Here is a 55982-nt window from a genome sequence, read left to right as displayed (position 1 = left end):
AAAGAACCATCACAGGACACCAATTGGTAAAGGCAGATTGAATCTGATTTATGGCCATAAAGAGAATAAAGGCCTTCCAGAACCAATGTATGTCGGAGGGTAGTATGGCCACCAGAAAAACTAACAAAAGAACGCCTCCTGATGTGAGTCTCAGAACTCTGTCCATCGTCATTTCTCTCACCTCCTTTAGAATATAATTATATCCTAATTATTCCCCCTCCCAACAGTACATCCCCCTCGTAAAAGGCACAAACTTGCCCGGGTGTGATGGCCCTTACAGGTTCCTTGAGGTAAACTTTGTAACCGTTAGGAAGCTTCTCTATGTCTCTAACCTCTACCGTTTTGCTCCTGTATCGTGTCTGTACCGCAGGTCTGCTCCACAGATGCATGGGAAGATGAAAGTTTATATCCTCCAGTAACAACCAGTCCTTGTAAAGCTCCTCTTCGTCTCCTACAAACACTGTGTTGGTGATGGGGTCAATACCTGTCACATACACAGGTTTTCCCAAAGCTACCGAGAGGCCTCTCCTCTGACCCACTGTGTAGGCGTAGTAACCCCTATGCTTACCTACCACTTTACCCTTGTAAACGATAGGTCCCTCTCTCTCCCCCAGTATATCCTTCATGTACTCTCCAGGTGACCTCCCCATGAGAAAACATACCTCTTGGGAATCCCTCTTGCGTGCCGTGGGAAGTCCCTTCTCCTCCGCTATCTTTCTCACCTCCTCCTTTGTCTTATCACCGAGGGGAAACTCCAGTAATGGTATATCTTCTCCCCTTACAAGAGCCATAAAGTAAGATTGGTCTCTGGTAGTGTCCTTACCCCTAGCAAGGAGAGAGTAGCCCATGTACTGGATCTTTCTCACGTAATGGCCTGTCGCCAATCTGTCTATGAGGGCTACATTACGCAGGTAACGAGCCAGAAAACCCGTCTTCACCTCTCTGTTACACACGGCACAGGGATTGGGTGTGATACCTTCCTTGTACCCTTCTACGAAGTACTTGATAACTCTTTCGTAAAAGATCTTTTCCCAGTCGAGGGTTATGTGAGGTATACCTAACCTCTGGGAAACTAAAACAGCGTCTTTAACATCTTGGGGGGAACAACACACACGCAGATCCTCTGTATTACAGACAGCTTTGTAAAAGCGCAGTGTTACACCTATAACTTCGTGACCCTCCTCCTTCAGTAAAAGGGCGGTCACGCTACTGTCTACACCACCACTCATTCCCACTGCTATACGCATAAGAAAGAATATATGGCTATAATACAACCATGGCTTATCAGGAATACATACCGCCGGTTTTAAAAAGGGCGTTGGAGGTGCTAACTTATATACCCACCTACGGCGAGAGGAGTGCCTCTCGTTTTGTGTACAACTTTCTAAAACTGAGCCCAGAGGAGCGTGATGAGATCCTAAAGACTCTTTTTGAACTCTCTCGATCTGCCAGAAAATGCAGCGAGTGTGGTCTTGTATCCGATACGGATCCGTGTAGGATATGTAGCGATACTAAGAGAAATAAGCGCTTTTTGTGTGTGGTAGAGGAATCTCAGGACGCTTACGCTATAGAGCGTCTGGAGAGATACACAGGTGTGTATCACGTTTTGGGAGGGAGGATAGCACCCTTGGAGGGTATCTCCGCAGAGGACCTCAACATAGAAGGCCTTCTTAGGAGAATAGAAAACTACGGTGTGAAGGAGGTTATACTGGCCACAAACCCCAACGTGGAGGGAGAAGCAACGGCCAACTATATTCTTTCCCTCATAAAAAAACGCTTTCCTTCTGTCAAAGTTAGCCGTATATCTCACGGTCTGCAGTTTGGATCCCTCATAGAGTTGGCAGACGATCTGTCCTTGGAAAGATCCATAGAGAACAGACGCTGATAGGTTTCTCTCCTCTTATTTTAAGCAGGAAACTTTATGCTATCTTAAACTCTAGAAGTGTCATCTAAGTAATTTTCTAAAGTGAGAAGTTTTATATAAACAATCAAAAAGGTTATCTTTTAAAACTCCATATTCCATAAAACCAAAAGTTAGCAGTCTATACTTTTTCAGTGTTTTTATGTAATCCTGTTGACTCATTTGAATCATATCATCAGCTATCACATCAGCTCTTTTATTATGTGGCATATAAAAAGCTAATCCTACGGGTTTACCAAATCTACTAAAGTAGTTAAGATTCGCAAGTATTCTTTGAGGATTTCCATAACCATTATTTTCTTCAGATTTCTTATCCATCATACTCTGGAAAAATATAGCATTGCTTTTTTCTATTACTGGTTTAAAATAATTTATAAAACTCTGTCCTCTTTCAAACTCTACTAACCAACCACCAAAACATGTACCTACATAAGCAGAAGGATGATAACTTTGAATTATATCTATAGCACTTAACAGGTTATCTCTTAAACGAGAAAAATATTCTTCTGTAGTATTGTTGATTACATCTGAATAAGCTAAGGGATTGCTACAAGTTCTATCATATCTGCAAGCAGTGTATGTAGATTGTTCAGCAGCAAGAACAAAATACAACTGCGATTTATAATCTTTTAGCCATATACAAAGTTTTTCTACATCTTCCAAAAACTGCCGAGAAATATGATAATTTCCGTAAGTAGGACCTCCAAGAGCAGGATTTTGTCCATCATAGTTTTCCCATGAAATTATCATAAATCCAAGATTCAAAGAAGACCATGTTTTAAATTTTCCTTGGTTATACCACTGTTCGAAATAACTCATACTCGGAGAGTAAACATTTCCGTTTGTATCAACAGCCCCATTTAGCCAGGCTTGTACAAAATCTGGTCTTAATAAATCAAAAACTCTTCTACCATCTGGATCTTGTGCATCAATAAGTTTTGCTGGATCTTCACCTAAGCCAAAAGGTATACTATTAAAAGAAATACTGCCAGATGAATTGCTACTAGAACCTCCACAACTACTAAGAACAAGAGAACCAAGAGCTATTATAAACTCCCTCCTATTCATGTCAGCACCTCCTACTCATTATTTTAACCTCATGTATATCTTAATTTCTTCATCTTTATAAACTGGATAATAATAAATTGATTTTTCAGACTTTAATTCTGGTAAGCTATTTAATACTCTGTCTGATTCTGAAGCTATATTTACTATTATCCATTCAGCAAATAGTTGCGGCGAAGTAATAGCGGAATAGAATTCATACATATAAGGTAGAATAAAACGTTTAGTATCTTTAGAAAAATACACTATTGGAAATCCCCAAGAATCATCCATAAGTATATGTCCATCTGAACGAGTATTTATAAAATCTGCTACTTTTTTATATTCCACTAAATTTTCTTCTATTTTCATACCAAGTATTGCCCGTGCAAAAGTCCTTTCATTATAATCTGGAGAAAATGGAATTAGTACAAAACTGAAAATAATGGTAATAAGAAAAACAAATTTTAACTTTTTAGCTTCTGAATAGAAAAGCATGAAGAAAATACTAAAAAGAACAGCATTTACAAAAAACCCTTCTATCATCTTTAATTTGAGGAATATGAAAAAAGTGTATGCAGGAAGAAGATATAAAAATTTATAGGTTTTGTTCTTTAAATAAAAGAAACCAAAAACGTAGGGAAATATAAAAGGAAGGAAATAAAAGATAATTAGAGGAAAAGAGATTTTTAATATTGAAGATGATGGAAAAGACTTAAAATATGAATACTTAGAGTGAATAAAGTTTAATGGATCACCCACAAACACCCAATTTAGATACATCCATGAAAGGGAAAAGAAGAAAATTGGTGTATTGAATACGGTCATAATAGCTATTTTTTCTTTCCAATTTTCAGTCCTTATCAAGAAAACAAAAAGTAATATCCAGAAAGGTATTAGAAAAACAGTTCTAAAATCCACAAAAAAGGAAAATCCATATAAAAGACCTGCAAGAAAAAGATATAAAGATAATCTTTCTTCTATAAATCTTATAATAAAAATAACGGTCCATATCAAAAACATATAAAAAAGTAAAAGAGAAGGCATTTGTGTAGAGAGAAACAGATATAAAAAGGAAAGTAAAAAGAGTATACTTAAATAAAGACTAAATTTTCTTTGAACCGTAAATAAAAAGATAGTGTTAATAGATGCAGAAAGAAAAGCTACAGCTGTAGGTATATTTTTAAAAATAAGAAAAAATAGAAATACTAATGGAGGATATACAAAACCAATGTTTTCTAACCTTGGAGGCATTCCCTCTGTAGCTAATTTTGCTTTTTCTGCGAAAAACAGTAAATTAAGATGAATATAATTTTTTTCTTCAATAAAAACTGAAAGAATTATATAATACAAAGCAAAAAATGTAAGAAATACTGTAAAATACCAAAAACTCTTTTTAGCTAGCATGGCTTATAATAGGAGGTTTATATTTTGTAATACCGTGTTGTGTTTTTTGCCAGTAAAAAGGTTTAACAAAAAGTTCATACAAAGCTTTATAAGATGCTATAGAGTGCAGTACCCAGTAAACAGGATTTAGAAACGCGTAGGGTAATAATTCGTAGTATCTTCTTCTAAAAACAGCTATCATATTGAGATATATTCCTATAAAATTACCAAATAGCAAATTAAACAATGAAATGTATAGCACAACAGGAGGGAAAATTGGTTGTAAGATTTGAGTTTGAGTTATTAACCATACGATAAAGATAAACCACATAATAGGATTAACAAGAAATGTAAAGACTGTACCACCTATAAGAAGGTTAAAACCTATAAAACCTTTAAGCCCCACAGCTTTATATAATTTACCCAAATTACGTGAATGAACTAACCAAGTTTGCATATAGCCTTTTATCCATCTGGAACGCTGTCTTATCCAGTTTCTATAGCGAGCATTGGCTTCTTCGTATGTAGTAGAGTTTATCACTCCAACCTTATAACCTTTACTAAAAGCTCTAACTCCAAGGTCTGCATCTTCCGTTGTATTAAATGAATCCCATGCACCTATTTCTTTAAGTTTTTCAACATCAAAATGGTTACTCGTTCCACCTAATGGGATAGGTAAGCCGAGTTTAAAAAGACCAGGCAAGAGATAGTCAAACCAGTAAGAGTATTCTAGCGTAAACATTTTTGTTAGGAAATTTTCATCTTTGTTGAAATAATTTAGTTGTGCTTGAAAACAAATATACTTGTCCCCTCCTTTTTTAAATGCTATTACTGCCTTTTTTAACTGATCTGGTTCAGGAATATCTTCTGCATCATAGATAGTCAGATATTTCCCACGAGCAAAGAAAAGACCATAATTACATGCCTTTGGCTTTGTTTTAGGTTGACTTGTGGGTACTATAATAAAACGCCAATTAGCTGGAGGTTGATGTGCTTTAGCTGCTTCTAATGTTTCTTTATCATCTTCTTCTAAAAGAAGTATTATATCTAACTTATTTTGAGGGTAGTCCATTTTCTTTAGACTGTTTATCAAAATTCCTATAACTTCTGGCTCTTTATAAACTGGAACCAAAATCGTATAAACAGGAAGATTTTCTTCTTCTAAATTTTTTACTTCTTCATCTGTAATAAATTGCGTCATTTCAGTTGTTGCACCAGCTAAACTTACTATAAACTTGAATAACAAGGAAATAAGATAAAAAAATTGAACAATACTTAAAGAAAAAATTGCTAAAGATATAGGGTCGAAATATAACCATAACAAAGCTAAGAAAATTAAAATAGCCATTATTAATACTTGCGTTTTAGAGAATACCAAAGAAGCACTCAATTCTGGAGTGACATAAAAAAGACCATGTACAGCTCTATCAATATACTTTTCTTTAAAAGCCCATTCTAATGTTTTTATCAAGTCTAAATCTGTTATAAGCTTCAATGTAATATTTTTATTTTTTTAAATACTTTTCGCTAAATTCTCTGAGTTTTTCTGAATCCGGGTATGACGTATAAACCAAAACATTTTCTCCTTCTTCTTTAGCTGGTATGCATTCATATCTTGCTAAAATATATGGATCAAACTTTTTTAAAAAGTTTAAATCTATAAATTTTGTAACATTTGGATAAAAATTAAGCTCGAGATTCAATTGTTCTGATAAAACTTTATATAAATCTAACCTTTTTATATAACCTAAAGATGCCAATATCCATCCTAATCTTCCTCCATACTTCCTTTGATATTGCAAAGCTTCTTCTAATTGCTGTTGTGTTATAAGTCCTTTTTCTATTAATATTTGACCTATCTTCTTAAAATTTGATCCATAGGCTCCCATAGGCTCCTGCCCCATCACCAGTATTCCTCCCAAAAATAACTTTGTGTAATCCAAAATTTATTGAAATATTATTATTTAACAAAATTCTTGGACCAATGTAAATTTGAATTAATTTATAATCAGGCTCTAAAGTTATATTATAACCTAAATTTTTTCTTTTACCATTACCCAATCCTATTTGTGCATCAATAATGCCTAAAAGCTGAAAATTTTTAGTAATACTATAACCACCCATTAAGTAACCTCTAATTTGATCAGAGGGATAGCCAAAGTAATATCTATATCCTATTCCTGTATCTATAAAACCTTTTCCAAAGCCTCTCCCATATAAAATACCACCCTCCAGCCCAATCCTTCCATATCCAAGCCTTGGATTGTCATGAATAGAATAACCAGTTGGTAAAATAGCAACACCGTAAGCTGATAATACGTATGAATTATTTTTGACGAGCTTTCTTATAATACCTGCTTCTATATCAGAAAAACCAGATGTTTTTGCATCTCCACAAGATAACCATTGGTAAGGAACTTTAAAGATGAGAGTATCTTTGGAGGAAATACCATACTCAGCATAAAGTTCAATTTCTTCCTTTTTAAAACTGCATCCTATAGGTTTTCTATTGCCATTTTTATCAAAAAATTTGTCTGCTTTGTAAAATCTTGGTGTTAAGCTAATAAACAATTCTCCTTCTTCTCTGCCAAATGCTCCAGCATAAATCCGCTTTATAGGATAAAATATTGCAAAGAATATTATGATTAATAAAAATTTTTTCATTGTACTACCCTCCTTGTCAGCTTTTTATAAACATATCCTAAAAAGAGAATAGATATTAATCCTATTGCTATAATAACAATAAGTTTATACTTATTCCAATAATAGGCTATTCCTTTATCCACTGTATAGGTAATGCTTAATTTTTTACCTACTTGGTAAGATATAAAATAATCTTGAGTAAATATTCCTACATTTCCAAAAAGCCTATAAAGGTTTTCAAAATTCATATTATAAAATATAGAATCACACTCCTGTCTCCAACATTGTATTGCAAGAACTGGAACTTTATCGTATTTTCCTACCTGTAATAAAACAAAATTTTTGTAATATTTAGAACTAAAAAGAGAGACATCTGTTAGGGGGTTTTTTACAATAAATTCTCCCTTGTCAGATTCTACAGGTAGGTTTATATTTGAATCTAGGCCAAAAAGTATTATGAAATCGTAGTTTTTCGCATTGTTGTCAATGTTTGCACTTATATCTACTCTATCTATAAAAGTATTTCTCTTTCCAAGCTCTGAAAGAAAATTTATTAGATATGGTATAAAACTTTGGTCTTTCACTACAAAAAGCACTTTTCCGTGAAGAGATTTTATAAAATCTGAAATGTTGTAAGGTGTTTTCTCTACAGAATTCCAGTAAAAATAAGAGTCATCAAAAACTGTCAATTCACCTTCAACAATTGTTCCAGAACATTCGCCAGGGGTAATATTTCTGCTAAAAGTTACTTTAAGTGTATTTGGTCCATATTGTAATACTGATAAAGGAATAGCAAGATCAAAAGTTTTATCGCCATATCCATCTAAAGGATAAGCTTGTATTAGCTTATCATTAAGATATATCCTTAGATTTGCTTCGTGTGATTTTATTACAGGAACAGGAGTGTGGGCTATGTGTAGTTTTAATCTTAAATCTTTAGGAATTCCTCTAAACTGTGAAGTGTTAATCGTAAAGTATTGGGATATATTGATTAATCCTTTGGAAGTAGAAGTAGTATAACCAAGATCTGCAAAAGTAAGTAGATTTTGTTTATCAATTTTTTTCTTTTTCTTAATTAGGTTTCCTATATCTACTTTTGTTCCTATAGCAAGGAAATCAGTTAATGATTCTTTTATTCCATCTAATCCTTTGGGAGAAATTTTTAGAATATTTCCCTCTCTTTGGATACCTTCTGTATTACTATCATAAGTTATTTTATATTTTGAAGAAGGATCATTAAATTTTACACTGGCAAAAGGATTCTGTTTAGAAAGATAAAAAGCTAAAGAATAAAAATCTAAATTTCCTGAAGGTAAAATAGAATAAAAGGGTTCATAACTCTTAAAAACACTGTAAATATCTCCAATATCTTTATAATTTATAGTAATCTGACTGTCTTTTTTAACTATCAAATAAGATTGACCTTCAATTATATCTTTACATATATTATCTGAGTAGCCCAAAAATCCTCCAATAGTTATTTTGATGAAATCTTTATTTTGATAAGCTGGAAGATTTATAGTTACTGCTGGTGGAAGCTCATTTCCTTTAAAAGAAACATACGGAATATCATCTACATATATTCTTACATAAGAATCTTTTCCTAATCCCCAAGCTTCTAACAATAGATTTATTTTACCTCCTTTATAACCTGGATAGACAGGAATATAAAAACTCCACGATGGATAAACTTCTTTAAGTACTAAATCTTCAGATAAAATACCAAACTGTTTAAATGTATAAGTAATTGATTGATAACTAGAAATATTGGAATTAAGACCTTCAGAAGAAATACCTAACTGCTTAGATGTATAAGTAATTGATTGATGATTGGAAATATTAGAATTAACTTTTTGTCTTTTTGTATAAGATTTCTTAGGTGAATTATTTGTTTGGATAAAAATTTTTTCTTCAATAATAAATTGTTCTGCTAATGTACCTGATGTTACTAAAAATAAGAAGAGTGTAAAAATTTTAAAAGCATTAAACCTCATTATTTCCTTCCTTCTTCCACACTGATATTATAAAAAAGGTACAATAACCGACCACTATTATAAGGTAAAATGACCAGCTTGTCAAAAGAGTAAAGCTTTTGATAGACCCCCGATGCCTAAAGCTCCCAACTTCAGGACCCTGCACTACAGGCTCTCAAAGATGGATGTAAACCTGTGAGACTTCATTCTTTCCCTCATAAAAAACGCTTTCCTTCTGTCAAAGTTAGCCGTATATCTCACGGTCTGCAGTTTGGATCCCTCATAGAGTTGGCAGACGATCTGTCCTTGGAAAGATCCATAGAAAACAGACGCTGATAGTTTTCTCTCCTCAGTATCTTCTGCTTTACACCCGGCACAAGAAGAGCCACCCTTCTGGGAACACCTTCCTCTAAAGAAGGCGCATGCATACCACCCACCAGAACCACCACCCTTGAGTCTTTCTCCTTTTCCAGAATACGGGCTATGGCCAAGGCCATACCAGAATCCCATGCCGTCTGTACATCCAGAAAGCTATGGACATCCACCTTAGGATGCTCTTTGAGTACTCCTAATAGAAGATCTTTCTCCTGCTGTGTGGGCTCCATGGGTGGATAGGGCAGAGCTGGATCCCTCACTTTCTCTAAGCCTTCTTCCCTTACTTTTTTTACCAGCTCTGTGGGTATGTTGATGGCGTAAATCTTTATACCCTTTTCTTTGGCATACCGCCAGATGGGAGCATAGAAGGAAGGATCATAGCCCCATCTTTTTCTGTACTGGGTCTTTTGGAGCATCTCCTCTTCAGAAATGTCGCAGGAGATGTATTGATCCAGAAAGGTTTGAAAAGGTTGCTGAAACATCTCCATGGCGATAACCAGCTTCTCTCCGGACTCCCATATTTTCCTTATAACCTCCAGCTGGAAAGCGTGATCTTCTTTGCTGGTATGTTCCTCAGGAATGTATATGACGCGGGCATCACCTATGAGGAGACTTATGGTGAGAAGAAGGGAGAGCATCAGATCTTTCCTAGAATTTCCGTCTCTTTAGCCTCCGTCAGTTTGTTGATCTCATCTATGTACTTGTCGGTGAGCTTCTGGAGCCTTTCCAGAGCCCTCTTTATCTCATCTTCCGATATACCCTCCATATCTTCGATCATCTCTTTAGCATCTCTCCGTGCGTTCCTTACGGCAACCCTTGCCTCTTCTGCCATCTTGTGGAGAAGTCTTACCATCTCCCTCCGTCTCTCCTCTGTTGGGGGTGGTAGGGTGATGCGAAGGGTGTTGCCTTGTTTCTGAGGTGTGAGCTGTAGGTTCTCCATTATGGCCTTCTCTATGGCGGACACCGCGTTAGAGTCCCAAACCTGTATGAGGATCTGGTTGGGTTCGGGGATTGTTATACTACCTAGCTGCTTTATAGGTACCTTAGAACCATAGTAATCCACTTTCAACTCCTCTACGAGGGCGGTGCTGGCTCTTCCTGTCCTCAGTCCTGCTATCTCGTTTTTGAAGTGATTTACCGCTTTTTTCATGTCTTCTTCCGCACTTTTGAAAATATCCTCCAGCATGCCTTCACCCTCCTGTATATTTTACTCTCTTACCAGACTTCCCACCCTCTGACCACTGACCGCTTTGAGAAGATTGCCCGGTTTGTGGATGTTGAGAACCATTATAGGGATCTTGTTCTCCATACAGAGGGTGAGAGCGGTGTGGTCCATAACCCGTAGGTTCCTGTTTATCACTTCCTTGTAGGTGATCTCCTCTATGAACTCCACGTTGGGATCCTTCTGGGGATCGCCGGTGTATATGCCATCCACCTTAGTGGCTTTTATAAGAAGCTGGGCTTCTATCTCCGCAGCCCGAAGGGCTGCAGCTGTGTCTGTGGAGAAATAGGGGTTTCCTGTACCCGCTGCAAAGATCACTACTCTCCCCTTTTCCAGATGCCTTATGGCACGTCTCCTTATGTAAGGTTCTGCCACCTGCCTCATCTCTATAGCTGACAAGACTCGTGTGGGTATCTGGGCCAACCTCTCCAGAGCCGACTGGAGGGCTAAGGCGTTTATAACGGTGGCCAGCATACCCATGTAATCTCCCGTGGCTCTATCTATACCCATACTGGTGCCTTCAAGACCCCTGAATATGTTGCCTCCTCCTATGACCACCGCTGTTTGAACACCCGCAGTGACAAGGGACTTTATCTCCTCACTTATGTAAGCCAAAAATTCTGAATCTATACCGAAACCCTGTTTACCTGCAAAAGCTTCTCCAGAAAGTTTGACAAGCACCCGAGTGTACATTACAGTCCACCTAGCTCGTACCTTACAAACCTCACTATATGGACATTACCTACTTCCTCCAGATACTGCTTCACCGTTTTTTTCTCGTCTTTTATGAAAGCTTGTTCTAATAGGACCTTTTCCTGATAAAACCTCTTGAGCTTACCTTCCACTATCCTGTCTATGAGGTTTTCCGGTTTTCCTTCCTGTCTCGTTTGTTCAGCCAGTATCCTTCTTTCTCTTTCCAGTACGTCAGCCGGTATGTCCTCAACCTTTACGTACTCTGCCTTCATAGCGGCTATCTGCATAGCTATGTCCTGCACTGTTCTGAGAACTTTCTCCTCCAAGGTAGGAGCTTCAAACTCCAGGAGAACACCCACTCTTCCTATGCCGTGCACGTAAGCGTGCACGTAACCTTTGGCATCGTAACGGGTCCATCTGCTGAGCCGAATGTTTTCACCTATCTTGGCTATGGCGGACTTTATCAGTTCGTCCACTTTGATGGAAGGATCTTGGTAGAAGGGTTGGGAAGCTATATCCTCACCTGTGCCTTGGCGGTCAGAGTTCTCATCTACATTGGCTATGTGCTTTGCCAACTGGAGCGCCAGCCGGGAGAACTCCTCGTTCTTAGCCACAAAGTCCGTCTCACAGTTTAGTTCCAAAAGCACACCTCTCTTTCTGTCTTCCGAGACGTAAGCGTATATAACTCCTTCTTTAGTTTCTCTACCAGCTTTCTTTTCGGCTTTGGCCAGTCCCTTTATTCTCAGTATCTCTTTGGCCTTCTCCAGATCTCCTCCCGCCTCCTCTAAGGCCTTTTTACAGTCCAGCATACCGGCACCTGTCATCTCCCTCAACTTTTTAACAAGATCCGATGTGATCATGTTTCACCACAGTACCCGAGCTCACACTCTTGCTCGGGGCCGGGCTACTTGTAACGCGCCCTTTATGGGTGTCCAGAGACCCGGCAGGCGCCATTTGGACACCCTCTTGACATTAATCCATATCTTCCTCCGCTCCCTTGTCGATGTACTCGTACTTTTCGGACATCTCCATAGCTTTTTCGAAGAGGGCTCTTTCTTCTTCTTCCACTGTGATGACCCTTTTTCTGACCACCTCCATGGTGGCTGCTTCCTCTCCAAGAGACTCCCTTCTCGTCTTACCTTCTATGATGGCATCCGCTATCTTAGAAGTCAGCAGTTTTATGGACTTTATGGCGTCGTCGTTACCGGGAACAGGGTAGTCTACTAAATCTGGATCACAGTTAGAGTCCAGTATGGCCACCACCGTTATACCCAGCTTCCTGGCTTCTTGAACCGCTATGTGCTCTCTCACTGTATCCACCACCCAGATTATGTCAGGTAGTCTCGTCATGTTGACTATACCACCATAGAGCTTACGCAGTCTCTCCATCTTTCTCTTGAGAGCCCGCACTTCCTTCTTAGGCAGGACATCAAACACACCCTCTGCCTCCATCCTCTCTAAGGTCTTCAACTTGAGAATGCTTTTGCGAACGGTACGAAAGTTGGTGAGTAGTCCGCCTACCCATCTTTCGTTGATGTAGTGTACTCCCGCTCGCTCTGCCTCTTCCTTAATCACGTCCTTGGCCTGCTTTTTGGTACCTACAAACAGTACTTCCGCACCTCGTGCCACACTATCCGCTACAAAGTGATAGGCTTGCTCTAGGTAGACAAGGGTTTTGTTGAGGTCTATAATGTGTATGTCGTGGCGCACCCCGTATAGAAAGGGTGCCATCTTTGGGTTCCAACGGCTTTTGGTGTGACCAAAGTGGACACCTGCCTCCAGCAGTTCCCTCATAGATACTACAGCCATACCTACCTCCTTCTGGGTTTTGCCTCCCTTTCCCGTCACCCCTTTTGGGGCAACCCAGATGGGAAAGGTGCGGTCTGAAGAAGTTATTATAGCATAAGCTCCTCTCTGGTAAAGCGGTAAATTCTGCCACAGAACTTACAAACCACCTCCGCAGGACCTTGCTGGAGTACTTCGTTTAACTCCTCCTCCGACAACAGCAGGAGACTTGCCTTGGCTATATCCTCAGTGCAAGGACAGTAGTACTCCACTTCCTTGAGGCCTACCAAACGGGGCTCCATGTCTCCGAGAACTTCCGTGGCTATGTCTTCAGGTCTTTTACCTTCCTCCAGGAACTTCTCTAAGGGAGGGAGCTCTTTAAGTCTTTTCTCCATAAGTTCCTCTGCTTTAGGTGAGGTACCTCCCATCATCTGGACCATGTAAGCACCGGCAAAGCGTACTCTTCCTTCATCATCCAGTTTTACCGCCATATCCACCACAGTTTTGATCTGCTCAGACTGGTGGAAGTAGTACTGGAGAGTGTCCTTCACCGAGTTTCCTACAACAGGCACTATGCTGGTGTAAGGAACGCCTAGCCTCAGTTCCTTTATAACGGTAAGATCCCCTTTCCAGTATCCCGTTACTTGGCCTTCTATAAAGCCCCTCACTCTGCCTTTACCGTCAGCCTCAGCTACCACACTGCCTTCTTCTAGGTTCAGCTTAAAAAGAACCTTTTGATGGGTGGCGTGTTTTACCAGGGACGACAGAAGCAAGGCAGCCAGGAGAGCTTCTCCCAGTAGGAGAGCTTCCGGTGGCGCCAGATTATGCACGCGCCGTGCCGTTTCCACTGTACGGTTGGCACGCACCACATACATCCTTATAGGTTCGTGGCGGGGCACCGCTATCACCATATAGTCCCTATCCTCAAAGTAATCTCTCAGCTCTTTTCTACTTTCGTCGTTAAGTTCTCTGTAAAGCATAGATAACTAATTTAAACTCTCCACCTTTCTTGGAGGCTCCTGAGGGCTCTGTGGTTGGTAAGATCCAGCTGGAGGGGTGTTATGGAAACGTAACCGTGATAGACGGCCCAGTAATCGGTTCCTTCCTCCAGTTCCCAGCCGAACTCTTCGGCGGTTATCCAGTAAAGGGGTCTGCGCTGTGGATCTAAAAGGCGTAACACTTTCTCTTTGTAAGCCCTCTTTCCCTGACGAGTGAACATAAACCCTCTGATCTCATCGGGAGGTAGGTTAGGTATGTTGACGTTAAGGTAAGTGTCCTCCGGCATACCATACTGGAGTACCTTTAGGACCACTTCTTTACACACCTGAGCCACGCTCCTGAAATCAACCTCATCCCTACCAAAGGCGGAGAAAGCTACCGAAGGTATACCCAGTATCCTCCCTTCCATAGCACCAGAAACTGTACCTGAGTAGGTTATATCCTCCCCCAGGTTGGGACCTTCGTTTATGCCAGAGCATACGAGGTCCGGTTTCTTACCTTCCAGGATCACGTAATAACCGAGGTGAACGCAGTCGGCGGGTGTCCCTCCTATGACGGTCCAGAAATCTTCATCTACCCTCCTTATCCGTAAGGGCATGTTAAAGGTAAGAGAATGACCAACACCACTGAGATTCCTGTCGGGGGCCACTGTAACCACTCTGCCCAGCTTCTTCAGCTCTTCCCTCAGAGCCTGTATACCGGGAGAAAAGTAGCCGTCATCGTTGGTTATAAGAAAAACGGGCATGAGAGAGAGTGGATTTTAACACATACAGAACGAACATAACACCCCCTATCACCGCAAGGAGCGTACCTAGTCCCATAAGAAGGAGAGCACCCAGCACGAAGGGATCCTGTGTGTAGGCAGTACCGTAGGTTTTACGAGGTGCACCTTTCAAACCGGCTAAGTATAACCCCAGTATAAAGAGAACCATACCCACTCCGTAGAGATACACCTGTGTTAATGAGAAGGACCTGCTTATCCTTCTCAGTATTCCCCACTCCTGCATAAGGTGGTAGGATAAGGTCATAAGAGCCAGTGTAAGAGATGTAACAGCACCGTGGTAATGAGCTGGGACACGCAGATCCGCCTTTATACCCCCGTAAGCTATGATCACTCCTAAAAAGTAAAGGAGGAGGGAGATGAAGAGGGCGGTAGGGTAAAGATGAGTGAAGGAAAGGGGTCTTAGGTTTCTCACCACGTAAAACATGTGGAAGAATATGGGAATGCCTAGTCCCACTGCGTAGGATATCTCGGTAAAAACGATGGCATCACGGGATATGGGATCGCTGAACACTAACGGTACAGATGTCAGAAGTACACCAAACAAGAGAAAGGGTACAAAACTCATCCACAGACGAGAGGATCTTACCCCTTTTCCAGTTAGATACAGTAATCTGTACCAAGTATGTATGAGAACAGAGCCGTTGATAAACTGATGTATGTGACCCGGTGCCCAGTAAAGCCTTTCGTAAAACCTATAAACTTCTGCAGGATCACCTGCGCGAAGGGAGGAGAACACAAAGGCCACCAACATCAGGAGGGAGAGAATTACAGAGGTAGATAGGGATGACCTCTTGGGATCATCACTACGAAAGTCAGCTATCGCCTCCTTTAGTCTGAGAAAAGCTGATAACCAAAAGGCGGTAAAGAAGAGACCGGCTCCTGTAAAGAAGAGAGGATGAACCAGTGTGGGAAGGTAGTTGTTGGACACAGGAAGTCCAAGCCCCAGTAAGGAGGACATACCTATGAGAACAGCACCAAGACTGGCTAAAGGGAAAGTCACCTTCTCTTCCTTTGGGTAGTATTGGTTCCACAGAAGCATGGTGAAGGAAAGCAGGAAAACCACTATAGCCAGGTCCACATGTCCCGTGAGAGCATGGTAGAAGTACCCGGGTGGGAAGAGATGTTCCACTCCGGGAGTTCTAGCCATGGCTACCAGAAAGGCAAAAAATCCCCCTACACCTAGAGAGAGAACAGCCAGGTAAAACCACCATCTTTCCATGATCACCTCTCCATGTTGAACACCATAAGAGAGAAGAGAAGTGCTATGTAGAATATGGAGTAAGTGAAGAGAAACATGCCGTTCTCTCTGCGAGAGAAAACGAACCTCAGGGTGAGGATTATGTACAGGGCACTGAGGACAAAGGCACCCAAAAGGTAAACTTTACCAGCCATTCCATAAAAGTAGGGAAGTAGACTAAGGGGCAGTAGAGCGGACGTATAAAGAAGGGTCCGTATCTTGGTGTACTCCACACCCTTGACGACGGGCAACACAGGAATACCAGCCTTTCTGTAATCTTCCAGATACTTTATAGCCAAGACCCACGAGTGGGGAGGTTGCCAGAAGAACATTATGGCAAAGAGTATGGCAGCTTCCGGGGTAAGAGTTCCCTTGACGGCCGCGTATCCTATAACGGGAGGCATAGCACCTGAAACACCTCCTATCTCCACGGCCCACGGGCTACGCCTCTTAAAGAGAAGAGTGTAAACCACTACGTAGAATAAGGAAGCCAACCCCGTCAAGAAGGCTGCCAATAGGTTTACGGCCAGTACCATGACGGTGAGGGATGCTATCAAAAGTAGAACACCCATGATGAGGGCCACCAGCGGTGGAAGGCTACCGGAAGGTAGCGGTCTATGACTGGTACGGCTCATGCGAGCATCTATATCTCTGTCCAGAAACTGGTTAAGGGAGGCAGATCCTGCAGAAGCAAGTCCTGTCCCCACAAGGGTCCATAAAACCAGAGAGGGCTCCGGAAAACCTCTCTTAGCTATGTACATTCCCGTGAGGGTCGTTATGAGAACCAGGAGAACTATGCCGGGCTTGGTGAGCACCAAACAGTCTCTCACCACATGACTGTATTCGGCCACTTTACCGAAGCTCTTCACCACCATCTTACAACCTCACACGCACATGATAAGTTAAAAAGGCGAAGAGAAAAAATCCGCTGGCGGTATCAAGAAAAACCAAAGGAAGAAAGAAGCCCGAAAGTACCATAGATACAGCAAAGACAAACTGGACGTTTATGAGAAGGAAGGCAAAGAGAGCCAGCTTATCCCTGAAGCGAAGGAGATAGGCCAGAAACATCAACCACGTGATGTAAGCGAGGTTTCTATGAGTAAACTGCAACGCCACCTTCCAATCATCCATGGGAGGTACAAGGTACCCCGCACAGGTAGGCCACTCGTGCCCACACGCTTCGCCGGAACCTGTATATCTCACAAGAACACCTGTCATAATGGTTACAAGGGCCGGTACGTACACCCATATAGGTATGTAGCTCTCTCCCTCCTTTTTGTAGAGAAGCCTGTAAGTGACGACAAGAGCTCCCAGTATTATCATAGATTCGTAAATATGGAAAGACTCTAAAAGCATATGTTCTACGTACTTGAGATGAGGAGCTTCGGATTTTATCATCTTCATACCGGTGAGGGCTGCCGACAGGGTGAAGAGGAGAGCTATACCTGTTGTAAGTTTCGCAGGTCCTCCTATGTTACGCCAGACAGCCACAGTACTCAAAAAAACGAAGAGACCAGCTAGGCCACTCACCGTCCTGTGTCCCATCTCCATGCGTGCGGACAGATCCTTAGGTAAGCTAAAATCACCGTAACACAGTGGCCAGCTGGGGCATGCCAAACCCGAGTCGGTGCTTCTCACCATCCCTCCCCATATCATAACCACGTAAGTAAACAGAATGGCAAGCAGTAGGAGAGCTCTTCTCATGAGGCTATATTATAAACCTTGATATGATTTTTTCATAGGTGTGGTATAATTTATAAGCTGTACGGGGTGTAGCTCAGGTGGGAGAGCGCTGGCTTTGGGAGCCAGAGGGCGCAGGTTCAAGTCCTGTCACCCCGAGGGCCCGTAGCTCAGCTGGATAGAGCAAGGGATTTCTAATCCCTAGGTCGGGGGTTCGAGTCCCTCCGGGCCCGCTTGACACAAAAATACTAAACCCTTATCCTATCTCTATGGTTATAAGAGGTAAAGTTTGGAAATTTGGAGATAACGTAGACACAGACCAGATAATACCGGCCCGTTATCTTAACACCACAGATCCTTACGAACTTGCCCAGCACGTGATGGAAGACTCAGAGCACCCAGAGTTTGCCAAAGAGCACCAGCCGGGGGATATCATAGTGGCAGGCAAAAACTTTGGATCGGGATCCTCCAGAGAGCACGCTCCCATAGCCATAAAGTACGCTGGCGTGCCGGTGGTTATAGCCAAATCTTTCGCCAGGATATTCTTCAGAAACGCTATAAACATCGGACTGCCGATAGTGGAAGTACCACAAGCTGTGGATGAGATCTCACACGGTGATGAGCTGGAGGTGGATCTCGATAAAGGTGTGATAAAGAACCTCACCACTGGGAAGGAGTACTCGGTGAAGAGGTTCCCCGAAGAGATTCAGGCCATACTGAAGGCGGGAGGCCTGATGGAGTATGCCAGACAAAGGCTGTTGAAGGATGCTTAGGGAGAAACTCAAGGCTCTCATAAAGGAGCGCTCCCTTAAGATAGCGGACGAACCTGTTTTCAAGTTATCCTCAGGGAAGCTCAGTAGGTATTACGTGGACCTAAAGCAGATAACTTTGGATCCGGAAGGTGCTTACATGGTGGGTAAGTTAATGTACCAACTTCTTCTCCCCTTCGGCCCAGATGGTGTGGGGGGACTTACTTTAGGAGCGGATCCAATAGCCTACGCTGTAGCCTTTGTATCTTACATGGATGGAAGACCCATAAGGCCCTTTGTGGTGAGGAAGGAACCTAAGGCTCACGGCACGGGAAAGCAGGTGGAAGGACTTCTCAAAGAGGGAGACAGAGTAGCTGTTGTCGAGGACGTGGTGACAACAGCCAGCTCTTCCCTCCGGGCTGTGGAGGCATGTAGACGTGAGGGATTAGACGTTATAGGCGTGTTTGCCGTAGTGGACAGGGAGGAGGGAGGAAGAGAGAGGATAAAGGAGGAAGGTCTGGAACTTTACTCTCTCTTTACCCTTTCCGAACTCATATCCTGAATGGACAGAGAGATATTGTTTATACTTGCTCTTCTTACGGGAGGTACCACTCTCGGCAGTCTCTTGGCCGTACCCTTAGGTAGATTCACCGATATGACCTTTAGTCTTGCTTTTGCCGGCGGCGTAATGCTGGTGGCCAGCTTCACCAGTCTTATACTCCCGGCTCTCCATGTAGGAACTTTTCTCCACGTAACTTTAGGCATATGCAGTGGCTTCTTGGTGATGATGATGATAGAGAGAACTGTACCACACCAACATGTGGTAAAAGGGCAGGAAGGTATCGGGGTTCGCACAAAAAAGATCTATCTTATGGTTTTGGGAGTACTGATTCACAATCTTCCTGAAGGCTTCAGCGTAGGTGTAAGTACCTCCTACTCCCTTAAGGATGGCACGGTTATGGCCATCGCCATTGCTTTGCAGGACATACCGGAAGGCATGGTGGTGACGATGCCTCTTGTGGTTCTTACAGGAGGAATCCTGTCTCCCATGCTGGTGGGTGTTGTGAGTGGCCTCGCGGAATCTTTGTTTTTCCTTTTGGGTCTGTACGTTATGGAAAGTTGGCATGGAGTGTTACCCTGGGGTCTTGCCTTCGGTGGTGGAGCCATGCTTTACGTTACTGTAAAAGAAGTATTCCCCGAGGCGTACGCCTCGGGAAGAGATACGATAGCTACCTTGGGTTTTCTATTAGGTTCTCTCGTTATGTTGTGGCTGGATTCTTTTCAGTTCTAAGTTCACGAGCAGCATCCACCATGTTGCGTAGCGAAGGTATAACCTCTTCCCAGTTCCTGGTTTTGAGGCCACAGTCGGGGTTCACCCACAGAAGCTCCACAGGTATGACCTTCATGGCCCTCTCAAGAATGCGTTTTATCTCCTCTTTCTCCGGTATGGCGGGTGAGTGGATGTCGTAAACACCTATCCCTATCTGTCTGTCCCATCCTTTGAAGTTCTCAAAGGCGGCTATTATTTCACCTTTGCTCCTTGAGGCTTCTATGGAGATGACATCAAAGTCCATCTGGTAGATGTACTCTATCACTTCGTTAAACTCTGAGTAACACATGTGGGTGTGTATCTGGGTTTGAGGTTGCGCGTTAGAACAGAGACGAAAGGCTTTGATGGCCCAGTCAAAGTACTTCTCCCAGTCTCTCCTCTTTATGGGTGCACCTTCTCTGAAGGCAGGTTCGTCTATCTGGATGACCTTTATACCTGCTTTTTCCAGATCTCTCACTTCATCCAGTAGAGCCAGAGCTATCTGGTAGGCTATCTCATGCTTAGGCACATCTTCTCTGTAATAGCTCCAGTTGAGGATGGTTACGGGACCTGTAAGCATACCTTTGACGGGTTTAGAGGTAAGAGACTGGGCGTAGCTTATCTCTTCCAACGTCATGGGATGTGTTCTTTCTACATCACCGTAGATGATGGGGGGTCTGTACACTCTGGAACCGTAAGAGAGCACCCAACCGTGTTTTGTGGTGGCTATACCTTCCAGTTTTTCGGCAAAAAACTCCACCATATCGGTCCTTTCAAACTCTCCGTGCACAAGAACGTCAAGCCCTATCTCCTCTTGAACCTTTATAACATGCTCAATCTGCTTCTTTATAAAAGCCTTGTACTCTTCTTGGGTTATCCTACCGTTTCTGTAAGCTGTTCTCATCTTTCTCACTTCTTCTGTCTGAGGGAAGGATCCTATGGTGGTGGTGGGTAAAAGGGGAAGGTTCAGAATATCCTGCTGCAGTTTGATTCTCTCACGATAGGGAACGCTCCTTCTGAAATCCTCCTCCTTGAGAGATCTGACCCTTTCTCTCACGTGATCCCTTCTACCTATGTCTGTAGCCAAGATCTTGGATATGCGGGACGCTTCTTCTAAGGCCTGTCTGTCGCCCTCTATCAACCCTTTGATTAGTTTTAACTCCTGCAGCTTTTCTCTTGCGAAGGCCAGTCGCTCCTTAAGACCCTCTGGAAGCTGATCTTCGGGCTCCACGCTGATAGGAAGGTGGAAAAGAGGACATGAGTTGGATATAACCAACTCTCTGCACTCTTTGGAAAGATCTTCCACAAGACGCGCTTTCTGCTCTATGTTGGCTCTCCATACTTGTCTACCGTTGAGGATGCCTGCGATGAGAACTTTGTCCTGGGGAAAACCTAGCTTCTTTATGTTCTCCAGATTCTCCACGTTGGATACCAGATCAAGACCTAGACCTTTTACGGGAAGCTGTACAAATCTTTCGTAGTTGGACACACTGTCGTAATAGGTAAGTACGTAAATGTCCAGAATGCCAGCCAGCTGGTGGTATATCTCCGTAACCAACCGCCACTCTTCGTCCGTCATCTCCTTAGTGAGAGCAGGATCTTCCATAAGTACCACCTTTGCACCTGCCGAGGCAAGACTCTTCAGAACCTCCCTGTAAAGGGGTATGAGAGCAGAAGCGTACTGTTGGAGAACATCTACCGAATCTATGGGAGCCAACTGTAGCACTGCGAAGGGAGAACTGTCGGTGCGTTTGGGAGCTTTGGAGAGTACGAGGAAGGTGTAAGGTGCCAACAAACGGGGCAGTGTATCTATTCCTTTCTGGGAAAAGTAGTTGTAGTCTTCCAGTGGGAAGTTTTTCAGAAGATGGAAGTTGGGTGTCTCCAGCTCGGGAACCAGATAATGGTAGTTGGTGTTAAAGTATTTGGTCATTTCAAGGGCTCTCTTTCCTCTGGCCATCTCAAAGTAAGTGCTGAGACCTTGGTACTTCCCGAACCTGCTGGGAATAGCACCCACCATAACCGCTGTATCCAACACAAAATCGTAGTAAGAGAGCTCATTGGAGGGGAAAAGGTCCACATACTGTCTGTAGTTGTCCACCATCCAGTCTCTGAGCCTGTTCATACCCTCTGTCAGATCTTCCTCCGTTATCTTTCCTTTCCAGAAGTTTTCAAGAAGACTTTTAAACTCCCTCCTGTCACCTAACTTGGGAAAGCCGTAGGCCAACGTCCTCATTTCCTACCTCTGGTCCCGAACTCACCGTTCGGGGCTGGGGTATTTGTATACCGCCCTCCTCAGGGTGTCCATGCCCCAGCAGGCGGTATTTGGACACCAGAAACTATCATTTTAGCTAATATATATTACCATGTCCAGAGGCATCCTTTATGGTCTTGTGCTAACCCTTCTTCTTATATTGGGTTCCCTCTTCTACATCGTTAAGAAAACTTTCACACGTGAAGCACTAACCATTCTGTTTTCTTTAGATAAAAGGTATCTTCTTCTTTCTATTATCTGTATGGCGTTTTATCATACCTTTGACAACCTGAGGCTTTTTGTTCTGGCCCGTGCTGTAAAACTACGCTACAGCTTTCTGTACGGTTACGTGGTCTCCCTCATCAACACCTTTGGTGCCACCATAACACCCGCTCACTTGGGGGGTGAGTTTATGTCCCTTTACACCCTCTCCAGAAAAGGCGGAAGGCTTCACAAGGTTCTCAGTATAGTTACTGTAAAGACGGCAACAGGCCTCTCCTTTTTCCTGCTGGCCTTTCCCTTCTTCCTCTACGATCTTTATCGCGACATTCAGAAGGCCAAACAACTGGGGCTTATACTTTTTGTAGCAGCTGTCCTCATGTTGATTCTGTACCGTGTGGTGCGTTGGGGTAGCAACAGGGCTTCGGAGGGTGGTTTCAGAAAGCGTCTGCGTTATGGATTTGGCAGATACATAGTTTACCTACGCTTTTTTCTAAGGAGGGGGAAACTGCACCTTTTGGGTGCATCTATCAGTAGCGTACTTCTGTATGTGTCTTTTCTTCTGTCAGGTGCCTTTTTATTGAAAGCTTTTGGTTCAACACTTCCCACTGAGAAAATGTTGATAGCGCAGATATCTTTGGTTTACGCCATATTTGCCAGTCCTACCCCCGGTGGTAGCGGTGTGGGAGAGTTAGGTGGCCTCTCTGTTTTTGAACCTTTTCTAGAACCTGCAGCGGTAGGAGCCTTCGTCATACTGTGGAGGTTCATAACCCAGTACATGAGCGCCCTCTTAGGAGGTTTACTCCTTTCCCTACTTCTCCTCAAAGACTACATAAGTTGGGAAAGGTAACAGGACCTTATCTCCTCTGCCAAGGAGGACATGTTGGGTATACGGAAGGTCATACTGCCCGTAAGTAGAGCTCTCAGGGTATGTATAAGTTCATGAAGGCTCCTTACCTTAAATCCTGCTCCCTCCGTTACGAGGAAGTCCTCCAGGTCCTTCACTTTTTGGGTGTAAGGTCCAAACACAACGGGAACCCCCGCGTATACTGGTTCCAAAAGGTTGTGCCCACCTTTTTTACAGAAAGTGCCACCCACAAAAGCCACATGCCCGTATCTGTACAAACCCCTCAACTCCCCCAGAGTATCCACCACCATCACATCCCAGTCTTTAGAGCTGTGCTGAGTTCTCAGAACCACCCTGAACCCTCTGAAAAAGGTAAGAAGTTTCTCTGCCTGAGAGACATGTCTCGGCACAGCTATGAGTCTAAGATCTTTCATCTCTTCCCTAAGGATACGGAAAGCCGATGCTATTATAGAAAACTCCTCGGGATGTAAACTACCTGCCACCCATATCCTCCCTTCCGGCAACTGAAGAAGAACCTCTCTATCCTCTTTTTCCATAACCAGCTTAAGATTGCCACACGTCAACGCTCTTACTCCGTAAGAGGTGTAAATCTCCGTGTCTTGATCTGTTCTACACAGAACAAGGTGGAACTTCTTTGCCATCAAACGCTCCCAAAAACCACCCTTTGCGTAGGCGTTGATGAGGATCTTTTTGCTGCGCGTGAAAGTCAAAAAACAAGGCCAGAACTCCCTTTCCACTACCACTATAGCCTTAGGTTTTATGCTTTCCTCCAGTCTCCTTACGGTCCAAGGTAGATCTACGGGGAGCCTCCTAAGTTGATGGTAATAATCCTTCTGAGACTCTAAGTAAGACTTAGCTCTCGGAGAGAAGTAGGTGAGAACCACTTTGTACCTTCTCACCAACTCCTTCAGGATAGGTTTGGCGGTGTTAAACTCCCCTACACTGGCACAGTGGAACCAAAGGGTGCTCTCCTCAACGCTCCCGCTCACCCCTTATGAACTCCTCCACCATCTTCCTGGCCTGCCAGTCAGGGTACTGAACGGGTGGGTGCTTCATGGTGTAGGCACTTATAGAGTACAGGGGACCACCTATACCTCGGTCTCTGGCCAGCTTACAGCATCTTATGGCATCTATCATGGAACCAGCACTGTTGGGAGAGTCCTCCACATCCAGTTTTACCTCTACGTACATGGGTACATCTCCGAAGAGCCTACCCTCTAACCTTATGTAAGCTATTTTCCTATCTTTCAACCACGGTACCCAGTCAGAAGGTCCTATGTGGATGTTTTCCCAATCCAAGGTGTAAGGAATAAGAGAAGAGACAGCCTCCGTCTTAGAAGTTTTCTTGGTCTGAAGTCTTGATCTTTCCAACATGTTAAGAAAGTCCGTGTTACCTCCAAAGTTCAGCTGATAGGTTCTATCTATCTTTACTCCCCTTTCTACGAACAGCTGCACCAGAGTACGGTGCAGTATGGTGGCACCCACCTGAGACTTTATGTCATCTCCTACAGCAGGTATTCCCTCCGCCTCAAAACGTTTGGCCCATTCTGGATCTGATACTATGAAGGTAGGCATACCATTTATGAAGGACACACCTGCCCTAAGACAAGCCTCCGCATAAAAACGCGCTGCCTGTTCCGAACCCACTGGTACGTAGTTAACAAGCACGTCCGCTCTTGTTTCTTTCAAAACACTCACCACGTCTTCCAGTTCATCCTCTTTCTCCTGCGCGAGAACAAAGCTCCTCTCGGGAGGGTAATTGGCCATGTGGGGAGCATATCCGTCCAACACTTTTCCCATACGCACCTTCACACCCATGTGAGGAACTTCTGGTTCAAAGACAGTGGTACAGTTAGGTGGGGAGAATATGGCCTCAGATACATCCTTACCCACCTTTCGGGCGTCTATGTCCCACGCAGCCACTATCTCTATGTCCCACGGTTTGTATCCTCCCACGTCCTCAAACATAAGTCCACTGGTATCAAGGTTCTGCCTCTTTTGGTAGTAGTAAATGCCTTGCACTAAGGCGCTGGCGCAGTTTCCCACACCTACTATGGCCACACGGATCTTTCTGTCCGCCATCGATACCTCCGTGATGAAGACAAAAACATTATAACACGTATACTTAGGAAGGCTTCTGTTATAATAGGTAAAGCATACGGAGGATAAGATGTTTAAAGTTCTCGTGACCGATCCCATACACCCTAAGGGACTGGAGCTTTTGCAGAGAGAACCTGACCTTGAAGTGGATTACGAGCCTGACATCACCTACGACAGACTTCTTCAAATAGTGGAAAACTACCACTGTATCATCACCAGAAGCAGGACACCCGTTACAGCAGAGCTTCTGTCAAGGGCAGAGAATCTGAAGGTGGTGGGAAGAGCGGGTGTAGGTGTAGACAACGTGGACATAGAGGAAGCCTCTCGTAGAGGCATACTGGTGGTAAACACACCTGGAGCCAACACTATAGGTGCTACCGAGCTTACCTTATGCCACATGCTGAACGTACTCCGTAACGCCCACCAAGCTCACAAGACACTCACCGAAGGAAGGTGGGACAGAAACAAGTTTATGGGAAGAGAGCTTTACGGTAAGACTCTCGGTATTATAGGTCTGGGTAACATAGGGTCTCAGGTAGCCATAAGGGCCAAGGCTTTCGGTATGAAGGTTATGGCCTATGACCCCTACATACCCCGTGAAAAAGCGGACAGATTAGGTGTGAAACTGGTGGACAAACTGCATGATATGCTGCCTCATGTGGACATCCTCACCATCCACGCACCCCTCACTCACGAGACGAGAAACATGATAACCAAGAGAGAGCTGGAGATGATGAAAGACGGTGCCGTTCTCATCAACTGTGCAAGGGGTGGTATAGTGAAGGAAGAAGATCTTCTTTGGGCTTTAGAAACAGGAAAGCTGAGTGGTGTAGGTCTCGATGTCTTTTCGGTGGAACCTCCATCCCACGAGTTTATAAAGAAGCTCTCTGCCTTTCCCAACGTGTCTCTATCACCCCACATAGGAGCCAACACCTATGAGTCTCAGGAAAATGTGGCCGTCATAGTGGCTCAGCAGGTGATAAAGGCACTGAGAGGCCAGACGGTAGAGTATGTGGTGAACGCACCTTTCCCGGATCTTTCCGTCCTCACCCTCATAAAACCCCACCTGGATCTGGCCGAGAAGATGGGTAAGTTTCTCGTCCAGTGGGCCGGTGAAGGCATACAGGAGGTTCACATAGAAGTGAGGGGAGATATAGCACCCCACTTTCACCCTATAGCCTCTGCCGTTCTCATGGGCATCCTTAGGGAGGTGGTAGACTTTCCCATCAACATCATAAACGCCTCTTATGTAGCGAGGGACAGAGGTATAAAGGTAGAGGAACTCACATCGGAAGAGTCGGTGGACTTTAAACACTACATCAAAGTGGTAGCCAAATCAGGGAACACAGAGAAGGTAGTGGCCGGAACAGTGCTGGAGGAGAGCCTCCTCAGACTGGTACGCATAGACTCCTACATGGTGGATGTAGAGCCGGAAGGTATACTTCTCATCTTTGAGAATAAGGACGTTCCCGGGGTTATAGGCAAAGTAGGATCCATACTGGGAAGGGCCAACGTCAACATAGCCGGTTTCCGATTAGGAAGAGAGAAGAAAGGTGGGATCGCTTTGGGAATCCTCAACTTAGATGATCCTGTTCCGGAAGAAGTACTGGCAGAGCTCAAAGCTGTTCCCGAGATATTCTTCGTGAGACAAGTTATCCTGTGATTTTCTCAACGATCTTTTTCACTATGAACTCGGCCGACTCCAACTTGTTGGGGAAGGAGAAAACCTCCTCCTTACCCTCCGGATACAGGATATAACCTCTGTGTTGCTCCGAACCCATAACATCTATAGGGTTTGCCACCAACATATCCAACCTTTTCTGCAGCAACTTCCTCTTTCCCTCTTGAAGAAGTACCTCCTCCTCCTCCAAGGCAAAACCTACCACAAAAGTGTTACCTTTGGATCTTGCCACCTCCTCCAGTATGTCGGGTGTTTTTGTCAGTTTCAGGATCATCTGATCCTTCTTCTTTATCTTTCCGGAGTGTTTTTCAAGGGGTGTAAAGTCCGAGACGGCAGCGTTCATAACCAGTAGGTGAGTCTGAGGGAGCAGCCTCAGAACTTCCCTCCTCATATCCTCTGCCGAAACCACTCTCAGCACCTCCACCTCAGGAGGTGGATTCTCGGTAGTAAAAGCCGTAACCAGTGTTACATCCGCACCGTACCAGCGCAGTACCCTTGCTATAGCCATACCCATCTTACCGCTTGATAGGTTAGATATGTATCTGACGCTGTCTATAAACTCCCTTGTGGCACCTACCGTCACCAAAGCTTTTTTCCCTCTCAGAGGCTTGTAAGGCCTTATGGCCCACTCTATCCAGTCTAAGAGACGCTCTTGATTTGCCAGACGGCCCTGTCCTTCCTCCTCACAGGCCAGAGGACCTGTCTCAGGTTCTATAACTATGATCCCCCTCTCTTTCAGTTTTCTGATATTCTCTTGCACAGCAGGATTTTTGTACATCTCCACGTTGGCTGCGGGAGCCACCAAGAGGGGTCCTTTATGAGCCAGCACAGAAGTGACCAGAAGATTATCGCATATGCCGTTAGCTATCTTAGAGAGGGTGTTAACACTACAGGGTGCTATAAGGAACAGATCACTCCATCTTGGTAAGTTTATGTGTAAAAAAGGGTCTTCCTCCCAGTCCACGTAAACCTTGTACCCAGTGAGAGCCTCAAAGGTGAGCCTCCCTATAAACCTCTCGGAAAAGGGAGTCATGATGACTCTTATCTGATGTCCCCTCTTACGCAGCTCCCTTATCAGATCACACATTTTGTATACGGCTATAGATGAGGAGATACCCAAAAGGATCTTAGCCATCTTTCATAAGATAGTACATCACCGCCATACGTACAAACACGCCGTTCCTTACCTGCTCAGCCACTAAGGATCTTTCCCCGTACACCACCTCAGGATCCATGTCCACGTACAAGTTAACAGGTCCCGGATGCATCACGTAACCTTTGAATCCCTCGTACCTCTCCTTTGTCATACCAAACTGGGCAAAGTAACTTCTCTCGGAAGATATATAGTTCTCCTTAAAACGTTCCTTCTGAAGTCGAAGGTATTCCACAAGATCCGCCCACCTTAAACCTTCTTCCACTTGGTGAAATACCATGCTCACACCTAAGGATGAAGGATCATAGGGAAGGAGAGTAGCAGGACCACATATTCCTATCTGAGCTCCCATCATACGAAACAGGGGAGCCGTGGACCTAAACACTCTGCTGTGGAGAATGTCTCCCACAAAGAGCACCTTAACACCTTCCAAAGATCCAAAAACCTCCATAGCGGTGAAGAGATCCACTAGTCCCTGTGTTGGATGTTGATGTGTACCATCTCCCGCGTTAACAAGCACGATACCTTCCCTTATGTACTCCTGGTATGGGAATAGGACGAAGGGGATCCGAAACACCACCGCGTCAAATCCCAGATATTTCAGCGTTCGGAAAGTGTCTAATAGAGTTTCTCCCTTATCTATAGAGGTTTCTCCTTTGCCGGCATAGTAAGTTTCCAAGCCCAACTGTCGGCATGCCTTTTCAAAGGAGAGGCGTGTACGGGTGGAACTTTCCAAGAAAAGCAGCATGACTGACCCATCCAGTTTTTCCCTTCTACCCCTCTTAAAGTCCAGAAAAAGCTGGTAGAGATTCAGTACATCCTCTCTGTTGAGGTCCAGGACCGATATAAGACTCCTCATAGCTTGAGCTTTCCGTACTTTATCTCCCTCTCCAGTTGTCTTCTAAGATCTCTCTCTCTAAGTTCCTCCCTCCTATCGTGCTGTTTTTTCCCTCTCACAAGAGCTATCTCCACCTTTACCTTGTTGTTCTTAAAGTAAACCCTGAGGGGTATTATGGTATAACCCTTCTCCTGCACCTTACCCATAAGACGTAGTATCTCCCTCTTATGCAGTAGCAGTTTTCTCTTTCTGAGAGGATCGGGTGGTTTGATGGTGGCGTATCTGTAAGGGGCGATGTAAAGGTTATACAACCAGGCCTCACCATTTTCTATCCTCACGAAACTGTCTTTGAAGGACACAGTTTGTTTGTTTCTGAGAGCCTTCACCTCCGGACCTTCCAGAACTATCCCGGCCTCGTAAGTTTCTATAACTTCGTACTCTGCTCTGGCCTCTCTGTTATAGGCTACCGTGAACTCCTCTGACCTTTTCATAATTTCCTTTTTAAATTATAATGGTGAAGGAATGTTTCCTTTGCTGTTTCTCCTCGTAATGCTGGTGGCGTGTCAGGAGGTTCCAAAAGGGGTAGATTTAGATAAGTACCGACAGCAGTACGTGAAGGGTGTTGTTGTGGTATCTCCTACTTTAGAAAAGAGAATACCTAAGGGTGATATATACCTCTTTCTGTCTTTGCGAGAACCCGACAGCGCTATGCCTGTGGCCGTCCTTAGAACAAAGAACCCATCCTTTCCCTTCCACTTTAACATAACCGGTAAGCACAAACTTTCCCACGATAAACCCATGGAGGGTCTTTTGATACTCACAGCTCGCATCAGTACAAAGCCGGTAGCAGATGTTCAGAAGGGAGACCTCTTAGGCTTTACCCAAGTGAAGGTAGGCACGTCCAACAACAGAGTTATAATAGATAGGGTGGTGGAGTAGATGAAAGGTATAGTGCTGGCGGGGGGATCGGGTACACGACTGTACCCTGTCACACAGGTGGTCAACAAGCACCTCCTTCCCATCTACAACAAGCCTATGATTTATTACTCTCTCTCCCTCGTTATGCTGGCAGGTATAAGGGAGGTAGTTATAGTGATAAACCCTTCCGACGAACCCTTTTACCGAAAGCTCTTGAAGGACGGCAGCCACCTTGGCATGAGGATAGAGTACTCCCTTCAGGAGGCACCCTTGGGTCTTACTCATGCCATAATGAGTACAAGGGATCTGGTGGGTGAAAATCCAGCTATGGTAGTTTTGGGAGACAACATCCTCTACGGACATAACCTAGGAGAACTTTTCAGAAAGGTAAAAGATAGCGTGGAGAGAGAAGGAGGTGCGTACGTTTTTGGCTATCATGTTCAAGATCCTACACGTTTCGGCGTGGTGGAGTTTGATCAAGAAGGGAGGGTTCTTTCCATAGAAGAAAAACCACAAAAACCTAAGTCTAACTTTGCTGTTATAGGTATATACTTCTTTGACATAACTCTCTTTGAAAAGGGGGCAAGGGTAAAACCTTCAGCCAGAGGTGAGTACGAGATCACCTCCCTTTTAGAGGAGTACCTAAAGGAAGGGTCTTTGAGAGTAAGCCTGCTGGGAAGGGGTTTTGCGTGGTTTGATGCGGGAACCCACAGCAGCTTTCTGGAGGCAGGAAACTTTGTGCAGACCATAGAAGAGAAGACAGGCTACATGTTGGGAGCGGTGGAAGAGATAGCTTACCGAAACGGTTGGATAAACAGGGAGGAACTGAAAAAACTTGCTTGCCTTTACCAGAAGACAGGTTACGGAGAGTATCTCCTGAAGGTGGCGGAAGAGGAAACAAATATAGCTGAGAGACTTTACTTTCACTGCTGAGGTACGCAGATGCCCTTTGAGTTCATAAGGTTAGAGATACCTGACGTGGTGCTAATAAGACCTGTTGTGTTCACCGACGAAAGGGGCTTCTTTATGGAAATCTTCAAGCGCTCAGATTTTGAAAAGGCCGGCATAGATGTTGATTTTGTTCAAGACAACCATTCAAGGTCCAAGAAAGGGGTGTTGAGGGGTCTTCACTTCCAACTGGAGCCTTACGCTCAGGGCAAACTGGTTAGATGCGTAAAGGGTAGAATCTTTGATGTGGCCGTAGATCTGAGGTCAGGCAGCCCTACCTACGGAAGATGGGTAGGCGTAGAACTCTCCGAGGAGAACCACCTTATGCTGTGGATTCCGAAAGGGTTTGCTCACGGCTTTCTCACCCTGTCGGAGGAGGCAGATGTACTGTACAAAGTTTCAGGTGCCGAGTACAGACCGGAGGCTGATGCGGGTATACGCTGGAACGATCCTGACATCGGTATAGCTTGGCCTCTCCATTTGGTGGAGAATCTTACAATCTCACCCAAAGACAGCTCTCTTCCCTTCCTGAAAGATGCTAAGATAAACTTCCGTTACGGGGTTTAGGATGAAACTGCTGATAACAGGAGGTGCGGGTTTCATAGGCAGCGAATTTACCCGTCAAGCGGTGAAAGAAGGTTACCAGTGCGTAGTGGTAGATAAGCTCACTTACGCAGGCGATATAAGGAGACTGGAGGAGGTTTTGGAGAAGATTACCTTCTACAGGTGTGATATCAACAACAGGGAGTTTTTGGAGTACATATTCAGTAAAGAAAAGCCGGACGTGGTGGTTCACTGGGCAGCAGAAAGCCATGTAGACAGAAGTATCTCGGATCCCTCTCCCTTTTTCACCACCAACGTTTTGGGTACGCTGAACCTTCTGGATACAGCAAAGAAATACGGCGTTAAAAGTTTTATCAACATATCCACCGACGAAGTTTACGGTGAGCTGGGTGATGAAGGTTCTTTTAAGGAAGATTCATGCCTCAAACCCAACTCGCCTTACTCTGTTTCTAAAGCCAGTGCCGATATGCTAGGTAGGGCTTACTTTAGAACCTACGGGCTTCCTGTTATAACAGTGAGACCTTCCAACAACTACGGACCGTGGCAGTATCCGGAAAAGCTCATACCTGTGGTGATAGTGAAAGCCATCAAGAACGAGCCTATACCCATCTATGGGCGTGGACTCAACGTGAGGGAATGGCTTTACGTAAGTGACTGTGCGGAGGCTGTCCTTGAGATCATCAAGAAGGGTGAACCTGGAGAAATCTACAACGTAGGTAGTGGAGAGGAAAGAAGAAACATAGAAGTGGCCAAGTTGATACTCAGTATCCTTGGAAAACCTGAGGATCTTATCAGCTTTGTGCAGGACAGACCGGGGCATGATTACAGATACTCCCTCGATGTTTCCGGAACATGGGAGAAGCTCGGCTGGAAGGCTAAAACCAAGTTGGAAGAAGGCATAAGACGTACGGTAGAGTGGTACTTAGATCACATAGACTGGGCTCTGGAAAAGGTAACATGAGAGTACTCCTCTTAGGTAAGAGGGGTCAACTGGGAAGAGCTTTTGTAAAAAAACTATCTTCAGAAGGTTACCAGTTGGTGGCACTGGGGAGGGAGGAGTGTGACGTTACCAGTATGAGTTCTGTAAAGAGGTGGCTTGATGAGGTTAAACCTCACGTAGTTATAAACTGTACAGCTTACAACTATGTGGACAAAGCAGAAGAAGATTACGCAACCGCTTTTGCTGTCAATGCCTTTGCGGTAAAGGTGCTGGGAGAGCTATGTGTGGCGAAAGGTGTGAAACTCATCCACTACTCTACCGATTACGTTTTTGACGGCACCAAGGGAGCTCCTTACGTAGAAGACGATAAACCCTCTCCCCTCTCCCTCTACGGAAAAAGTAAATACACCGGTGAGCTTTTGCTCCAAGAGCTTGAAGGTGATTTCCTGATATTTCGGGTAAGTTGGGTTTACGGTGAGGGTAAACAGAACTTTCTCTACAAGCTCCTCAACTGGGTAAAAACACAGGATATCTTGAAGATATCGGCTGACGAGGTATCGGTGCCAACCTCCACCAAGACCATAGTGGATGTTACCCTCAAGGCTCTTAAAAAAGACCTCCGGGGCTTATATCACCTTACCAACAGCGGATATGCCTCCCGTTACGAATACGCTAAAAAGGTACTCCGACTACTTAAGATAGAAAAAACCGTCCTACCTGTCCCCATGAGTGTTTTCTCTCTACCAGCCAAGAGGCCATCTTTCTCTGCTATGAGTAATGCCAGGATCTCTAAAGAACTACAGATAGACATACCTCATTGGGAGGAGGAACTGGAGATGTTCCTCCCCCTCTTACTTCCCGAACTGTTAGGAAGCTAGTTCCACAGCCTTTCTGGCACCATCCCACATGTCTTCTGCCGTCACAAACCTCAGACCGGATTCCGCCAACATTCTCTTGCCTTCCTCCACGTTGGTGCCCTCCATTCTCACCACTACCGGTACACTAATGTCCACCATCTTAGCAGCCTCTATGAGACCACTGGCTAACCTATCGCACCTCAGTATACCACCAAAGATGTTGATGAACACAGCCTTTACGTTGGGATCTGCCATAAGGATGCGGAAGGCGTTCGCTATCTGTTCCACACTGGCACCACCCCCTACGTCTAAGAAGTTGGCCGGATTTCCACCTGCCAGTTTTATGATGTCCATGGTGGTCATAGCCAGCCCTGCACCGTTCACCATACATCCTATGTTACCATCCAGCTTTATGTAGTTAAGACCGTACTTCTTAGCCTCCACCTCTAAAGGATCCAGCTGGGTTAGGTCCTCCATCTCTTGTATGTCCCTGTGCCTCATGAGAGCGTTGTCATCCACATCTACCTTAGCATCCAAAATCACGAGGTCTCCTTCCTCTGTCAGAACAAGGGGGTTTACCTCTACAAGAGAGGCATCTAAATCCATGTAAAGCTTGTAAAGGTTGAGGGCCAAGGGAACAAACCTGTCTACTGGAAGACCTAGCCGGAAGGCTATCTTCCTTGCCTGAGATGGCATGAGACCTAAGGCTGGATCTACGTGTAGCATCAGGATAGCGTCAGGTTTCTCCTTTGCCACCTCCTCTATCTCCATACCACCTTCTGCAGAGGCCATTATTACAGGTTTGGCCGCTGATCTGTCAAGAGTTATGGAAAAGTAGTACTCTTTCTTTATGGGGGTGGCCTTTTCTATCCACACTCTGCTTACAGGTTTACCCTCCGGACATTGGAAGGTTTTGAGAACCTTTCCTAGCATACTCTCAACAGCCTGCGTTAGCTCCTCCATACTGTGCACCAGCTTTACACCACCAGCCTTACCTCTACCACCGCAGTGGACCTGAGCCTTTACCACTAGGGGGAAGGAACCCAGCTCTTCAGCTACTCTTTGGGCTTCTTCTACGCTAAAAGCAACACCACCTTTGGGAACGGGAAGGCCATATCTACCGAAAATCTCTTTAGCCTGGTGTTCGTGAAGCTTCATATTAGCCCTCCAAAAAATACTGATGAAAATTATAACAAAATGACCGACTAAGTTTCTGTATCAGATACGACAAGGGTAGCGGAAGAGCCGGATGAGTTTTTTAAAATCCCCCCCCCTGACGGGGGGAAAGTTATCAGCCTATGACCCTTACGTTCTTGGCTCTGGGTCCCTTAGAGTCCTCCTCTATCTCAAACTCCACCTTCTGACCCTGTTCCAGAGTCTTAAAACCCCTTTGCTGAATAGCACTGAAATGTACAAAAACGTCACCTTGATTGTCATCGCGGGTTATGAAGCCATAACCCTTTTCCTTGCTGAACCACTTAACGGTGCCTCTTACTACCATGGTGCTACAAACCTCCTAAGTTTTTCCCTGAGTTGCCACAGAAGGTTAGGCGCCCTCCCCTCTGTGATACAACTCTACCGATAAATATAACCCTCCCTTTCTATCTGTCAAGTGGTTGCGTAAACTACCACTATAATGTAAATTAATACTTACTTACTGGAGGTGAAGGCCATGCTCATAACTCAGTACCTAACGGAAGAACACAGAAGATGCGACAGCTACTATGCGGAGGCAGAGAGGGCCGTTCTCTCGGGAGAATGGGAACGTGCAAGAGAACTCCTTACCAAGTTCAGGGACTGTACCATCCTTCACTTCAGGAAGGAGGAAGAGGTTCTCTTTCCGGAGTTTGAAGAATCAACTGGTATAGTGATGGGACCCACACAGGTTATGAGACACGAGCATGCTCAGGCAAGGGAACTCCTTCAGAAGCTCGAAGAGGCTCTTGACAAGAAGGACAAAGAGGGGTTCCTTTCCGCAGGAGAATCTCTCATGATTCTTATCCAACAACACAATATGAAAGAAGAGCAGATACTCTACCCTATGAGTGACCAGAACCTTGATGGTGATGAGTTGGTAAGAAAAATGGCTGAACTTGGAGAAGTATGACTGGACTTCAGCTTCTCTATCTGCCACCTTTTAGTATAGTCTCACGATTCTTCTTGACCGCTGCCCTCTTCGGTTTCTTAGGTACCCTTCTAGGCCTGTACGAGGTGGTTGTTGACAGCTTCCTTTTACCAGCTTTTGTTCATATCTACACCCTCGGCTTCATGACGATGACCATGGTGGGTGCCCTCTTTCAGATGCTTCCCGTTGTGGCCGGGGTAGTGATAGAGAGAAGTCTTTTTGTAGCTACCTACACCCATCTTACGCTAGTATGTGGTGTCCTCGCCTTTGTGGGAGGATTCCTTCTGAGAGAAAAGAGTATACTGATTACAGGCACAGCTCTGCTGCTGTTGGCCCTTGTACCAACGGCATCTTTTATGCTCTTCAAGTTGTTGAGGATAAAGGCCCACACACCTACATCCGGGGGTATTAGGTACGCTCTCTTCTCCCTCCTTCTGGGAATCCTCTTAGGAAGTCTTGAGATCTTCAACCTGATAGGCTACAGTATCTTTGACTACTTTTGGCTTCTCAGAGCTCACTTAACGGTGATGCTCTTTGGCTGGGTCGGTATCCTGGTAGCATCCGTTGCCTTTCGGGTCATAGAGATGTTCTTCGTTACGCCACCCTATCCAAAGATCTACGCTCAACTCTTTCCTCCTGCTGTCCTTCTTTCCCTGCTTATAGCTTCTTTGAGAGATGTCTGGATACTCAAACTGCCCGTATCTATCCTCTTTCTCTCCTTCGCTTTTATAACCTTCTCACGACTGAGGGGTAGGAGAAGGAGAATTCCAGACCCTTTGATAAGCCTGTGGTACGTGAGCATGCTATTTTTGACACTTTCCTCACTACTCTATCCCTTTGCGGGAGGAGAAGGTACCCTTTTTTACCTCTTTCTCTTCACCTTCGGAAGCTTTGCCCAGAGCGTCATCATGGCTATGATGTACAGGATAATCCCCTTCCTGGTGTGGATACATCTCTCAAACAGAGGAGTTCCCAACGCTCCCACCATGCACGAGGTGGTAAGTCCAAAGAGGGTGTGGGCGCACCTCTACCTTCACCTCATATCCATATACCTGTTCTTAGCCTCCTTCTTCACAGGGGTAAAGGCTCTGTGGGTTTTTTGTCCTCTTGCCTACGCTATATCCTTTGGATTTTTGCTCCTCAACCTATCCTCGGGGGTACTCCTCTACATCAAGAAAAAAGGCCAGCAGAAGTCTTGACGGAGAAAATTTTCAACTTACCATCTAAACTATGCAAGGACTAAAGTCGATAGTAGAAGCGATAGATCTTATCATGAGTGCGCATGCTCTGTATATCTCCAAGCTGGAGAGGGCTATAAGGGACAAGGCACCTTTTGAACACAAAGGGAGATGATAGCCCCTAACAAGGACAGTTATCCTCATCCACAGAACGAAAGACTTGTCTTCTGAGCTGTTTCACAAACTCCTCAAGCTCAAAAGAGTGGTGAAGGATCTTTCCCTTTAAAATAGTTCTCTATGTTCTCCTTCATACAGAGACACAGGAAGTTTTTGGTGGTTACCGTTAGTGTGGTTTCCTTCGCCTTTTTCTTGTGGCTTTTTTTGGCAGGAAGTGTGCAGGATATCTTGAGGGGGAAGAGAGCATGTGTGGCGGTGGTGAACGGTACCTGCATAAGCCTCAGAGACTATCGAATGGAGCTCTTGCCATACTCCCAGTTTCTGAAAAACGAGGAAATGGAAGGCATGATAAAGGAGCAGGTTCTCGATAGTTTGATAGTGAGGGAGCTTCTCTATCAGAAGGCTCTTGAGATGGGTTTTGTGGCTTCCGATGAAGAGGTGATAGATACCATAAAGTCAGACCCTACCTTTCAGGAAGGTGGGGTGTTCAGTGCGTCCAAGTACAGGGAAGTATTGGAACGGAACAATTTAGAACCTGCTCAGTACGAAGAGTATCTCAAAAAGATGCTCAGTATACAAAAGTTGGTAAGTTTCATAAGTAACAGTGTGTATATAACGGAGAAAGAGAAACAGGCGAACCTTCTACCTTACACCACTCTTCTTACAGGTAAGCTTTACCTTATTACTCCTGACAGCGTGAAGATATCCTATGAACCTACTGATGCAGAACTTCTTAACTACTACCATCAACACAGAGAAGAGTTTAAAAGGCCCGAGAAGAGAGTTGTGAGACTATGGGAAACTCCCCAAAGAGACGAAGCTCTTAATATATACAACCAACTGAAGAGCTCAAAGGTACCGACCGGTTACAGGGAAGTTATACTGCCTCAACAGGAGGCGGAACTTTCTCCCGTTCTGAGGGCCGAGATCACGCGACTGAGCAGTAAGGAACCTTATACGGTAACTAAGGATGGTGATAAATTTGTAGTGCTTTGGCTTTACAGTTGGGAGCCTTCGGGATACGAGGATTTTAATAACGTAAAGGATAAAATAAAACAGCTTCTGGTGCAACAAAAAAGGTTAGAAAAACTACAAGATGTAGCACAAAGTGCCTACAAAGATCTGAAAGAGGGCAAGCAGATAGATTACAGATACTTGGCCTTTTCCGATACACCTATATCTCAGTTGGCCTCCCTTATGAAGATACCGCAGGAAGATCTGGTCAAACTTTTAGTTTCTAAGGAGACGGTTTTTGGACCTTACGCTATAGCTCAAGGCTATGCTGTGCTAAAGATTGAGAGCAAAACCACCAAAAGTCTTGATGATAAACAACAGAAAGACCTGATTAAGGATATACTATCCCTTAAAACAGACTCTGTTCTCAATTACTATCTGGAAAGTTTGAAAAAGAGGGCCAAGATAACCATAAACAGGGATCTCATCACCGGGCAATGATGATAAAATTTTAATACAAAAATCTTCAGGAGAGGTGAGATGGAGAAGAAATGGAGAACTGCCATAACACAACACGTTGGCCACGAAACCTATATCAGAGGGTACCGCCTTTTGGATCTTGTAGGAAACCTCAGCTACGCGCAGGCTGTCTACCTTATCCTCAAAGGTGAACTACCTAACGAGAAGGAAAGTAAGATGATGGAAGCTATACTGGTGTCGGTCATCGATCACGGTATAGCACCACCCTCTGTTATAGCTGCGAGAGCGGTAGCATCAGGTGGCAACTCCCTCAACGTGGGTGTGGCGGCCGGTATACTGGCCTTTGGATCCGCTCACGGTGGCGCTCTTGAAGATGCCATGAGATTCATACAAGAAGGAGTTAGCAGCACAAAGAGTGTTTCTGAGATAGTAAGAGAGTACCTGGAAAGCAAGAAGCCTATACCCGGTTACGGACACAGATACTACAAGGATTACGATCCTAGAACTAAGAGGTTGATGGATATTGCGAAAGATCTAGGTTTTTACGGCAAACACTGCCAGTTTGCGGAGGAGGTGCAAGAAGAGATAGCGCGTCAGAAGGGAAAGAGACTGGTCCTCAACGTGGACGGTGCTATAGCGGCGGTGGCCTCCGAAATGGGTTTCGACTGGCGTTTAGGTAAGGGTTTCTTCATAATAGGCAGAGTGGCCGGTCTTGTGGCCCACGTGTACGAAGAACTTACCACGGAGAAACCCTTTTCCAAAAGGTTGGACGAAGAGACAGAGACCGAGTATACGGGCACTCCTCCCAGAGAGTTACCTCCCGAGTTTAGGAGAAGGTAAATGCAAGAGCTTATACTGGGTATCTACAGGTTCTTCATTAGATTGGCCTTTAACCTCACCATAGTGGTGCTTTTGGTAGGTCTCTTCGTAGGTGTTTTCAGAACCCTTGCGGAAATAGGACTTACCTTTACAGAAGCGACGGTTCGTCTTGGCTTTAAGGAACTAATCATAAACACCTTGTCTCTCATAGTGGTTTTGGAAATTATAAGGGCCTTTGTAGACTACTTTGAGTACGAAAGGGTGAGGCTGGAAGTACTTATGGAAGCTCTCATAGCTTTCTTCATAAGGGAGTTTATGATAAAGCTCTTTGAGGAGAAACTTACGGGGCTTGAGGTGCTCCTTTGGTCCACAGGCGTGGCCTTTCTGGTAGGAGCAAGGACTTTAACGGTTGTGTACAAACCACCAAAAAAGTGAGATCACTCCATCATATAGTAGATCATGAGGGGAGACCATACCTGTTGAAGGGAGGGTACTTTACCCTCCAGCATACGTTTCAGAAAACCTTTCTTGTCCTCCATATAGAAAACGCGTGCCTGGGGCACGCGGGCTAACTCCTTTGCCTTCTGTATGGCATCCTGTAAGTCTCCCAGTTCGTCCACAAGACCCAGCTCCTTTGCCTGTTTTCCTGTAAGGATCCTTCCATCCGCTATCTGTCTCAGTATATCCTCCTGAACCTTCCCTTTTCTGTAGCGCAGGATAGCCTCTATGAACTGACTGTAGGCATCCTCCACCAAGTTCTGTAGATACTGCCTCTCTTCAGGTGTCAGTTCCCTGAAGGGGGAAAGGGTGTCTTTAAACTTACCTGTCTTTATAGCCGTGGTTTTTATACCCAGCTTTTCTAGAAGCTGTTGGACATCGGTGTGCTGTATGATGACACCGATACTTCCCGTTATAGTGCCGGGATTGGCGTATATAACATTGGCAGGAGCAGATATGTAGTAACCTCCCGATGCAGCTACATTACCCATAGAAACCACCACAGGTTTGCCGGACTGTCTGAATCTCTCTACCTCTCTGTATATCTCCTGCGATGCACCCACAGATCCTCCGGGACTCTCTACCCTCAGTACGAGAGCCTTCACGGAAGGATCAAGCCGAGCCTTTTCCATCTTGCTTACTACAGCCTGAGGGTCCGTTATCACCCCCTCCACTTTCACTACCGCTATCCTGTCACCTATGGGAAAACGCGCTAAGAAGGTCCCCAACATTCCCAGAGAGAAGAGTATACCAAAGAAGATGAGAACTCTCTTTATCCAGCGACCCATGCTCTCTTCCGAAGAGTCAGCATAAGGATGAAGGAGACAACCACCATGAGAATAGACACCAACTGGTTCCACGTAAGTCCTAAACCTGAGATGGGCGGTGTAACTCCCCTGTAGAACTCCAGGAAAAATCTCAGGACACCGTAGAGGAACATGTAGGTAGCGAAGACCTGCCCATCGTACTTTTTCCTACGGTAAATAGCCAAAAGTAGAAAAAATATCACCAAAAGTCCCAGCATCTCCATCAGTTGGGTGGGATAGAGGGGCATGTAAGGGGGAGCAACGGCACCTTCCGGAAAAACCACGTAAAAGAAGGGAAAGTGAGGGGAAAGATGTATACCCGGCAGTGTATTCTCTGCAGGATAGGGCTTACCATAACAGCAGCCAGCCGATGTACAACCTAGTCTACCCACCGCGTGAGCTATGGAGAGGGCTATTACCGACATATCTGCTATTTTCCACAGGGGAAGCTTGTAGTAGAAAACACCCCCCAGCGCACCCACGAGACCTAAAGCTAGACCTCCGAAGAAGTCCATGCCGCCGTTCCATATAGCCAAAGCGTCCACAAAGCCTTTTACCTGTTCTGGGTGCTCTATCACATAGGCCAGCCTCCCACCCAGTAAACCTGAGAGCAGAGTTACTATCATCACATTCTCTACCTTTCCTTTGTCTAACCCTTCCCGTGAGGCCAGTTTCAGCAGAATAAAGTAGGCTACGAGCGCACCGAGAGCCACCAAAAGACCGTAGGTGTATATCTTTATGCCCCAGAACTCTACCAGTACGGGAAACATCAGTATCTCACCTCATCCACGTTAACTACTAAAGATATGTCACCGTAATCTACTTTAACCCTTCTGTAAAAACCTTCCTTAGTTCTAGGGCCGTAGGTGAGTACCACCAATTTGTCGCGCTTTTTATCCAGAACCTCCACCTTTTGAAGTTGACCTTCCGCGAAGTAAAATCTTTGACGGAAGCTGCCGTCATCCCTTTCCACTACAGTGTGACCTATCTGACAGCTGGCTTTCTCGTCCCCTCTAAGCACCGCACCAAATATTATCCCGTCAGGAGAGAAAGGAAGATCCAGACAAACCCCGTTTACACACACCCCATCTATGTTAAAGGAGAAACTACCCCGAGTTCCTGCCTCTACAAGGTAAGAGGCCCCTTCTTTTTTTATCACAAAGGGAAATTTAATGACACCGTAAGATACAGATGCGTAAGCGGTGTAACGTTGTGGCGCACTGTCATAGGAGTAACGCTGTTTTATCTGCTGCTCCTCCGGACATATAAGGGGAGCACATGAGAAGATAAAGAGCAGTAGAGTTAAGAGGGCGTATCTCTTCACAAGTCTTCCCTCCTTACTCTAACCGCCAGAAAGTGAGCGTGAAGCCCTTCAGCCATGGCTATGCTTTCGGTGGCATCCGCAACCCTCTGGAAGCCTTCCTGGGATACGTATATCACCGATGACCTTCTTACAAAGTCATAGACACCCAGAGGTGAGGAAAAGCGAGCTGTTCCACCTGTGGGAAGGGTATGATTGGGTCCCAGTACGTAATCTCCCAGAGGCTCAGTAGAGTAAGGTCCTAAGAAAACCGCTCCCGCTTTCCTTATGTAAGGCAAGAGAGCAAAAGGTTCTTTGGTGAGGATCTCCAGGTGTTCCGGTGCTATGTAGTTGGCCACCTCACAGGCCTGCTTTAGATCCTCTACCAAGAAGACGGTTCCGAACCTTTCCAGAGACTTTTTGGCTATCTCCTTCCTGGGAAAGTCCGTCAGCAGGTTTTCCAGCTCCTTTACAACTTCGTGGGCAAACTCCTCCTCCGGTGTCACTAAGAAGGCACCAGCCAGTTCGTCATGTTCTGCCTGGGAGAGTAAATCGGCCGCCACCCACCTGGGATCCACGCTACCGTCGGATATGACCAGTACTTCCGATGGGCCTGCCACCATATCTATACCCACTGTTCCGTATAGGAGCTTTTTGGCAAGAGCCACGTAGATGTTACCTGGACCTACTATCTTGTCCACCTTGGGTATAGTCTCCGTACCAAAGGCCAGGGCAGCCACAGCCTGAGCTCCACCTATACTAAAAACCCTCGTAACACCTGCCAGAAAGGCTGCCGCTAAGGTGTATCTGTTGGGCTTGGGCGAAACCATTACTACTTCCCTTACACCTGCCACCACCGCCGGCACGGTGTTCATGAGAACGGTAGAGGGATAAGAGGCCTTGCCTCCGGGAACATACACACCCACACGATCCAGAGGAATCACCCGCATCCCAAGGATTATGCCCTCCTCTTCCACCATGTAGCTCTGTTCCAACTGCCTTTCGTGAAACCTCCTTATTCTTTCGTGAGCCACCTCCAACGCCTGTTTCACATCAAGTTCTAGTTCTTCGTAAGATCTTTCCAGCTCCTCGTAAGGAACTTCCATAGTCTCCGGTGTTAGTTCCACACCGTCAAATCGGTGCGTGTACTCTATAACAGCCTTGTCTCCCTCCTCCCTGACTCTCTTTATGATCTCCCTTACCACAGCCTCGTACTCTTCTTCCAGTATCTCCCCCCTTCTGGACAGGTACCGAAGCCTTTCGTTAAATCTCCACGCTGTGTTCCTCAGATCTTCTATCTTCATCATGCTGATTATACCACCAGATCAAGAAGTATGTCCAGATACACCGCTCCGCCCACGGCAGGTACGTACCGATGGTCTTTTCTAAACAGTCTGTCGTATCTTCCTCCTCCTGCCACAGGGCTACCAGCCGACGGATGGAAGATCTCAAAAACTATCCCCGTATAGTAATCCTGCCTTCTTACCTCCGTAAGATCAAAACAAACAGGTACTCCTTCCAGGAGGGACTGCAGCTGGAGAAGTTCTCCTATCTCAGTTTCCCACTCAGGGCACACCTCCTTCATCTTATAAAGATGCTGAACTGTTCCTTCCGAAGTGAGAAGCTCCCTGAAAATGGGCGCTCTTTGGGTGAGGGAAAAGTCCTTAATCATGAGGCGTTCCTTTACATCGGTACCGTAGGTCTCCGTGAGCTTCCTCACTATACCTGTATGACCCACGCTCACCACCATCTCCTTTATTCCCATCTCTTTCAGGTACTGCACCAGTTTGGTGATTACCTGCGCCTCAGCTGTTATATGGGAAATTCCCAGTATCTCTACACCCGTTTGAAATCTCTCAAAGCTACCTGAAGGTGAAAAAACCGCACCCCAGTAGAAAACTTTCTTGGGAAGATCCAGCTTCCGCAGTCCAGATAGATACCGCACCAAACTCACGGTCCAGTCACTTCTAAGACACAGCACCTCACCCCTTCCTGTGGTTCCCGTTATGAAAGGTTCCACACCGAAACCTTCGTAATACTCGGGTTGGTAGTTCTCTATGGTGGGTAGCATGATAAACTGAAAATCTTCAAAAACACGACAGGCTACTAAGAAGGACTCCTTTAACTTTCTAGAGTCTTCAAAGTTGAAAAACCTCTCTCCTTCCGGTATGTATCCTGCTTTTTTCATAGCTATCATTTTACCTTCCTGTCCAGCTGACGGTATATCTCACCTATGGAGAGTTTAAAGTAGATAGGTCTTCCGTGAGGACACACTTCCCTGTTTTGAAAGGATGTCCAACGCTTCAGAAGTTCTACCAGTTGTGGTATCTCCACTCTGTCGCCTGCCTTTATAGCTTCTCTGCACGCTTTTGAGGAGCTCAAACCCCTCTCGTACATATCCCTTTCCGAAAGGAGGTGTACATCAAAAAAGTAAAGGTACTCTCCGTACTTGGCTATCACTATAGTGTCGTCCAAAACACCTATGAGTTGGGGAGTGGGATGGTAGGGTGTCTCCTCTTGGCGGAATGTGTAGGGTAGATAAACCCTCCTGGTTACACTTTCCTTTATGAGGTCCTTTACAAGGGACTCCTTTAGGAATCTAACCTCTCTTTTCTTGGGATGTACGTTTACGTCCAGTAGGAAGGGAGGTATCTCCACCTCACACAGGCAAACTTTTCTGTAACCTACGTGCCTTCTTATGTATTCCAGAAGGTTTTTGTTATAAACAGGTCTACCGTTAACCACCAAGAAAACTTCTCCAGTTTTGTTACCTACCGACACACTCAACCTAACTTTTACACCATTGCTTTCTCTTTCAAAAGTTTCAAAAGGCATATTGTAAATCTCCTGAAGGCGATGGGCGATGTGATGGGCGGGTGGAAGAGCGAGCAATTCTTTCCCCTCCGATATAAGGCGGAAGGCCACATCGGGCCGTGCCATGGCGTACAGTTTGATAAGTTTTGTTATTCTGTTCCTTTCGGTATCTTCCTTTTTAAGGAACTTCTGCCTTACGGGAAGGTTGTAAAAAAGGTCAAAAACTTCCACCTGTGTACCTATCCCCATCCCTCTCTGGGTTATCTCCTTCACCTGTCCACCCTCTATTCTCATCTCCCTTCCCACGTCCTCGCTAAAGTACCTGGAGCTTATCACCATACGGGAAACTTTACTTATGGCGTGTAGGGCCTCACCTCTGAAGCCGTAAGTGGTGGTGTGCATAAGGTCCTCCAGTCTCCTTATCTTACTGGTGGCACCCTCAAGGACAACGAGGGGAAGATCCTCCGGTGGTATCCCGGTGCCGTCATCTTTAACTCTTATGTATCTTTTACCTCCCTTTACTATCTCTACCTCTATTCTCTTGGCGGAAGCGTCCAAAGAGTTCTCCACAAGCTCTTTGACACAGTCAGCAGGGCTGTCTATAACCTCCCCTGCCGCTATGCAAGCTCTCACATCGGGGGGTAGTATCTCTATCTTCACCACTGAGCGGTTATCTTAGCCTTCTTGTTAAGGTACTTATCCACTGCCAAAGCTGCCTTTACACCGTCCGCAGCCGCTATGACCGCCTGCTTTATGTTGTTACAAAGAACGTCTCCTGCAGCAAAGACACCCGGAACAGAGGTCATCATCTCTTCGTTGACCACTATGCAGTGCCCGTCTGTCATTTCCACTTGATTCATGAGGAAGTCTACAGATGGTTTGTTTCCACCTAAGAATATAAAGACACCATCCACCTGAAGGAGTTTTTTCTCTTTTGTGTCTATATTTTGCACCGCAAGGCCCTCCACCAAAGAACTACCCACTATCTCAAGGACCCTGTGGTGCAAAAGGATCTCTATATGAGGATGCTTTTTTACTTCCTCCACCATCTCCTCCGGCGCCTTTATACGGGAGGAGGGTACCACTAGATATACTTTACTGGCGAAACGCGCTATAAACTCTGTCTCTTCAAGAGCGTAATCGTCCTCACCTACCACTGCCACAGGACGGCCCTTGAAGAAAGCCGCATCACACACACCACAGTAGGATACTCCTTTACCCAAAAACTCCTCCTCACCCTTGAACTTGTTGGTTCTCTCCATAGCACCAGAAGCTATTATGACAGCCCTACCCTGAAACTCCCTTCCGTCTATTGTGTACACCTTCTTTATCTCACCCAACAGATCTGTAGCTATCACCTTTCCCCTTACGAACTCTGCACCAAAGGCTTTGGCATGCTCCCGCATCAGTTTGAGGAGTTCGTATCCTGATATGGGACCTCGTATACCCGGATAGTTCTCTATCTGCTGCGTTACTCCCAGAGCGCCGTCGGCTTCGGCCCTGTAGAGCACCAGAGTAGAAAGCCCGGCACGCGCAGTGTATATAGCGGCAGAAGAACCAGCAGGACCAGCTCCTATGATGATGACATCATAAACCTTCTGAGGCTGGAAGGTTAGCGTTAGCTCCATGTTCCTCCTCCAGAGTTTATTAAATATAAGGCCTCAGACGATATGTGGCTGACATCCTTCATATACATCCATCTTTCTCAAACTATCTTAGTGAGTTATACTGAAATTTTAAGAGGATACCTCTTGACAAACCCGAAGGGTGTTAATATAATATCTCACTGTAAAACCTGAAAGGAAGGAGGTGAGAGCCATGGCTAAACTTGTGCCCCTCTACGACAAGATAGTGGTGAAAAGACAGGAGGAACAGGAACAGAGGACAGCGGCAGGCATCATAATTCCAGATACCGCTAAAGAGAAACCTCAGATAGGTGAAGTGGTAGCCGTTGGTGAAGGTAAGCTCCTCAACAACGGTCAGATAGTACCCTTAAAGGTGAAGGTGGGTGACAAAGTAGTCTTCAACAAGTATGCAGGTACAGAAGTAGAGCTAGATGGTGAAAAGTACCTGATAATGTCTCAGGACGAAGTTCTTGCCATATTAGAGCAATAAAAAACAAGGAGGTGTAGCCATGGCTGCAAAAAGGGTTGTCTACGGAGAAGAAGCCAGAGCTAAACTAAAAGCCGGTGTAGATAAGCTGGCCAACGCCGTTAAAGTCACCCTTGGTCCCAGAGGTAGGGAAGTCATCATAGAGAAAAAGTGGGGTACACCCTTAGTCACCAAGGACGGTGTTACGGTAGCTAAGGAGATAGAGCTGAAAGACCCTTACGAAAACATGGGTGCCCAACTGGTCAAGGAAGTGGCTTCTAAGACAGCGGACGTGGCAGGTGACGGAACCACCACGGCTACCGTACTGGCTCAGGCTATCTTTAACGAAGGTCTGAAGGCTATAGCTTCAGGTGCCAATCCCATGGACATAAAGAGGGGTATAGACAGAGCTGTACAGGTGGTGGTGGAAGAGATAAAGAAGCTCTCCATTCCCGTCTCCGGAAGGAAGGAGATAGAACAGGTTGCTACCATATCTGCCAACAACGATCCAACAATAGGAAAGATAATAGCGGACGCTATGGAAGCTGTTGGTAAGGATGGTGTCATCACGGTAGAAGAGTCCAAATCTGCCGAAACTACGCTGGAAACTGTTCAAGGTATGCAGTTTGACAGAGGATACCTGTCTCCTTACTTCATCACCAATCCCGACAAGATGGAGTGTGTTCTGGAAGAGCCCTTCATCCTCATATACGAGAAGAAGATATCCAACGTAAAGGATCTCTTACCTGTTCTGGAGCAAGTGGTCAGAGCAGGGAAACCTATACTGGTCATAGCAGAAGATGTGGAAGGTGAAGCTCTCGCCACCTTGGTGGTGAACCACATAAAGGGTGTGATAAGAGCTTGTGCCGTCAAGGCTCCAGGCTTTGGTCAAAGGAGAAAGGACTATCTGCAGGACATAGCCATACTGACGGGTGGTACCGCCATAACGGAGGAATTGGGTATCAAACTGGAGAACGTGACTCTCGATATGCTAGGTAGAGCTGACAAAGTGATAGTGGACAAAGACAACACCACCATAGTGGGTGGTAAGGGCTCCAAAGAGGCTATACAGGCCAGGATAGAGCAGATCAAGAAGCAGATACAAGAAACCACTTCCGATTACGACAGAGAAAAACTCCAAGAAAGACTCGCCAAACTGTCCGGTGGTGTGGCCATCATAAGGGTGGGTGCTGCTACAGAAGCTGAGATGAAGGAAAAGAAGGCAAGAGTAGAAGACGCTGTGCATGCTACCAAGGCCGCTGTAGAAGAAGGAATCGTACCCGGAGGTGGTGTTGCTCTGGTAAGAGCTTCTGAAGCTCTCGAAAACCTCAAGCTGGACAATCCTGACCAACAGATAGGTGTGGACATAATAAAGAAAGCCTGCAGAACACCCATCAGGCAGATCGCCGCTAACGCCGGGTTTGAAGGTTACGTGGTTCTGGAAAAGGTGTTACAGCTGGGTAAGGAAAAGGGTAAAAACTGGGGCTTTGATGCCGCCACAGGTGAATACAAAGACATGGTAGAGGCCGGTATCATAGATCCCACCAAGGTGGTAAGGACCGCTATCCAAAATGCCGCCTCTGTAGCTGGTACCATGCTGACCGCAGAGGCCTTGGTGGCAGAGGTACCTGAAGAGAAGAAGGAGAAAACACCTTCTCCCGAAATGCCAGAACTTGACTAAACTGTGCAGCCCCCTCACGGGGGCTTTTTATTTTTTATTTTTCTTCATCTTACCTCCTTAATATCATCTTTAATGAAAGCTTTCATCGCTTTTGGAAGCAATGTGGAAGACAGGATCAACTATATTCTCAAAGCCATAGAACTTCTACAGCCATGTGGCAAGATACTGAAGATCTCCACCATTTACGAAAGTGCGCCGTGGGGTGTTTCCCAGCAGCCATCTTTCCTTAACGGAGTACTCCTCTTAGAAACATCCTTTGATCCTATAAAGCTCCTGTTTTGTTTGAAGGACGTGGAAAGGCTGGCAGGGAGGAGAGAGAGATACAGATGGGGTCCCCGGGAGATAGACCTGGATATAATCCTTTACGAGAACAACATTCTCTTTCTGAGTTTTTTGACGATACCACATCCTTACATGACAGAGAGAGACTTTGTTTTGGTCCCTCTCCTGGAGCTAGATCCCAACCTACAGCATCCCATCACCCGTGTTCCCCTGGAAGATTACCTGAAAAAGCTAAAGGTTAATCTGAAACCCTTTGCCTGTCTTTACCCGCCTGTATCCTCCGGCCATTAAGAAGAAGAGAATCATAACCAGTACAATGGCACCACTGGGAGGAAGATCGTAGATTATGGATACCGCTATGCCCAGTAGTACGGACGCCGAAGAGAAGAGGAGGGAGAAGACTAGGGTCCAGAAGAAAGAGGGTGACACGAGGAGAGCTGTCATGGGAGGAATAGCCACAAAGGAAGAGGACAGCACTATCCCTGCCACTTTTATGGACAGAGCTATGTTGGCTGATGCTACCATCACTAAAGAGTAGTTCATCCATCCCACTTTCACACCCTTCAAACGTGCCAGTTCTTCGTTAAAGAGGATCATAAAGAGTTTTCTGTAGTTCACCGTAAGAAAGATGAAGGTGGTGGCAGAGATCAAAAGGGATAAGAGGAGTTCACCATCACTCACCGTAAGAACACTTCCAAACAGGTAGGACTGTACACCCACACCTGCCTGGTCACTTACAGATATGAGGATGAGGGCTAAGGCAACACCACCTGAGAAGACCAAGGACACTACTGTATCAGCCGGTACACCCTTCTTATCTATAAGAAGCTGTAAGAGAAAACCCACCAACACGGTGTAAGGTACGGTAAAGAGGGTAGGGTCAGTACCTAAAAGAAGAGCGAGAGCTATACCGCCGAAGGCAGCGTGAGAGAGGCCTGCTCCCAACATGGAAAGTCGTTTTACGATAAGATACAGGCCAACGGCAGAGGAGGACGCACCTATGAGGATGCCTGCCAGCAGTCCCCTGTAAGCGTATTCTAGAAAGCTGTCCATAGGTGTAGCATTATACTCCCTTAACCTTTTACCAAAGGTTCCGATAAAGATATACAGGAAACGGAAAAACCTTTAAGGAGGTGTAGAGATGGCGCTGCGTGTAAACTTTAATTATGAGGCCGCATCCACACACACCGCCATACTACGTAACGAGAGGGAGATGAACAAATCCCTCCTAAGATTGTCTACGGGCATGAGGATCCTAGATGCCTCGGACGATGCCGCAGGCTTGTTTATAGCAGACCAGCTATCTATCGTAGCTGCAGGATTGGAAAGGGGAAACCAAAACATACAGACCGGTATCTCCTCCTTGAGAATTGCTGAGAACGCGGCAGGTCAGATCTTCGACAGACTTAGGGCCATATACAGCAGAGCCCTCAGTGCAGCCAACGACATAAACGACCCCAACGCCAGGGCATCTCTCCAGCAAGAGATAAACAACTTGGTGGATGCCATACAGAAAATAGGTACCGATACGGAGTACAACGGTATAAAGCTCTTGGATGGAAGTTTCACCAACAAGTACATTCACTATGGTCCGAGGATGAATCAGACAGTTCTTGTGTCTATAGGTGACGTGAGAGCACAGTCCTTAGGTGCTTATATGGTAACGGGTAGCGGCAACGTGTATTCTGGTGCCACAGCCCTTCCTACCACGAATACGGATTTTACGGTAGATGCTAATGAGTATCTACAGGTTGCTGGTCAGTATGTTGTGGGTGGCACATCAGGTTATGGACCGGGTCTTGTGGATGCGGCTACGGTGGCTAAGAACATCAACAACAACCCTACCCTTCAGTCCATGGGTATTGAGGCCACAGCTACCAACAGAAGCGTTGCCAATACCTTTACCTCCTTAGTAACCTACAATAATGCATCCGGTGCAAGTGTAACTTTAAACTTCTACGTAGGTAGTAGCACCACTCCTGTGTTCTCTATAAGCGGCCTTAACGAGACAACGACCCTCCAACAGTTGGTGGACGCGATAAACAGCCAAGCCAGTGCGTCAGGCGCCCCCATCACCGCCTCCATAGATAATGGAAGACTTGTGTTAAAGACCACCAACGGTGAGACCATAGCTGTAGAGGCAACCGTAACGGGCGCCACCTTCGGTGCCAATGGTTCCGTCACGGTAAACCTGGATCAAATACTTCAGGGTGCCCAAGCACAGCAGGTTACTGCTAACGGCTCTTCTGTGTATGCTGTAAAAGTAGGTCAGCTGAACATAGCTGGAACCGATTCCTTCTCCGTAAGCATATCAACAGGCCTAGGCGGGTTGGGAATTACCAGCACGACACCCACCTTTAAGAATCTGTATACCATCAGCGTTATGGATAACACGGGTGCTGAGCAAGCACTTCTCATAGTAAAGAAAGCGCAACAGAAGGTGGATAAAGTGAGAGCCCAGATAGGTGCTGTGATGAACAACCTTCAGTCCATATTTGATGCTCAAAAGACGGCGTTAGATAACACGCAGGAAGCGGAGAATGTTATAAGGAACACAGACTACGCCCAGGAGATGTCCAGTTTCACCAAACTGCAGATAAAGATGCAGGCATCCATGGCAATGCTGGCACAGGCAAACCAGCTTCCTCAGATGGTTCTTCAACTCCTCAGGTAAAATCCTCCAGAGGGGAAGGGTCCTCCCTTCCCTAGGAGGTGACCTATGGTGAACAAAGTAGAGAACAGTTTTCTCCCACAACCACAGATACCGGATCTACAACAGCAGAACGTTACGAATCACTCCAACAACACGAAGGAGAGAGACGCTACCCAAACTACCAGAGCGATAGATGAACTCATGAAGGTTATGAAAGAGGTAAAGGAGAAGTTTGACCTTCTCAACACTTATCTAAGGATAGACATAGACAGGGAACTGGACATACCCGTAGTTAGGATAGTGGAGAGGGACACTGGGAAGGTGATAAGACAGATACCCCCTGAGTACATTCTAGATCTGATGAGAAAGATTGACGAGATGTTGGGTATACTTTTTGAGAAGGAGGTTTAATGTGGCTGGGGAAGTGTATTTCAGTAATCTTACGGGGAGGTGGGATTGGGGTTCACTGGTGGACCAGATCCTCAGGATGAAGTCCTTACCTTTACAGAGGATGGCGCAGGAAAGTTCACTTCTGGCCAAGAAGAGAGAAGATCTTTCCAACCTGGCGTCGGCAGTGAGAGAACTCAGGGACCTCTTGGAAGGACTCAACATAGATGGTCTTTTGAGAACCAAGATAGGGAGCTCTTCTGATCCCTCTGTTGTTACAGTGGATGTTTCTGCAAACGCCCCTGAGGTGACCTTTAACGTAAACGTCCAGCAAACACCCCAGAGGGAGGTTCTCGTTTCTACAGGGGGTGTTCAGAGTTTACAGAGTACTGTAAACTGGAGCGGTCTGTCGGTTAAGTACGATACAGGTAGCACGGTGGAATCCTTTTACGTAGGTGATGGCAGTGGTACGTTGCAGGACCTTGTTAACATCATAAATGCCAAGGCAGGCTCCAGGGTAACCGCCAGCGTCCTCTACGATGGAAACCTTTACAAACTCATGCTGTCGGAGAAAGATGAAGGTGCTAGCACCAAAGAGACCTCTGTAGGGAACACTGTCATATCTTTGAACTTCACCTCTCTCAGTGTGGGTGACCTGGATTACAACAACCCTATACAGCAGGCGAAGAACACCCGCCTGCAGATAGGTAACCTGCAGATAGTGAGTCCTACAGGTGTTGTAAGGGACGTGGTGCAAGGCATTACCCTGAGTGTCCAGAAGGTAGGTACGGCGGTCATCAGCGTGGTGAGAGACAGATCTGGTATTGAGGGCTTTTTGAGAAACTTTGTGGAGAGTTACAACAAGGTGGTCAGGCAGATAAACAGCATGACGGGGATAAGGGCAACTTTTCAAGGAGATGCATCGGTGACGGGAATAAAGAGAAACTTGTCATCCTTCCTGGACACCCTCTTTAAGGGAGGGATCGTGTATTACACAGAGGATGGTACCCTCTCCCTCCAGCTGGATAAAGTGAATACTATGCAGGAGACACAACTGAGAGACATACTTACATCTCTTAAGGGTTCTATGGGGAGCTTCCTTCATGACATTTACACAGACCTGCAGAGGTTTGTGGATGACTACCGCCAGAGGGAAGAAAGAATAAACAGTGTAGCACAAGAGCTTCAACAGCAGCTTCAGGAGGAAGAAAAACGCCTCAGGTTAGAGTTTTCCAAAATAGAATCCCTTATGGCACAGATGGAAGAGTTGAGACAGAGGCTGAACACCTTTATGGTAAGCTTATCCGATATACAGGGAGGAAGGCGATGAATCCTTATCTGGAGAATATGGTAATGGGAGCAAATCCTATTAGGAGGATCATTCTGCTTTACGATAGAGCTATAAGGTCTCTGGAGGAAGCCGTAGAGATCTTCGGTCGTTCTTCTGTTTCGGAGGAAGAAAGAAAGAGGGCCCACGAGGCTCTGGGCAAGGTAACACAGATAGTGAGCTATCTGGATGCCACACTGGATATAGAAAAAGGGGGTGATATAGCCAAGAATCTACACCATATATACCAGCTTTTGCTGGACAACCTTACCCTGGTAGCTCTTACAGAAAGAGCGGATATTTTGGAGAAGTGGGTCCGTATACTGTTGGATCTTAGGGAAGGCTGGGAAGAAGCCGAGAGGAGTATATATGGAAGAGTTCAGGAAACTTCTCCTTGAAGCCGAAGTCTGTCTTAAGGCTGGTGACTGGGACCGGCTTTTGGAGGTTCTGGATAAGTTGAAGGATACGCCCGTGGATGGTATGTCCTTAGAGGAAGCCAACGCATGTTACAGAGTTCTGAACCAGATGCTGGAAGAGTTAGAGAAAGCTAGGAACAGGATAGCAGAGGCTCTCGTCAACGTAAGGCGCTTTAAGGACACCCTCTGAACTTCAACGAACCCTCTCTACAAGAGAGACGAGAAGCTCTATGAGTTTATCACTCTGGGGAAAACTCTTGAGATAAGATATCACCTCCTCTATCTCTTTCTTTGCTCTGCTTTTGGTTTTTTCAACTCCCCCCAGCTCTACCACCTTTGATCTTATCTCCTCTACGTCTCCTTTTCTCAGAGATTCTTCCAGCTTACTCCTGTCCATGGTGTGTAGTACCGAGAGGAGAGGATAAGTACACTTACCTTCCCTCAGATCATTGCCCGCAGGTTTACCCATAACTTTCTGATCTCCTATATAGTCAAGGGCGTCGTCCACCATCTGAAAGGCTCTTCCCACTTTCACACCCATACGGTAAAACTCCTCAAATCCCGGATAACCGCTCATAAGAGCACCTACTCCCATACTGGCTCCAAAGAGGGCACCTGTCTTACCATCCACTATGCGCAGGTAAGTTTCTTCGTCTATTATCTTGCCTATGTGAAGCAGTTCCAGTACTTGACCTTCTGCCATCTGCATGACGGCTCTGCTTACTATCTCTATCGACTTCATATTTCCATAGAGGGAATAAAGCCACAGGGCTCGCGCGTACATATAGTCACCTGTGAGTACCACTATCGGGTTTCCAAAAACTCTGTTGGCGGAGGGTCTACCTCTTCTTACGTCCGCTCCATCCACCACATCGTCATGCAGCAGAGAAGCCATGTGAATGTACTCTATACCTACAGCGAGAGGTATCAGTCTTTCGGTATCTCCTCCCAGCATACGGGCTGTCTCCAACATGAGGATAGGCCTAACCCTCTTGCCACCGGCCGAGGCTATGTAGTTACCTATCTCCAGTACCGTCTTTACCTCCGGCATCAAGAACTCTGTTATGGATCTCTCCAACTGCTCTAGCATGAGCATGTGGAATAACTATAACACATTAACCGTCTCTTAACTAAAGCTTAAAACTTCCTTAACACAAATCCCTTAACGTGAAAAATGGGAGGTGAAAAGGTGATGTTAAGCGCCTTGGTGGAACTTCACGACGTGACACCTCACTACGAAGAGGAAATATACACCACCCTGCATCTTCTGAAGACCGTGGGTGTTAGGAAGTTTTCCCTTTTGGTAATTCCCAACTTTCAAGGGAGGTATCCCATTGACCAGTTTCAGGACTGGGTCAGCTTCATAAAGGGGCTGGGTCAGGAGGTTGTAATACACGGTTTTACTCACAGCTCACCCTTTTACTGGCAAACAGTTATCAAAACCTACAGGGAGGGGGAGTTTTTTAAGAAGGATCTGACGGAAACTTACAGAAGCGTAGAGAAGGCCTTAGATATCATGCAGAAGGTGGGCCTTCACAGTAAGGTCTTTGTCCCTCCCGCTTGGATAGATAACCCGTATCTTGAGGATGTGTTGTACGCTTTCGGAATAAGGTTCCTGGGTCTAAGGAAGGTGATAAAGGATCTAGAGACCAACAGGGAGATCCACTCCAGCAGTTTAACCTTCGCCAACAGGTACGTGCTGTCCTTTGTAAGTATACTGGCCATGCCTTCTCTGTTGCGTAGGAACAGATCTCTAAAACTGATCAGGCTTGCCATCCACGCAAAAGATATGAGGGATAAGAGGAAGATAACCATCTGGCGTTGGGTTTTGAACCAAGTAAAAAAAGAGAGGAGGTTTGTTAGCTATGAGGAGATCTTTAGCGAAAGTGGACATGCACCTTCACTCCCGCGCATCCAACATGCCCGGCGGGTGGTTGAGCGCTCTGCTTGGGTGTCCTGAGAGTTATGCTGATCCCCTCAGGATATACCATCTCCTCAAAGAGAGAGGTATGTCTTTTGTCACCATAACGGATCATAACACTATAGAAGGTGTTTTGGAGATAGCCCACATGAAGGATGTTTTCCTGGGGTGTGAGTACACCGTTATGTTTCCTGAGGAAAAGGCAAAGGTACACGTTTTGGTTTATGGCTTTGAAGAGAATGACCATCACGAACTTATGAAACTTAGGGAAAACATCTATGAGTTTGTAAGATATCTGAAGGCAAAAAACATACCCCACGCTCTTGCTCACCCCCTTTACGGTGTGCAGGATACAAAACTCAACAAAAGACTTGTAGAGAAGTTTGTTTTACTGTTTGATAACTGGGAGGTCATAAACGGGACCAGAAGTCCGGCGATACCCCAGTGGGAGATAGAGCTGGCGGAGAGATTCTCCGGATGGGACAAAATTTACGCTCTTGCAGAAAAACATGGTGTTGAACCTCTCAGAAACAGAGACTTTATAGCCTTTGTAGCGGGAAGCGATGACCACGGAGGCATGGATGTAGGGAGAACTTACACAGAGGCGGAGGCCAACTCCAAAGAGGATTTCCTAAAGGCTCTTTTGGAAGGAAGAACTCAAGTAAGGACCGAACCTCTGGGTGAAGAGCGCCTTATAAACATGACAGGTAAAGTGACTTACACCTTCGTCAAGAGAAACTATTCCCTCTCAGAGGAGGTGAAAAATCTTCTGGACTACGTTTTCATGGATTCCAACGACCCCATCATGGCTCTTCTCATGAGGCATTTAGTGAAAGGTAGCTTTCAGCGTCATCGTCTGCCGGCCGAGTTGATAAGAAGACTACCTTTCCTCACCTTAGATAATCTTTTGAAAAACCCCTCTTCCGCCACCTTAGG

Annotated in this window: 62 protein-coding genes and 2 tRNA genes (2 of these 64 only partly in view); 29 read left to right on the top strand and 35 right to left on the bottom strand. The window is 45.5% G+C overall.

Annotated elements, in window-relative coordinates; genetic code table 11:
• Positions 1–166: the 5' portion of a YgaP family membrane protein gene (locus THAL_RS07605; RefSeq protein WP_245522238.1), read on the bottom strand. Its footprint begins 35 nt before the window's first position; only the first 166 of its 201 coding nucleotides appear in the window; the start codon lies at positions 164–166; the stop codon falls past the left edge of the window.
• A 31-nt stretch (positions 167–197) separates the two neighbouring features.
• Positions 198–1247 (bottom strand): tRNA 2-thiouridine(34) synthase MnmA, encoded by a 1050-nt coding sequence (mnmA, locus tag THAL_RS07600; protein ID WP_012992530.1) that lies wholly within the window; start codon positions 1245–1247, stop codon positions 198–200.
• A gap of 29 nt (positions 1248–1276) precedes the next feature.
• On the opposite strand from mnmA, the gene recR reads away from it, so the two are divergent.
• On the top strand, positions 1277–1885 hold the full coding sequence (gene recR, locus THAL_RS07595; protein WP_012992529.1) for a recombination mediator RecR: 609 nt from the start codon (positions 1277–1279) through the stop codon (positions 1883–1885).
• Positions 1886–1945: 60 nt separating this feature from the next.
• On the opposite strand, the gene THAL_RS07590 is transcribed toward recR, so the two are convergent.
• The 16 genes from THAL_RS07590 to THAL_RS07515 all read right to left on the bottom strand — a co-directional run bounded on the left by THAL_RS07590 (position 1946) and on the right by THAL_RS07515 (position 17766).
• Positions 1946–2989 carry a hypothetical protein gene (locus tag THAL_RS07590; protein WP_012992528.1) on the bottom strand — a complete coding sequence of 348 codons (1044 nt, stop codon included), beginning with the start codon at positions 2987–2989 and terminating at the stop codon, positions 1946–1948.
• 18 nt (positions 2990–3007) lie between these two features.
• Complete coding sequence (locus THAL_RS07585) at positions 3008–4372, bottom strand: hypothetical protein (protein WP_012992527.1); 1365 nt, start codon at positions 4370–4372, stop codon at positions 3008–3010.
• Positions 4362–5846, bottom strand: coding sequence for a glycosyltransferase (locus tag THAL_RS07580; protein ID WP_012992526.1), 1485 nt, complete (start codon positions 5844–5846; stop codon positions 4362–4364). Before THAL_RS07580 ends, THAL_RS07585 begins: the two co-directional genes overlap by 11 nt.
• Before the next feature lie 10 nt (positions 5847–5856).
• Entirely contained in the window at positions 5857–6255 is a 399-nt protein-coding gene (locus THAL_RS07575) for a cyclic di-GMP-binding domain-containing protein, MshE-related (protein WP_012992525.1), read from the bottom strand.
• Complete coding sequence (locus tag THAL_RS07570) at positions 6215–7015, bottom strand: hypothetical protein (protein ID WP_012992524.1); 801 nt, start codon at positions 7013–7015, stop codon at positions 6215–6217. Before THAL_RS07570 ends, THAL_RS07575 begins: the two co-directional genes overlap by 41 nt.
• Positions 7012–8988, bottom strand: a complete 1977-nt coding sequence (locus THAL_RS08205; protein ID WP_012992523.1) for a cellulose biosynthesis cyclic di-GMP-binding regulatory protein BcsB — start codon at positions 8986–8988, stop codon at positions 7012–7014. Before THAL_RS08205 ends, THAL_RS07570 begins: the two co-directional genes overlap by 4 nt.
• A gap of 236 nt (positions 8989–9224) precedes the next feature.
• Positions 9225–9980, bottom strand: a complete 756-nt coding sequence (locus tag THAL_RS07560) for a ChaN family lipoprotein (protein ID WP_012992522.1) — start codon at positions 9978–9980, stop codon at positions 9225–9227.
• Complete coding sequence (gene frr / locus THAL_RS07555) at positions 9980–10528, bottom strand: ribosome recycling factor (RefSeq protein WP_012992521.1); 549 nt, start codon at positions 10526–10528, stop codon at positions 9980–9982. Before frr ends, THAL_RS07560 begins: the two co-directional genes overlap by 1 nt.
• 21 nt (positions 10529–10549) lie before the next feature.
• On the bottom strand, positions 10550–11257 hold the full coding sequence (gene pyrH, locus THAL_RS07550; protein ID WP_012992520.1) for a UMP kinase: 708 nt from the start codon (positions 11255–11257) through the stop codon (positions 10550–10552).
• Positions 11257–12117 carry a translation elongation factor Ts gene (gene tsf / locus THAL_RS07545; protein WP_012992519.1) on the bottom strand — a complete coding sequence of 287 codons (861 nt, stop codon included), beginning with the start codon at positions 12115–12117 and terminating at the stop codon, positions 11257–11259. The genes pyrH and tsf overlap by 1 nt, the downstream gene beginning before the upstream one ends.
• 112 nt (positions 12118–12229) lie before the next feature.
• Positions 12230–13066, bottom strand: coding sequence for a 30S ribosomal protein S2 (gene rpsB, locus THAL_RS07540; RefSeq protein ID WP_012992518.1), 837 nt, complete (start codon positions 13064–13066; stop codon positions 12230–12232).
• Between the two features lie 86 nt (positions 13067–13152).
• Complete coding sequence (locus THAL_RS07535) at positions 13153–14022, bottom strand: Hsp33 family molecular chaperone HslO (RefSeq protein ID WP_012992517.1); 870 nt, start codon at positions 14020–14022, stop codon at positions 13153–13155.
• 11 nt (positions 14023–14033) lie between these two features.
• Positions 14034–14786 carry a 5'/3'-nucleotidase SurE gene (gene surE, locus THAL_RS07530; RefSeq protein WP_012992516.1) on the bottom strand — a complete coding sequence of 251 codons (753 nt, stop codon included), beginning with the start codon at positions 14784–14786 and terminating at the stop codon, positions 14034–14036.
• A complete protein-coding gene (locus THAL_RS07525) occupies positions 14758–16044 on the bottom strand; it encodes a cbb3-type cytochrome c oxidase subunit I (RefSeq protein WP_012992515.1) in 1287 nt (428 codons plus the stop codon). Before THAL_RS07525 ends, surE begins: the two co-directional genes overlap by 29 nt.
• A gap of 2 nt (positions 16045–16046) precedes the next feature.
• Positions 16047–16937 carry a heme o synthase gene (gene cyoE / locus THAL_RS07520; protein WP_012992514.1) on the bottom strand — a complete coding sequence of 297 codons (891 nt, stop codon included), beginning with the start codon at positions 16935–16937 and terminating at the stop codon, positions 16047–16049.
• 1 nt (position 16938) lies between these two features.
• On the bottom strand, positions 16939–17766 hold the full coding sequence (locus THAL_RS07515) for a COX15/CtaA family protein (RefSeq protein WP_012992513.1): 828 nt from the start codon (positions 17764–17766) through the stop codon (positions 16939–16941).
• 62 nt (positions 17767–17828) lie between these two features.
• On the opposite strand from THAL_RS07515, the gene THAL_RS07510 reads away from it, so the two are divergent.
• The 5 genes from THAL_RS07510 (at position 17829) to THAL_RS07490 (ending at position 19782) form a co-directional block, all read left to right on the top strand.
• Positions 17829–17901 (top strand) — tRNA-Pro (locus THAL_RS07510).
• Positions 17902–17975 (top strand) — tRNA-Arg (locus THAL_RS07505). It abuts the tRNA gene before it with no gap.
• 36 nt (positions 17976–18011) lie between these two features.
• Positions 18012–18515 carry a 3-isopropylmalate dehydratase small subunit gene (gene leuD / locus THAL_RS07500; protein WP_012992512.1) on the top strand — a complete coding sequence of 168 codons (504 nt, stop codon included), beginning with the start codon at positions 18012–18014 and terminating at the stop codon, positions 18513–18515.
• Entirely contained in the window at positions 18508–19053 is a 546-nt protein-coding gene (gene pyrE / locus THAL_RS07495) for an orotate phosphoribosyltransferase (protein WP_012992511.1), read from the top strand. Before leuD ends, pyrE begins: the two co-directional genes overlap by 8 nt.
• Complete coding sequence (locus THAL_RS07490) at positions 19054–19782, top strand: ZIP family metal transporter (protein WP_012992510.1); 729 nt, start codon at positions 19054–19056, stop codon at positions 19780–19782.
• Here THAL_RS07490 and metE read toward each other — a convergent pair.
• Positions 19751–22033 carry a 5-methyltetrahydropteroyltriglutamate--homocysteine S-methyltransferase gene (metE, locus tag THAL_RS07485; protein ID WP_012992509.1) on the bottom strand — a complete coding sequence of 761 codons (2283 nt, stop codon included), beginning with the start codon at positions 22031–22033 and terminating at the stop codon, positions 19751–19753. The genes THAL_RS07490 and metE overlap by 32 nt on opposite strands.
• A 130-nt stretch (positions 22034–22163) precedes the next feature.
• Between metE and THAL_RS07480 the strand changes: the two genes are divergently transcribed.
• Positions 22164–23120 carry a flippase-like domain-containing protein gene (locus THAL_RS07480; protein WP_012992508.1) on the top strand — a complete coding sequence of 319 codons (957 nt, stop codon included), beginning with the start codon at positions 22164–22166 and terminating at the stop codon, positions 23118–23120.
• On the opposite strand, the gene THAL_RS07475 is transcribed toward THAL_RS07480, so the two are convergent.
• Together THAL_RS07475 and THAL_RS07470 are read right to left on the bottom strand one after the other, a co-directional pair.
• Entirely contained in the window at positions 23099–24127 is a 1029-nt protein-coding gene (locus THAL_RS07475; protein WP_012992507.1) for a 3-deoxy-D-manno-octulosonic acid transferase, read from the bottom strand. The genes THAL_RS07480 and THAL_RS07475 overlap by 22 nt on opposite strands.
• On the bottom strand, positions 24111–25220 hold the full coding sequence (locus tag THAL_RS07470; protein WP_012992506.1) for an inositol-3-phosphate synthase: 1110 nt from the start codon (positions 25218–25220) through the stop codon (positions 24111–24113). Before THAL_RS07470 ends, THAL_RS07475 begins: the two co-directional genes overlap by 17 nt.
• 88 nt (positions 25221–25308) lie before the next feature.
• On the opposite strand from THAL_RS07470, the gene serA reads away from it, so the two are divergent.
• On the top strand, positions 25309–26901 hold the full coding sequence (gene serA, locus THAL_RS07465) for a phosphoglycerate dehydrogenase (protein WP_012992505.1): 1593 nt from the start codon (positions 25309–25311) through the stop codon (positions 26899–26901).
• On the opposite strand, the gene coaBC is transcribed toward serA, so the two are convergent.
• From coaBC to smpB, 3 genes are read right to left on the bottom strand one after another with little or no spacing between them, the layout of a single operon-like run.
• Entirely contained in the window at positions 26891–28054 is a 1164-nt protein-coding gene (gene coaBC, locus THAL_RS07460) for a bifunctional phosphopantothenoylcysteine decarboxylase/phosphopantothenate--cysteine ligase CoaBC (RefSeq protein WP_012992504.1), read from the bottom strand. The genes serA and coaBC overlap by 11 nt on opposite strands.
• Complete coding sequence (locus THAL_RS07455) at positions 28047–28931, bottom strand: aspartate carbamoyltransferase catalytic subunit (protein WP_012992503.1); 885 nt, start codon at positions 28929–28931, stop codon at positions 28047–28049. Before THAL_RS07455 ends, coaBC begins: the two co-directional genes overlap by 8 nt.
• Positions 28928–29401, bottom strand: a complete 474-nt coding sequence (gene smpB, locus THAL_RS07450; RefSeq protein WP_012992502.1) for an SsrA-binding protein SmpB — start codon at positions 29399–29401, stop codon at positions 28928–28930. Before smpB ends, THAL_RS07455 begins: the two co-directional genes overlap by 4 nt.
• 31 nt (positions 29402–29432) lie before the next feature.
• On the opposite strand from smpB, the gene THAL_RS07445 reads away from it, so the two are divergent.
• From THAL_RS07445 to rfbD, 5 genes are read left to right on the top strand one after another with little or no spacing between them, the layout of a single operon-like run.
• Positions 29433–29849: a c-type cytochrome biogenesis protein CcmI/CycH gene (locus THAL_RS07445; protein WP_012992501.1), complete on the top strand. Its 417-nt coding sequence runs from the start codon at positions 29433–29435 to the stop codon at positions 29847–29849.
• Positions 29850–30761, top strand: a complete 912-nt coding sequence (rfbA, locus tag THAL_RS07440; RefSeq protein WP_012992500.1) for a glucose-1-phosphate thymidylyltransferase RfbA — start codon at positions 29850–29852, stop codon at positions 30759–30761.
• A 9-nt stretch (positions 30762–30770) separates the two neighbouring features.
• A complete protein-coding gene (gene rfbC, locus THAL_RS07435) occupies positions 30771–31343 on the top strand; it encodes a dTDP-4-dehydrorhamnose 3,5-epimerase (protein WP_012992499.1) in 573 nt (190 codons plus the stop codon).
• 1 nt (position 31344) lies between these two features.
• Positions 31345–32301 (top strand): dTDP-glucose 4,6-dehydratase, encoded by a 957-nt coding sequence (gene rfbB, locus THAL_RS07430; protein ID WP_012992498.1) that lies wholly within the window; start codon positions 31345–31347, stop codon positions 32299–32301.
• Positions 32298–33158, top strand: a complete 861-nt coding sequence (rfbD, locus tag THAL_RS07425; protein ID WP_012992497.1) for a dTDP-4-dehydrorhamnose reductase — start codon at positions 32298–32300, stop codon at positions 33156–33158. Before rfbB ends, rfbD begins: the two co-directional genes overlap by 4 nt.
• On the opposite strand, the gene sucC is transcribed toward rfbD, so the two are convergent.
• Together sucC and THAL_RS07415 are read right to left on the bottom strand one after the other, a co-directional pair.
• A complete protein-coding gene (gene sucC, locus THAL_RS07420) occupies positions 33147–34295 on the bottom strand; it encodes an ADP-forming succinate--CoA ligase subunit beta (protein ID WP_012992496.1) in 1149 nt (382 codons plus the stop codon). The genes rfbD and sucC overlap by 12 nt on opposite strands.
• A 133-nt stretch (positions 34296–34428) precedes the next feature.
• On the bottom strand, positions 34429–34638 hold the full coding sequence (locus THAL_RS07415) for a cold-shock protein (protein WP_012992495.1): 210 nt from the start codon (positions 34636–34638) through the stop codon (positions 34429–34431).
• Positions 34639–34809: 171 nt separating this feature from the next.
• Between THAL_RS07415 and THAL_RS07410 the strand changes: the two genes are divergently transcribed.
• The 6 genes from THAL_RS07410 to THAL_RS07390 all read left to right on the top strand — a co-directional run bounded on the left by THAL_RS07410 (position 34810) and on the right by THAL_RS07390 (position 39305).
• Positions 34810–35244 (top strand): hemerythrin domain-containing protein, encoded by a 435-nt coding sequence (locus tag THAL_RS07410; RefSeq protein WP_012992494.1) that lies wholly within the window; start codon positions 34810–34812, stop codon positions 35242–35244.
• A complete protein-coding gene (locus tag THAL_RS07405) occupies positions 35241–36461 on the top strand; it encodes a hypothetical protein (protein WP_012992493.1) in 1221 nt (406 codons plus the stop codon). The genes THAL_RS07410 and THAL_RS07405 overlap by 4 nt, the downstream gene beginning before the upstream one ends.
• A gap of 31 nt (positions 36462–36492) precedes the next feature.
• On the top strand, positions 36493–36615 hold the full coding sequence (locus THAL_RS08520; protein ID WP_012992492.1) for a hypothetical protein: 123 nt from the start codon (positions 36493–36495) through the stop codon (positions 36613–36615).
• 122 nt (positions 36616–36737) lie between these two features.
• On the top strand, positions 36738–38072 hold the full coding sequence (locus THAL_RS07400; protein WP_012992491.1) for a peptidylprolyl isomerase: 1335 nt from the start codon (positions 36738–36740) through the stop codon (positions 38070–38072).
• Positions 38073–38111: 39 nt separating this feature from the next.
• A complete protein-coding gene (locus tag THAL_RS07395) occupies positions 38112–38891 on the top strand; it encodes a citryl-CoA lyase (RefSeq protein WP_012992490.1) in 780 nt (259 codons plus the stop codon).
• The gene (locus tag THAL_RS07390) at positions 38892–39305 is read left to right on the top strand and encodes a phosphate-starvation-inducible PsiE family protein (RefSeq protein ID WP_012992489.1); all 414 of its coding nucleotides are present in this window, start codon (positions 38892–38894) and stop codon (positions 39303–39305) included.
• A gap of 2 nt (positions 39306–39307) precedes the next feature.
• Here THAL_RS07390 and sppA read toward each other — a convergent pair whose 3' ends face one another.
• Genes sppA through trxB form a run of 7 tightly spaced genes read right to left on the bottom strand, consistent with a single transcriptional unit; the run spans position 39308 to position 45916 of the window.
• Positions 39308–40156 carry a signal peptide peptidase SppA gene (gene sppA / locus THAL_RS07385; protein ID WP_012992488.1) on the bottom strand — a complete coding sequence of 283 codons (849 nt, stop codon included), beginning with the start codon at positions 40154–40156 and terminating at the stop codon, positions 39308–39310.
• Positions 40141–40944: a prolipoprotein diacylglyceryl transferase gene (gene lgt / locus THAL_RS07380; RefSeq protein WP_012992487.1), complete on the bottom strand. Its 804-nt coding sequence runs from the start codon at positions 40942–40944 to the stop codon at positions 40141–40143. The genes sppA and lgt overlap by 16 nt, the downstream gene beginning before the upstream one ends.
• The gene (locus THAL_RS07375) at positions 40944–41498 is read right to left on the bottom strand and encodes a hypothetical protein (RefSeq protein WP_012992486.1); all 555 of its coding nucleotides are present in this window, start codon (positions 41496–41498) and stop codon (positions 40944–40946) included. Before THAL_RS07375 ends, lgt begins: the two co-directional genes overlap by 1 nt.
• Positions 41495–42778: a histidinol dehydrogenase gene (gene hisD / locus THAL_RS07370; protein ID WP_012992485.1), complete on the bottom strand. Its 1284-nt coding sequence runs from the start codon at positions 42776–42778 to the stop codon at positions 41495–41497. The genes THAL_RS07375 and hisD overlap by 4 nt, the downstream gene beginning before the upstream one ends.
• An 8-nt stretch (positions 42779–42786) precedes the next feature.
• The gene (locus THAL_RS07365; protein WP_012992484.1) at positions 42787–43662 is read right to left on the bottom strand and encodes an ATP phosphoribosyltransferase regulatory subunit; all 876 of its coding nucleotides are present in this window, start codon (positions 43660–43662) and stop codon (positions 42787–42789) included.
• Between the two features lie 5 nt (positions 43663–43667).
• Positions 43668–44951: a DNA mismatch repair endonuclease MutL gene (mutL, locus tag THAL_RS07360; RefSeq protein WP_245522237.1), complete on the bottom strand. Its 1284-nt coding sequence runs from the start codon at positions 44949–44951 to the stop codon at positions 43668–43670.
• Positions 44945–45916, bottom strand: a complete 972-nt coding sequence (trxB, locus tag THAL_RS07355; RefSeq protein WP_012992482.1) for a thioredoxin-disulfide reductase — start codon at positions 45914–45916, stop codon at positions 44945–44947. Before trxB ends, mutL begins: the two co-directional genes overlap by 7 nt.
• A gap of 190 nt (positions 45917–46106) precedes the next feature.
• Here trxB and groES point away from each other — a divergent pair, with 190 nt between their 5' ends.
• The 3 genes from groES to folK all read left to right on the top strand — a co-directional run bounded on the left by groES (position 46107) and on the right by folK (position 48633).
• Positions 46107–46403 carry a co-chaperone GroES gene (gene groES / locus THAL_RS07350; RefSeq protein ID WP_012992481.1) on the top strand — a complete coding sequence of 99 codons (297 nt, stop codon included), beginning with the start codon at positions 46107–46109 and terminating at the stop codon, positions 46401–46403.
• Between the two features lie 19 nt (positions 46404–46422).
• Entirely contained in the window at positions 46423–48060 is a 1638-nt protein-coding gene (groL, locus tag THAL_RS07345) for a chaperonin GroEL (RefSeq protein ID WP_012992480.1), read from the top strand.
• A 72-nt stretch (positions 48061–48132) separates the two neighbouring features.
• On the top strand, positions 48133–48633 hold the full coding sequence (gene folK, locus THAL_RS07340; protein WP_012992479.1) for a 2-amino-4-hydroxy-6-hydroxymethyldihydropteridine diphosphokinase: 501 nt from the start codon (positions 48133–48135) through the stop codon (positions 48631–48633).
• Here folK and THAL_RS07335 read toward each other — a convergent pair.
• Positions 48574–49395, bottom strand: a complete 822-nt coding sequence (locus THAL_RS07335; RefSeq protein WP_012992478.1) for a metal ABC transporter permease — start codon at positions 49393–49395, stop codon at positions 48574–48576. The two genes, folK and THAL_RS07335, sit on opposite strands and share 60 nt — an antisense overlap.
• 88 nt (positions 49396–49483) lie before the next feature.
• On the opposite strand from THAL_RS07335, the gene THAL_RS07330 reads away from it, so the two are divergent.
• Genes THAL_RS07330 through THAL_RS07310 form a run of 5 tightly spaced genes read left to right on the top strand, consistent with a single transcriptional unit; the run spans position 49484 to position 53315 of the window.
• Complete coding sequence (locus THAL_RS07330; protein WP_012992477.1) at positions 49484–51016, top strand: flagellin N-terminal helical domain-containing protein; 1533 nt, start codon at positions 49484–49486, stop codon at positions 51014–51016.
• 45 nt (positions 51017–51061) lie between these two features.
• Entirely contained in the window at positions 51062–51406 is a 345-nt protein-coding gene (locus tag THAL_RS07325; protein ID WP_012992476.1) for a flagellar protein FlaG, read from the top strand.
• A 1-nt stretch (position 51407) separates the two neighbouring features.
• Complete coding sequence (fliD, locus tag THAL_RS07320) at positions 51408–52712, top strand: flagellar filament capping protein FliD (protein WP_012992475.1); 1305 nt, start codon at positions 51408–51410, stop codon at positions 52710–52712.
• Complete coding sequence (locus THAL_RS07315; RefSeq protein ID WP_012992474.1) at positions 52709–53107, top strand: flagellar export chaperone FliS; 399 nt, start codon at positions 52709–52711, stop codon at positions 53105–53107. The genes fliD and THAL_RS07315 overlap by 4 nt, the downstream gene beginning before the upstream one ends.
• Entirely contained in the window at positions 53079–53315 is a 237-nt protein-coding gene (locus tag THAL_RS07310; RefSeq protein ID WP_012992473.1) for a hypothetical protein, read from the top strand. The genes THAL_RS07315 and THAL_RS07310 overlap by 29 nt, the downstream gene beginning before the upstream one ends.
• 3 nt (positions 53316–53318) lie before the next feature.
• On the opposite strand, the gene THAL_RS07305 is transcribed toward THAL_RS07310, so the two are convergent.
• Entirely contained in the window at positions 53319–54221 is a 903-nt protein-coding gene (locus tag THAL_RS07305) for a polyprenyl synthetase family protein (protein WP_012992472.1), read from the bottom strand.
• 96 nt (positions 54222–54317) lie between these two features.
• On the opposite strand from THAL_RS07305, the gene THAL_RS07300 reads away from it, so the two are divergent.
• Both THAL_RS07300 and THAL_RS07295 read left to right on the top strand, forming a co-directional pair.
• Positions 54318–55085, top strand: coding sequence for a polysaccharide deacetylase family protein (locus THAL_RS07300; RefSeq protein ID WP_012992471.1), 768 nt, complete (start codon positions 54318–54320; stop codon positions 55083–55085).
• On the top strand, positions 54991–55982 hold the start of the coding sequence (locus tag THAL_RS07295; RefSeq protein WP_012992470.1) for a glycosyltransferase. 1231 nt of this gene lie beyond the right edge of the window; the window shows 992 of its 2223 coding nt (coding positions 1–992); it begins with the start codon at positions 54991–54993; the stop codon falls past the right edge of the window. Before THAL_RS07300 ends, THAL_RS07295 begins: the two co-directional genes overlap by 95 nt.

This window comes from Thermocrinis albus DSM 14484, assembly GCF_000025605.1.
Lineage (GTDB): Bacteria > Aquificota > Aquificia > Aquificales > Aquificaceae > Thermocrinis > Thermocrinis albus.
The sequence above is the reverse complement of the archived record's forward strand: the minus strand, read 5'-3'. Positions and strand labels throughout refer to the sequence as shown.

Coding starts and splice junctions, on each gene's coding strand:
- mnmA (WP_012992530.1), bottom strand. CDS start 1,247: ATGCGTATAGCAGTGGGAATGAGTGGTGGTGTAGACAGTAGCGTGACC.
- recR (WP_012992529.1), top strand. CDS start 1,277: ATGGCTTATCAGGAATACATACCGCCGGTTTTAAAAAGGGCGTTGGAG.
- THAL_RS07590 (WP_012992528.1), bottom strand. CDS start 2,989: ATGAATAGGAGGGAGTTTATAATAGCTCTTGGTTCTCTTGTTCTTAGT.
- THAL_RS07585 (WP_012992527.1), bottom strand. CDS start 4,372: ATGCTAGCTAAAAAGAGTTTTTGGTATTTTACAGTATTTCTTACATTT.
- THAL_RS07575 (WP_012992525.1), bottom strand. CDS start 6,255: ATGGGGCAGGAGCCTATGGGAGCCTATGGATCAAATTTTAAGAAGATA.
- THAL_RS07570 (WP_012992524.1), bottom strand. CDS start 7,015: ATGAAAAAATTTTTATTAATCATAATATTCTTTGCAATATTTTATCCT.
- THAL_RS08205 (WP_012992523.1), bottom strand. CDS start 8,988: ATGAGGTTTAATGCTTTTAAAATTTTTACACTCTTCTTATTTTTAGTA.
- THAL_RS07560 (WP_012992522.1), bottom strand. CDS start 9,980: ATGCTCTCCCTTCTTCTCACCATAAGTCTCCTCATAGGTGATGCCCGC.
- frr (WP_012992521.1), bottom strand. CDS start 10,528: ATGCTGGAGGATATTTTCAAAAGTGCGGAAGAAGACATGAAAAAAGCG.
- pyrH (WP_012992520.1), bottom strand. CDS start 11,257: ATGTACACTCGGGTGCTTGTCAAACTTTCTGGAGAAGCTTTTGCAGGT.
- tsf (WP_012992519.1), bottom strand. CDS start 12,117: ATGATCACATCGGATCTTGTTAAAAAGTTGAGGGAGATGACAGGTGCC.
- rpsB (WP_012992518.1), bottom strand. CDS start 13,066: ATGGCTGTAGTATCTATGAGGGAACTGCTGGAGGCAGGTGTCCACTTT.
- THAL_RS07535 (WP_012992517.1), bottom strand. CDS start 14,022: ATGCTTTACAGAGAACTTAACGACGAAAGTAGAAAAGAGCTGAGAGAT.
- surE (WP_012992516.1), bottom strand. CDS start 14,786: ATGCCCGTTTTTCTTATAACCAACGATGACGGCTACTTTTCTCCCGGT.
- THAL_RS07525 (WP_012992515.1), bottom strand. CDS start 16,044: ATGGAAAGATGGTGGTTTTACCTGGCTGTTCTCTCTCTAGGTGTAGGG.
- cyoE (WP_012992514.1), bottom strand. CDS start 16,937: ATGGTGGTGAAGAGCTTCGGTAAAGTGGCCGAATACAGTCATGTGGTG.
- THAL_RS07515 (WP_012992513.1), bottom strand. CDS start 17,766: ATGAGAAGAGCTCTCCTACTGCTTGCCATTCTGTTTACTTACGTGGTT.
- leuD (WP_012992512.1), top strand. CDS start 18,012: ATGGTTATAAGAGGTAAAGTTTGGAAATTTGGAGATAACGTAGACACA.
- pyrE (WP_012992511.1), top strand. CDS start 18,508: ATGCTTAGGGAGAAACTCAAGGCTCTCATAAAGGAGCGCTCCCTTAAG.
- THAL_RS07490 (WP_012992510.1), top strand. CDS start 19,054: ATGGACAGAGAGATATTGTTTATACTTGCTCTTCTTACGGGAGGTACC.
- metE (WP_012992509.1), bottom strand. CDS start 22,033: ATGAGGACGTTGGCCTACGGCTTTCCCAAGTTAGGTGACAGGAGGGAG.
- THAL_RS07480 (WP_012992508.1), top strand. CDS start 22,164: ATGTCCAGAGGCATCCTTTATGGTCTTGTGCTAACCCTTCTTCTTATA.
- THAL_RS07470 (WP_012992506.1), bottom strand. CDS start 25,220: ATGGCGGACAGAAAGATCCGTGTGGCCATAGTAGGTGTGGGAAACTGC.
- serA (WP_012992505.1), top strand. CDS start 25,309: ATGTTTAAAGTTCTCGTGACCGATCCCATACACCCTAAGGGACTGGAG.
- coaBC (WP_012992504.1), bottom strand. CDS start 28,054: ATGGCTAAGATCCTTTTGGGTATCTCCTCATCTATAGCCGTATACAAA.
- THAL_RS07455 (WP_012992503.1), bottom strand. CDS start 28,931: ATGAGGAGTCTTATATCGGTCCTGGACCTCAACAGAGAGGATGTACTG.
- smpB (WP_012992502.1), bottom strand. CDS start 29,401: ATGAAAAGGTCAGAGGAGTTCACGGTAGCCTATAACAGAGAGGCCAGA.
- THAL_RS07445 (WP_012992501.1), top strand. CDS start 29,433: ATGTTTCCTTTGCTGTTTCTCCTCGTAATGCTGGTGGCGTGTCAGGAG.
- rfbA (WP_012992500.1), top strand. CDS start 29,850: ATGAAAGGTATAGTGCTGGCGGGGGGATCGGGTACACGACTGTACCCT.
- rfbC (WP_012992499.1), top strand. CDS start 30,771: ATGCCCTTTGAGTTCATAAGGTTAGAGATACCTGACGTGGTGCTAATA.
- rfbB (WP_012992498.1), top strand. CDS start 31,345: ATGAAACTGCTGATAACAGGAGGTGCGGGTTTCATAGGCAGCGAATTT.
- rfbD (WP_012992497.1), top strand. CDS start 32,298: ATGAGAGTACTCCTCTTAGGTAAGAGGGGTCAACTGGGAAGAGCTTTT.
- sucC (WP_012992496.1), bottom strand. CDS start 34,295: ATGAAGCTTCACGAACACCAGGCTAAAGAGATTTTCGGTAGATATGGC.
- THAL_RS07415 (WP_012992495.1), bottom strand. CDS start 34,638: ATGGTAGTAAGAGGCACCGTTAAGTGGTTCAGCAAGGAAAAGGGTTAT.
- THAL_RS07410 (WP_012992494.1), top strand. CDS start 34,810: ATGCTCATAACTCAGTACCTAACGGAAGAACACAGAAGATGCGACAGC.
- THAL_RS07405 (WP_012992493.1), top strand. CDS start 35,241: ATGACTGGACTTCAGCTTCTCTATCTGCCACCTTTTAGTATAGTCTCA.
- THAL_RS08520 (WP_012992492.1), top strand. CDS start 36,493: ATGCAAGGACTAAAGTCGATAGTAGAAGCGATAGATCTTATCATGAGT.
- THAL_RS07400 (WP_012992491.1), top strand. CDS start 36,738: ATGTTCTCCTTCATACAGAGACACAGGAAGTTTTTGGTGGTTACCGTT.
- THAL_RS07395 (WP_012992490.1), top strand. CDS start 38,112: ATGGAGAAGAAATGGAGAACTGCCATAACACAACACGTTGGCCACGAA.
- THAL_RS07390 (WP_012992489.1), top strand. CDS start 38,892: ATGCAAGAGCTTATACTGGGTATCTACAGGTTCTTCATTAGATTGGCC.
- sppA (WP_012992488.1), bottom strand. CDS start 40,156: ATGGGTCGCTGGATAAAGAGAGTTCTCATCTTCTTTGGTATACTCTTC.
- lgt (WP_012992487.1), bottom strand. CDS start 40,944: ATGTTTCCCGTACTGGTAGAGTTCTGGGGCATAAAGATATACACCTAC.
- hisD (WP_012992485.1), bottom strand. CDS start 42,778: ATGAAGATAGAAGATCTGAGGAACACAGCGTGGAGATTTAACGAAAGG.
- THAL_RS07365 (WP_012992484.1), bottom strand. CDS start 43,662: ATGAAAAAAGCAGGATACATACCGGAAGGAGAGAGGTTTTTCAACTTT.
- trxB (WP_012992482.1), bottom strand. CDS start 45,916: ATGGAGCTAACGCTAACCTTCCAGCCTCAGAAGGTTTATGATGTCATC.
- groES (WP_012992481.1), top strand. CDS start 46,107: ATGGCTAAACTTGTGCCCCTCTACGACAAGATAGTGGTGAAAAGACAG.
- groL (WP_012992480.1), top strand. CDS start 46,423: ATGGCTGCAAAAAGGGTTGTCTACGGAGAAGAAGCCAGAGCTAAACTA.
- folK (WP_012992479.1), top strand. CDS start 48,133: ATGAAAGCTTTCATCGCTTTTGGAAGCAATGTGGAAGACAGGATCAAC.
- THAL_RS07335 (WP_012992478.1), bottom strand. CDS start 49,395: ATGGACAGCTTTCTAGAATACGCTTACAGGGGACTGCTGGCAGGCATC.
- THAL_RS07330 (WP_012992477.1), top strand. CDS start 49,484: ATGGCGCTGCGTGTAAACTTTAATTATGAGGCCGCATCCACACACACC.
- THAL_RS07325 (WP_012992476.1), top strand. CDS start 51,062: ATGGTGAACAAAGTAGAGAACAGTTTTCTCCCACAACCACAGATACCG.
- THAL_RS07315 (WP_012992474.1), top strand. CDS start 52,709: ATGAATCCTTATCTGGAGAATATGGTAATGGGAGCAAATCCTATTAGG.
- THAL_RS07310 (WP_012992473.1), top strand. CDS start 53,079: ATGGAAGAGTTCAGGAAACTTCTCCTTGAAGCCGAAGTCTGTCTTAAG.
- THAL_RS07305 (WP_012992472.1), bottom strand. CDS start 54,221: ATGCTCATGCTAGAGCAGTTGGAGAGATCCATAACAGAGTTCTTGATG.
- THAL_RS07300 (WP_012992471.1), top strand. CDS start 54,318: ATGTTAAGCGCCTTGGTGGAACTTCACGACGTGACACCTCACTACGAA.